Annotated in this window: 30 protein-coding genes (2 of these 30 cut by a window edge); 18 read left to right on the top strand and 12 right to left on the bottom strand. The window is 65.4% G+C overall.

The genetic code is table 11. The annotated features are described in order from the left end of the window. The 4 genes in view from LVJ94_05805 to LVJ94_05790 are tightly spaced (at most 5 nt apart) and all read left to right on the top strand, a layout consistent with a single transcriptional unit that may run on beyond the window. A protein-coding gene (locus tag LVJ94_05805) for an amino acid adenylation domain-containing protein (GenBank protein WXB06748.1) crosses the window boundary here: on the top strand, positions 1-3,318 show its final stretch. Its footprint begins 4,446 nt before the window's first position; the window shows 3,318 of its 7,764 coding nt (coding positions 4,447-7,764); the start codon falls outside the window, past its left edge; the stop codon is at positions 3,316-3,318. 3 nt (positions 3,319-3,321) lie between these two features. Next, a complete protein-coding gene (locus LVJ94_05800; GenBank protein ID WXB06747.1) occupies positions 3,322-9,594 on the top strand; it encodes an amino acid adenylation domain-containing protein in 6,273 nt (2,090 codons plus the stop codon). Positions 9,595-9,599: 5 nt separating this feature from the next. After that, a complete protein-coding gene (locus LVJ94_05795; protein ID WXB06746.1) occupies positions 9,600-18,443 on the top strand; it encodes an amino acid adenylation domain-containing protein in 8,844 nt (2,947 codons plus the stop codon). After that, positions 18,440-22,330 (top strand): amino acid adenylation domain-containing protein, encoded by a 3,891-nt coding sequence (locus tag LVJ94_05790; GenBank protein ID WXB06745.1) that lies wholly within the window; start codon positions 18,440-18,442, stop codon positions 22,328-22,330. Before LVJ94_05795 ends, LVJ94_05790 begins: the two co-directional genes overlap by 4 nt. A gap of 7 nt (positions 22,331-22,337) precedes the next feature. Here LVJ94_05790 and LVJ94_05785 read toward each other — a convergent pair whose 3' ends face one another. After that, positions 22,338-23,435, bottom strand: a complete 1,098-nt coding sequence (locus LVJ94_05785; protein WXB06744.1) for a PepSY domain-containing protein — start codon at positions 23,433-23,435, stop codon at positions 22,338-22,340. Positions 23,436-23,490: 55 nt separating this feature from the next. Further along, positions 23,491-26,268 carry a winged helix-turn-helix domain-containing protein gene (locus tag LVJ94_05780; GenBank protein WXB06743.1) on the bottom strand — a complete coding sequence of 926 codons (2,778 nt, stop codon included), beginning with the start codon at positions 26,266-26,268 and terminating at the stop codon, positions 23,491-23,493. 312 nt (positions 26,269-26,580) lie between these two features. On the opposite strand from LVJ94_05780, the gene LVJ94_05775 reads away from it, so the two are divergent. Both LVJ94_05775 and LVJ94_05770 read left to right on the top strand, forming a co-directional pair. After that, the gene (locus LVJ94_05775) at positions 26,581-27,054 is read left to right on the top strand and encodes a DUF2505 domain-containing protein (protein WXB06742.1); all 474 of its coding nucleotides are present in this window, start codon (positions 26,581-26,583) and stop codon (positions 27,052-27,054) included. Between the two features lie 290 nt (positions 27,055-27,344). Continuing rightward, a complete protein-coding gene (locus LVJ94_05770; GenBank protein WXB06741.1) occupies positions 27,345-27,908 on the top strand; it encodes a hypothetical protein in 564 nt (187 codons plus the stop codon). 1 nt (position 27,909) lies between these two features. Here LVJ94_05770 and LVJ94_05765 read toward each other — a convergent pair whose 3' ends face one another. Beyond that, positions 27,910-28,833 carry an MBL fold metallo-hydrolase gene (locus LVJ94_05765; protein WXB06740.1) on the bottom strand — a complete coding sequence of 308 codons (924 nt, stop codon included), beginning with the start codon at positions 28,831-28,833 and terminating at the stop codon, positions 27,910-27,912. 702 nt (positions 28,834-29,535) lie between these two features. Here LVJ94_05765 and LVJ94_05760 point away from each other — a divergent pair. The 8 genes from LVJ94_05760 to LVJ94_05725 are packed head-to-tail and all read left to right on the top strand — an operon-like array spanning position 29,536 to position 39,372. Beyond that, positions 29,536-30,882, top strand: coding sequence for a tryptophan 7-halogenase (locus tag LVJ94_05760; GenBank protein ID WXB06739.1), 1,347 nt, complete (start codon positions 29,536-29,538; stop codon positions 30,880-30,882). Beyond that, positions 30,882-31,760, top strand: a complete 879-nt coding sequence (locus tag LVJ94_05755; protein ID WXB06738.1) for a hypothetical protein — start codon at positions 30,882-30,884, stop codon at positions 31,758-31,760. Before LVJ94_05760 ends, LVJ94_05755 begins: the two co-directional genes overlap by 1 nt. Then, a complete protein-coding gene (locus tag LVJ94_05750) occupies positions 31,745-32,788 on the top strand; it encodes a beta-ketoacyl-ACP synthase 3 (GenBank protein ID WXB06737.1) in 1,044 nt (347 codons plus the stop codon). The genes LVJ94_05755 and LVJ94_05750 overlap by 16 nt, the downstream gene beginning before the upstream one ends. A 32-nt stretch (positions 32,789-32,820) precedes the next feature. Then, entirely contained in the window at positions 32,821-33,051 is a 231-nt protein-coding gene (locus tag LVJ94_05745) for an acyl carrier protein (protein WXB06736.1), read from the top strand. Then, positions 33,048-34,832 carry an AMP-binding protein gene (locus LVJ94_05740; GenBank protein ID WXB06735.1) on the top strand — a complete coding sequence of 595 codons (1,785 nt, stop codon included), beginning with the start codon at positions 33,048-33,050 and terminating at the stop codon, positions 34,830-34,832. Before LVJ94_05745 ends, LVJ94_05740 begins: the two co-directional genes overlap by 4 nt. Positions 34,833-34,864: 32 nt before the next feature. After that, entirely contained in the window at positions 34,865-35,902 is a 1,038-nt protein-coding gene (locus LVJ94_05735; GenBank protein WXB06734.1) for a 3-oxoacyl-ACP synthase III family protein, read from the top strand. Positions 35,903-35,923: 21 nt separating this feature from the next. Then, positions 35,924-37,672: an acyl-CoA dehydrogenase gene (locus LVJ94_05730; GenBank protein ID WXB06733.1), complete on the top strand. Its 1,749-nt coding sequence runs from the start codon at positions 35,924-35,926 to the stop codon at positions 37,670-37,672. Next, the gene (locus LVJ94_05725) at positions 37,669-39,372 is read left to right on the top strand and encodes an acyl-CoA dehydrogenase (protein ID WXB06732.1); all 1,704 of its coding nucleotides are present in this window, start codon (positions 37,669-37,671) and stop codon (positions 39,370-39,372) included. The genes LVJ94_05730 and LVJ94_05725 overlap by 4 nt, the downstream gene beginning before the upstream one ends. A gap of 27 nt (positions 39,373-39,399) precedes the next feature. Here LVJ94_05725 and LVJ94_05720 read toward each other — a convergent pair whose 3' ends face one another. From LVJ94_05720 to LVJ94_05695, 6 genes are all read right to left on the bottom strand, one after another. Next, positions 39,400-40,116, bottom strand: a complete 717-nt coding sequence (locus LVJ94_05720) for a molybdopterin-dependent oxidoreductase (protein ID WXB06731.1) — start codon at positions 40,114-40,116, stop codon at positions 39,400-39,402. Then, on the bottom strand, positions 40,113-40,907 hold the full coding sequence (locus LVJ94_05715) for a MipA/OmpV family protein (protein WXB06730.1): 795 nt from the start codon (positions 40,905-40,907) through the stop codon (positions 40,113-40,115). Before LVJ94_05715 ends, LVJ94_05720 begins: the two co-directional genes overlap by 4 nt. A gap of 13 nt (positions 40,908-40,920) precedes the next feature. Further along, positions 40,921-41,511 (bottom strand): DUF308 domain-containing protein, encoded by a 591-nt coding sequence (locus LVJ94_05710; protein WXB06729.1) that lies wholly within the window; start codon positions 41,509-41,511, stop codon positions 40,921-40,923. A 32-nt stretch (positions 41,512-41,543) separates the two neighbouring features. Beyond that, positions 41,544-41,954 carry an Ohr family peroxiredoxin gene (locus LVJ94_05705; protein WXB06728.1) on the bottom strand — a complete coding sequence of 137 codons (411 nt, stop codon included), beginning with the start codon at positions 41,952-41,954 and terminating at the stop codon, positions 41,544-41,546. 74 nt (positions 41,955-42,028) lie between these two features. Further along, positions 42,029-44,845: a winged helix-turn-helix domain-containing protein gene (locus LVJ94_05700; GenBank protein WXB06727.1), complete on the bottom strand. Its 2,817-nt coding sequence runs from the start codon at positions 44,843-44,845 to the stop codon at positions 42,029-42,031. A gap of 100 nt (positions 44,846-44,945) precedes the next feature. After that, positions 44,946-45,470, bottom strand: coding sequence for a nuclear transport factor 2 family protein (locus LVJ94_05695; GenBank protein ID WXB06726.1), 525 nt, complete (start codon positions 45,468-45,470; stop codon positions 44,946-44,948). A gap of 80 nt (positions 45,471-45,550) precedes the next feature. Between LVJ94_05695 and LVJ94_05690 the strand changes: the two genes are divergently transcribed. Further along, entirely contained in the window at positions 45,551-46,210 is a 660-nt protein-coding gene (locus LVJ94_05690; protein ID WXB06725.1) for a TetR family transcriptional regulator, read from the top strand. Here the strand turns inward: LVJ94_05690 and sbnA are convergent. From sbnA to LVJ94_05675, 3 genes are read right to left on the bottom strand one after another with little or no spacing between them, the layout of a single operon-like run. After that, positions 46,200-47,201 (bottom strand): 2,3-diaminopropionate biosynthesis protein SbnA, encoded by a 1,002-nt coding sequence (sbnA, locus tag LVJ94_05685; protein ID WXB06724.1) that lies wholly within the window; start codon positions 47,199-47,201, stop codon positions 46,200-46,202. The two genes, LVJ94_05690 and sbnA, sit on opposite strands and share 11 nt — an antisense overlap. A 34-nt stretch (positions 47,202-47,235) precedes the next feature. Further along, the gene (locus LVJ94_05680; GenBank protein WXB06723.1) at positions 47,236-47,481 is read right to left on the bottom strand and encodes an MbtH family NRPS accessory protein; all 246 of its coding nucleotides are present in this window, start codon (positions 47,479-47,481) and stop codon (positions 47,236-47,238) included. 55 nt (positions 47,482-47,536) lie between these two features. Beyond that, positions 47,537-48,904 carry an MFS transporter gene (locus LVJ94_05675; GenBank protein WXB06722.1) on the bottom strand — a complete coding sequence of 456 codons (1,368 nt, stop codon included), beginning with the start codon at positions 48,902-48,904 and terminating at the stop codon, positions 47,537-47,539. A 424-nt stretch (positions 48,905-49,328) separates the two neighbouring features. Here LVJ94_05675 and LVJ94_05670 point away from each other — a divergent pair, with 424 nt between their 5' ends. The 3 genes in view from LVJ94_05670 to LVJ94_05660 are tightly spaced (each overlapping or abutting the next) and all read left to right on the top strand, a layout consistent with a single transcriptional unit that may run on beyond the window. Continuing rightward, entirely contained in the window at positions 49,329-55,676 is a 6,348-nt protein-coding gene (locus tag LVJ94_05670) for an amino acid adenylation domain-containing protein (protein ID WXB06721.1), read from the top strand. Continuing rightward, positions 55,673-56,665, top strand: coding sequence for a cupin-like domain-containing protein (locus tag LVJ94_05665; GenBank protein ID WXB06720.1), 993 nt, complete (start codon positions 55,673-55,675; stop codon positions 56,663-56,665). Before LVJ94_05670 ends, LVJ94_05665 begins: the two co-directional genes overlap by 4 nt. Beyond that, positions 56,662-57,671 carry the 5' portion of a fused MFS/spermidine synthase gene (locus tag LVJ94_05660; protein ID WXB06719.1) on the top strand. The gene runs 1,024 nt beyond the window's last position, so the window shows 1,010 of its 2,034 coding nt (coding positions 1-1,010); it begins with the start codon at positions 56,662-56,664; the stop codon falls past the right edge of the window. The genes LVJ94_05665 and LVJ94_05660 overlap by 4 nt, the downstream gene beginning before the upstream one ends.

The raw sequence follows: 57,671 nt of genomic DNA, 5'->3' as shown, positions 1-57,671 counted from the left end.
GCCGCACGCGGTGACGTGCCCCACACGCCATCCGACTTCCCGCTCGCGCGGCTCACGCAAGCGACCTTGGACCGCGTGCTCGGTGCCCGGCGCGACGTCGAGGACGTGTACCCCTTGAGCCCACTGCAGCAAGGGTTGCTCTTTCACAGCCTGTACGAGCCCGGCTCCGGTGTCTACGTGGAGCAGGTCACGTGCCGGCTGGAAGGTGCACTCGACCCGGACGCGTTCCGCCAGGCGTGGGAAGCCGTGGTCGAACACCACAGCGTGCTTCGCACGACCTTCCTTTGGGAAGGCGCCGACGAGCCGCTCCAGATGGTCCGGCGGACGGCGGCGATCGAGATCGGCGTCGAAGACTGGCGCGGCCTCGGCACCGACGACGTGCGCAGCAGGATCGAGGCCCGTCTCGAGGGGGATCGCGCGAAGGGCTTCGACCTCGGGCAGGGCCCGCTCATGCGCATCTCGCTCCTTCGACTGGAGGACGACGTCCATCTGGTTCTGTGGAGCCACCATCACCTCGTCCTCGATGGATGGTCCGCGGCCCTCGTCCTGCGCGACGCGTTCTCCGCCTATGAGGGCCTTCGCGAGGGCCGCGCGGTCACATTGTCGGCGCGCACGCGCTACCGAGACCACATCGCGTGGTTGCACGAGCACGATCCCGAGGGGGCCAAGCCCTTTTGGCAGCGCACCTTGGAGGGCTTCCACGCGGCCACGCCCTTGCCGCTCGAGCGGGCGCAGACGGCGGATGTGCCCACGGGGCAGGCCGTGGAGACCCTCGCGCTCTCGGCGTCGGCCACGGAGCGTCTCCAGCGCTTCGTGCAGCGGCAGCGCCTTACGCTCAACACGGTGGCCCAGGGCGCATGGGCCTTCGTGCTCGGTCGCACGGCCCGCGTCGACGATGTCCTCTTCGGCATCACGGTGGCCGGCCGGCCGGCAACCCTGCCCGGCGTGGAAGGCATGGTGGGGCTCTTCATCAACACGCTCCCCCTGCGCGTGGCCGTGCCGGCATCCACCACGGTGGCGGACTGGTTGCGCGCTCTCCTGACGAGCACCACCGAGCTCGGCGCCTACGAGCATACGCCCCTCGCCCGCGCGCGAGCGTGGAGTCCTCTGCCCGCGGGCCAGCCCCTCTTCGAGAGCCTCCTGGTCTTCGAGAATTACCCCGCCGATCCGCGCGCCTACCAAGGCCTGCCCGGGCTCGCGGTGCGGGACGTCGAGTTCACGGAGCAGACGAACTACCCGCTCACCCTCACGGTCATCCCCGGCCCCGAGCTCCGGCTCCGTCTCGCCTACGACACACGCCGCTTCGACCAGGAAGGTGCATCGCGGTTGCTCGGCCTCGTCGAGGCGGCGCTTCGTCAGTTGAGCAGCCGCCCCGAGGCGCGGGTGGGCGCGCTGTCGCTGCTCGGCGAACTGCACGATCGACGCAGCGTCGCCAAGCGAAACGCGACGGAGCGTCCGTATCCGGGCGATCGCCTCGTCCACCAGCTATTCGAAGCGCATGCCGCCGCCAAGCCCGACGACGTGGCGCTGATCTTCGACGAGCGAAGCCTTCGCTACCGCGAATTGAACGAGCGGGCCAACCAGGTCGCGCACGCGCTCGAGCGCTGCGGCGTCGGGCCCGACGTACTCGTCGCCATCGCGATGGAGCGCTCCGTGGACATGGTGGTGGGCCTGCTCGGCATCCTCAAGGCCGGCGGCGCCTACGTGCCCATCGATCCGGAGTATCCGGCCGACCGCATTGCCTTCATGCTCGAGGACGCGGGGGCGCCGGTGCTCCTCAGTCAGTGGCCGGTGGCGTCGCGCCTGCCCGCGCATCGGGCCCGCGTGCTCTGCCTCGATGCGGATCGGGCCACCATCGAGCGGGAGCCCACCGAGAACCCCGCGGTCCACGTGGTGCCCGAGAACCTGGCGTACACGATCTACACCTCGGGCTCGACGGGCCGGCCCAAAGGCGCGGGCAACAGCCACCGAGGCCTGCTCAATCGACTGCAGTGGATGCAGGATCGCTACGCCCTCTCGGCTTCGGACCGCGTGCTTCAGAAGACGCCATTCAGCTTCGACGTCTCGGTGTGGGAGTTCTTTTGGCCCCTTATGACCGGCGCCGGCCTGGTCGTGGCCCGCCCGGGGGATCACCGCGACGGGGAGCGCCTGCTCGAGATCATCACGCGGCACGACGTCACCACGGTGCACTTCGTTCCGCCGATGCTCCAAGCCTTCCTGGAGACGCCGGGCGTGTCCGCATGCCGTTCGCTCCGGCGCGTCATCTGCAGCGGCGAAGCGTTGCCGTCCGAGCTTGCGCGGCGCTTCTTCGAGCGGCTCGGCGCGGAGCTGCACAACCTCTACGGGCCGACCGAAGCGGCCATCGACGTGACGGCATGGGCGTGCCGGCCCGAGGACGATGCGGCGTCCGTGCCCATCGGCTCGCCCATCGCCAATGTGCAGACCTACATCCTCGATCGCCAAGGCCACCCGGTGCCCGATGGCGTGGCCGGGGAGATCCATCTCGGCGGTGTCGGGCTGGCCCGCGGCTACCACCGCCGCCCCGAACTGACGGCGGAGCGATTCATTCCCGATCCCTTCGGCACGGCGCCGGGAGGCCGGCTGTATCGCACGGGCGACCTCGCCCGGTATCGACCCGACGGTGCCATCGAGTTCCTCGGGCGGCTCGATCACCAGGTGAAGATCCGAGGCCTGCGCGTGGAGCTCGGCGAAATCGAAGCGCGCCTGCTCCAACACCCCGACGTCCGCGAGGCCGTCGTGGTCGCGCGCGAGCAAGCCCACGGCGGCAAGAGCCTCGCCGCCTACGTGTCGGTGGGTGCCCCATCGGAGCCCGAGGCCCTTCGCGCCTGGGTGGGAGAGTGCCTCCCGGCGTACATGGTGCCTGCGCGCATCCTGGTGCTCGATCGGCTGCCGCTCTCACCGAACGGCAAGGTCGATCGACGCGCGCTGCCGGCGCCCGATGCGGTGGCCGCGGCGAAGCGCCCGTATGCACCGCCCCAGACCGAGGCCGAGCGCATCTTGGCCGAGATCTGGGCGGTGCTCCTGGTTCGTGAATGCGTCGGCATCCACGACGACTTCTTCGAGCTGGGCGGCGACTCGATCATCACCTTGCAGGTCATCGCACGGGCGGCACAGCGCGGTTTGCGCCTTACGCCCAAGCAGATGTTCGACCACCCGACCATCGCCGAGGCCGCGGCGTTGGCCGTCCCATTGGCCGTGGATGCGACGGACAACGCGCCCGCCGAGGCCGCCGACCCCCCTGACGCCGGATTGTCGCCCGAGGAGTGGAGCGATCTCCTGGACGAGCTCGAGAGGTAAATTGTGACCGAAAAGGCTGATCGTTCCGCGAACATCGAAAGCGTCTACGCCCTCTCCCCCATGCAGGAGGGCATGCTGTTCCACACCCTGCTCCGGCCGACCTCGGGCATCTACCTGATGCAAAACCGCTATCGGCTCGAGGGCGAGCTGCACACCGAGGCCTTCGTCCGAGCGTGGCAATACGTCGGCGCGAGGCACCCGGTTCTGCGGACGTCGTTCGTGTGGAAAAGCCAGAAGCGCCCGCTCCAAGTCGTTCACAAGAACCTGGAGATGCCCTTCGAGGTTCTCGATTGGCGCGACCTTGGACGGGAAGCCCAGGAGGCGCGTTTGGTCGCGGCGCTGCAGGCGGAGCTCGACGCGGGGTTCGATTTTGGAAAGGCGCCGCTCACCCGATTTCGCCTCATTCGGCTCGACGAGCGGACGTACGAGTTCGTGCACAGCTTCCATCACATCTTGCTCGACGAGTGGTGCACCTCGTCGTTGATGATGGACTTCCTCGCCCACTACGAGGCCCTGGTGCGCGGCGAGACTCCGCGATTGCCGCACCCGCGTCCGTACAAGGACTACATCGATTGGCTCGCGAGGCAGGATCTGCCCGCCGCGGAGGCGTTCTGGCGGCTATACCTGGCAGGCTTCGCGAGCGCGACGCAGCTTGGAATCGAGGAGCGCCGCCCCGGCTCGCGGACGGACGATGCCAACATCGACGACCTTTTGATTCGACTGGACCGCAAGTCCACTGAAATTTTGTCCGCACTGGCGCAGCGGCACCGAATCACGCTCAACACGATTGTGCAGGGCGCGTGGGCGCTGCTCCTCAGCCACTACAGCGGGGAGCGTGAGGTGCTCTTTGGGGTCACGGTGGCCGGCCGGCCGCCCGAGCTCCCGAATGTCGAGTCCATCATTGGCCTCTTCATCAACACCTTGCCGCTGCGGGTGCCCGTGCCACCGGAGCAACCGCTCCTGCCTTGGCTCGTGGGGCTGCTCGAGCAAAACCTCCGACTCCGCCAATACGAATACGCACCGCTCGTCGATATCCAGAAATGGAGCGAAGTCGAACGCGGCCAGTCGCTTTTCCAGAGTTTGTTCGTCTTCGAGAACGCCCCGACGGATCCCACCTTGCGCGATGGCAAGATGGTCTTTCGCGTCCAGGACGTGCAGGACCGCGTCCACACGAACTACCCGCTCACCGTGATGTCCTGGGTCGATGCCGAGCTGCCGCTCAAGCTCTCCTACGATCCGGCGCGCGTTCACCCGGAGACCGCCGCGCGGCTGCTCGCCAATCTGCGAACCCTCCTCGCCGGGATGGCCCGCGACCCGAATGCGCGGCTCGGCGATCTGCCGCTGCTCACGTCCGACGAGCGGCAGCAGGCCCTCGTGGAGTGGAACACGACGCATGCGGAACATAGCGATTTCTCGTCGTACGCGGCGCTGTTCCACGCGCAGGTGGCGCGTACGCCCGATGCCGTGGCGGTCACGTGCGAGGATCGGCGGCGGACGTACGCGGAGTTGAATCGCGACGCGAACCGATTGGCGCACGCGCTCGCGGCCCGCGGCATCGGTCCCGAGGAGCGGGTGGTCCTCGTCGACGATCGCGGGATCGAGCTGCTCACCATGATTGTCGCCGTGTTCAAGGCGGGCGGCGCGTACGTGCCACTCGAGCCGGGCTATCCGGACGAGCGCGTGGCGCGAATCCTCGAGCTGAGCGCGCCGCGTGCCATCGTGACCCGCGCACGGTATCGGGAGCGACTCGAGCGGCTCGTGGCATCGCTCGATGCGGGCCGTCGCCCGAGCGTCGTCGTCCTCGAGGAGGTCTCCACGGAGTCGGGGGACGATCTGCCCGAACGCGGTGGGCCGTCCAACCTCGCCTACGTGATCTACACCAGCGGTTCCACCGGCGTGCCCAAGGGCGCCATGGTCGAACGGCACGGAATGCTGAACAACATGCTCAGCAAGTTCCCGCGGCTGGGCCTCGGGGAGGGGGTCGTCGTCGCGCAAACGGCTTCGCCCTGCTTCGACATCTCCGTCTGGCAGTTCCTCACGGCATTGCTCTGCGGCGGGGTGGTCGAGATCGTGTCCGACGACATCGTGCGCGATCCCGCGCGCTTGCTCGAGCACGTCGAGCGGAGGGGGATCCGCATCATCGAGGTGGTGCCCTCCGTGCTCCAGGGAATGCTGGACGCGGCCGGCGAGACGCCAACGCCACCGGCGCTGGAGCGACTTCGCTGGATCCTGCCCACCGGCGAGGCGCTGCCGGCCGCGCTCGTGCGCGATTGGCTCGAGCGCTATCCGGGCGTGCCGCTGATGAATGCCTATGGGCCCGCGGAGTGCTCGGACGACGTGTCCCTGCATCCGCTCACGACGCCGCCGCCCGCCGACGAAACGCAGGTCCCGATCGGCCGGGCCGTGGATCACCTTCGGCTCTACGTCCTCGACCATGTTCTATCGCCGCTGCCCATCGGCGTCTGCGGAGAGATCTTCGTCGGCGGCATCGGCGTCGGCCGCGGTTACTTGGGCGATCCGCGCCGGACGGCGGAGGCCTTCGTTCCGAACCCCTTCGAGAACGAGCCGGGGGCTCGCTTGTATCGGACCGGGGATCTGGGGCGCTACCGGCCCGATGGCACCATCGAGTTCGCCGGCCGGCGCGATCACCAGGTCAAGGTTCGCGGATTCCGCATCGAGCTCGGCGAGATCGAGGCGCGGCTCACGGAGCATGCGGCGATCGCCGAGGCGGCCGTGGTGGTTCGTGAGGATCGGCCGGGTGTCACACGGCTCGTGGCCTACGTCGCCACCACGGGTGCGAGCATCGACGAGCTGCGCGCGTGGCTGCGCGAGCGGGTGCCGGAGTACATGGTGCCGCCGACCTTCGTCGTTCTTTCGTCGCTGCCGCGCACGCCGAATGGCAAGGTGGATCGACGGGCGCTGCCTGCGCCGGAGGCGGGCGACGGCGAGGGATGGATCCCTCCGCGCACCCCGACGGAGGAGCTCCTCGCGGGGATCTGGGCCGACGTGCTGGGCGTGCCGCGGGTCGGGGTGGAGGATTCGTTCTTCGACCTGGGTGGCCACTCGCTGATGCTGACGCAGGTCCTCTCGCGCATCCGGCGCGTGTTCAACGTCGAGGTACCGCTTCGCGCGCTGTTCGAGACGCCCACCATCGCCGCCCAAGCGCGCGAGGTCGAGGTGCTTCGCGGGCGGCCTACGAGCGCGCGACCGCCGCTGGTCGCGCGGACGCGGCCGCGTGATGCGCAGCTTCCGCTCTCGTTCGCCCAGGAGCGCCTTTGGTTCCTCGCGCAGCTCGAGCCCACCGCGGCGTCGTACAACGTGCCGGCGGCCGTGCGGCTGCGCGGGCCGCTCGATCCGGCACGGCTGCAACGCAGCTTCGAGGCCGTCGTCCGACGCCACGAATCGCTGCGCACGCGGTTCGTCGACGACGGCGGACGGCCCGTGATGCACGTGGACACGGAGCAGCCGCTCGCCCTGGAGCTCGTCGATCGAAGCGCCGCGCCGGACGAGGCTTTGGCCTTGCTCGAGGAGCGCGCCCACCGTCCCTTCGACCTGGGCACGGGGCCGCTTCTTCGGGTCACCTTGGTCCGGCTCGGGGAGCACGAGCACGTGCTGCTCGTCGTGCTCCATCACATCGTCTCGGATGGCTGGTCCATGGGCGTCTTGATCCGCGAGGTGACGGAGCTGTACGCGACCGATGCGACCGATGCGGAGCTGCCGCCGCTGCGCATCCAGTACGCGGACTATGCGCGCTGGCAGCGCGAATGGCTCGACGGGCCGGCTTTCGAGCAGCAGCTCGCCTACTGGCGCCAGACCCTGGGCAGCGATCCTCCGGTGCTGTCGCTGCCGACGGACCATCCGCGGCCCGAGGAGCGCTCCTATCGGGGCGCCCGTCACGCGTTCACGCTTCCGCAGAACCTTTCCGGTGCGCTCCGCGCGCTCGGGAGGGCCCAGGGGGTGACGTCGTTCATGCTGTTGCTCGCGGGCTTCCAGACCTTGCTCGCGCGCACCAGCGGCCAGACGGATCTCTGCATCGGGACACCCATCGCGAACCGCACGCACGTGGAGATCGAAGGGCTCGTCGGGTTCTTCGTCAACACGCTGGTGCTGCGGACGGATCTCGGGGGAGACCCATCGTTCACGGCGCTCCTCGCGCGTGTGCGCGAGCAGGTGCTCCAGGCGCAATCGTACCAAGATTTGCCGTTCGAACGCCTCGTCCAGGCGCTGCGGCCGGCGCGCAACCTCAGTCACACACCGCTGTTCCAGGTGATGTTCTCCCTTCAGGAAAACCCGGGCCAAGCGCCGCCCGTCGCGGGGCTCGAGCTCTCGGCGGTGGAGGTCGATCCGGGCACCGCCCAGTTCGACCTTTCGCTCCACATGGCCCACGATGGCGACGAGCTCAGTGGCTCGTTCGAGTACAGCACGGACCTCTTCGAAGAGCCCACCATCCGCCACATGGCCGATGCGCTGCGCGTCCTCCTCGAGGGCATCGCCGCCCAACCGAGCGCGCGCCTCTCCGAGCTCCCCTTCATGGAGCCACCTCCCAAGGCCGTTGCGGTGGAGGCGGCCGGCCAGAGGCCGGCGGACCGCCGGCAAGATGCCGGCGCTCCATGCGCTGGCCCCGAACTCGAACAGCTGGCGCAAATCTGGTCCTCCGTGCTCGGCCGCGACCATGTCGAGGCTCAGGACAACTTCTTCGAATTGGGCGGCGACTCGATCCTATGCCTGCAGGTCGTCGCGCGGGCCCGGCAGGTGCGCGTGCGCATCACCACGCGCGACATGTTCAAGCATCAGACGCTCGGTGCGCTGGCCGCGATCGCGCGCACCAACGCCGAGGCGACCGATGTCCCCGACGAGCAGGGCCCGGTCACCGGAGATGCGCCGCTCACGCCCATCCAGCGACGCTTCTTCGCGCGCCCCCTGCCCAATCCCCATCATTGGAACCAAGCGCTCCTGCTCACGGTGGCCGAACCCCTCGCCTGGCCCGCGTTGGAAGCGGCCGTGCACGCGCTCGTGCGGCACCACGATGCACTGCGACTGCGGTACGTGCGCGAGGGAAGCACGTGGCGCCAGACGCATGCCCCCGACGAGCCGGCGACCATCGTGCATCGCGCCGATCTCTCCGGGGTGCCCGAGGCCGAGCACGCGCAGGCCATCGAAGCGCACGCCACCCGGTGGCAGGCCAGCCTGGAGCTCACCGCCGGACCGGTCCTCCGCGTGGTGGGCTTCGACCTAGGACCGCAGCGCCCTGGCCGGCTGCTCCTCATTGCGCATCACTTGGTCGTCGATGGCGTGTCCTGGCAGATCCTCCTCGAAGACCTCGAGACCGGGTACGATCAAGCCCAGCGCGGCGAGTCGATCCTGCTCCCCGAAAAGAGCACGTCGTTCAAGCGATGGGCCGAGCACCTGGAGAACGCGGCACCGGCGCTCCAGGAGGAGGCAGCCTCGTGGCTCGAGCTGCCGTGGGACCAGGTCGCATCCGTGCCGGCGGACGATTCCACCGGCGACCGCTCCGAAACGGCGACGGCGACCGTCACCGTGGGGCTGGATACCACGGCCACGCGCAATCTGCTGGAGACCGTGCCCGAAGCCTACAACACGCGCGTGGACGAGGTCCTGCTCACCGCGCTCGCCCTGGCGCTGTCGCGCCGAACCGAAAAAGGCGTCGTGGCCCTGGAGGTCGAGGGTCACGGTCGGCATGTCCTGGACGATGGCGAGATGGACCTTTCGCGCACGGTCGGGTGGTTCACCAGCGCCCACCCCGTGGTGCTCACCCTCGCGCCGAATGCCGCGCCGGGTGACGCGCTCAAGTCCATCAAGGAGCAACTGCGCCGGATCCCGCGTCATGGCCTGCCTTTCGGCGTGGTGCGCGAGCTCGGGACGGGCGACGTCGCCGAGCGCCTGCAAAAGCTTCCGCCCGTGGGCGTCGCGTTCAACTACCTCGGACAGTGGGACCAAATCGTCGGTGCGGGCGCACGGTTTCCTCTCGCCGAGGAATCCCCCGGCGCCGAGCACGATCCGCGCGGTGCGCTCTCGTACGAACTGGAAATCGACGCCGCCGTGTACGACGGCCAACTCGAGGCCACGTGGCGCTACAGCGGTGCGCGCTACCGTCGGGAGACGGTGGAGGCGCTCGGCACGCTCTGGCGCGACGCGCTCGAGCAGCTCATTGCCCATTGCCTCTCGCCCGATGCCGGCGGGTACACGCTTTCCGACTTCCCCGACGTCCAACTCGAGGTTCACGAGCTCGACGCCATCCTCGGCCAAATGGATTGAGAATCATGAAAACGAAAAAGGACATCGAGTCGATTCTTCATCTATCCCCCCTTCAGGAGGGATTGCTCTTCCACGCGATCGCGGACAAAGCGGCCGACCCTTATTTCACGCAAACGGGCTTCGTGCTGGAGGGCAAACTCGATCCGGAGGCCTTCGCCCGGGCGTGGCAGACCGTGGTGGATCGGCACGCGATCCTTCGAACGTGCTTCGCCTGGGAAGGCATTGCCAAGCCGGTGCAGGTCGTCCGCAAGGCGGTGGCCATTTCCCTGCAGTCCCACGACTGGCGCGGGCGAAGTGAACGCGCCCGCGAAGAAGACTTCGCCGCATTCCTGGCCGAGGACCGCCGGGCCGGTTTCGATTTTCTCAAGCCGCCGTTGATGCGCCTTGCACTCCTTCGCATCGCGGACGACGCCTGGTACTTCGTCAACAGCCACCACCACATCTTGCTCGACGGATGGAGCTTCGCCCTCGTCCTGCGGGAAGCGCTCGTCGCGTACCATGCCTTGGTCGCCAAGACGCCGCTGGACCTTCCGCCGGCCCGGCCTTACCGCGAGTACCTCGGGTGGGTCAAAGCTCGGAACGAAGCGGACGCCGAGGCATTCTGGCGCGGCGCCATGGCCGGCTTCCACACGCCGACGACGCTCCCCGCCGATGCCCTGCCCGGCCGTGCGCTGGAGGACGACGCGTTTCCGCATGCCGAGCGCGAACTTCGCTTCTCGAGCGCCCAGACCGAGGCCCTCGTGGCCTGCGCGCGCAGCCATCGCATCACGCTGAACACCTTGGTGCAGGGCGCGTGGTCGTGCCTTCTGCATCGCCATGGCGGCGAGCCCGAGGTGGTCTTCGGGTCCACCGTGTCGGGCCGGCCCCCGGATCTGGCGGGCTCGGACAGCATCGTCGGTCTGCTCATCAACACTTTGCCCATCCGGGTTTCCGTCGCGGACGATGAGCCGCTGGGCCCTTGGCTGCAACGGCTGCAAGATCGCAACAGCGAGCTACGCCAGCACGAGTGGACACCGCTGTCGCAGTTGCAGCGCTGGAGCGAGGTGCCCGGTGGGCAGGCGCTCTTCGAGAGCATCGTCGTCTTCGACAGCTACCCCGAGGAGGACGTCGCCGAAATGCCCACGGAGCTTCGCGTCCGCGCGTTGCCCAGGCCAAGCCGCCCCGCCGGCGACGCCATTCTCACGGCCGGGCGAAACAACTATCCGCTGTCCCTCATCGTCGAGCCCACGAGCGAGCTAAGGCTCATTCTTTGTTACGAGCGACGCCGCTTCACGCACGAAGGCGCGTCCCGCCTGCTCACGCAGTGCGCGACCTTGCTCGAGGCGATGGCGGCGCGGCCGCAGGCGCGCTTGGGCGAACTGCCGCTCATGAGCGAACGCGAACGCCAGCGGATCCTCGTCGACTGGAACGCGACGGAGGCGCTGGCCCCCGCGACGATGAGCGTCCACGAGCTGTTCGAGGCCGAGGCCCAACGGCGACCCGACACCCTCGCCGTCGTGTGCGAGTATGCGCGCCTCTCCTACCGCGAGCTCGATGCGCGGGCGAATCGATTGGCGCACCGTCTGCGCGCGCTCGGCGTCGGCACGGAGGACCGGGTTGCCCTTTGCGTCGAGCGCTCGGTGGAGATGATCATCGGATTGCTCGGCGTGCTCAAGGCTGGTGCAGCCTACGTGCCGCTCGACCCGAAATTCCCCCGTGAGCGGCGCAGGGACATCGCGCTCGACAGCGGCGCGCGCGTGGTCATCGCGAAGGCCGACGCCGACTTCGGCGAGGGGGTGACGCTCCTGGACCCGGCGGAGGCTTCCCTCGCCGCCGAGCCGTCTTCGCGGCTTTCGATCGAGCGTCGCCCCGGCCAATTGGCCTACCTCATTTACACCTCCGGCTCGACGGGTCGCCCCAAAGGCGTCGCCGTGGAGCACCGCCAGCTCGTGAACTACGTGCGCGGCGTGCTGGGCCGCCTTCCCCTGGCCGAGAGCACCAGCATGGCGCTCGTATCGACGGTCGCGGCGGATCTGGGGCACACGTCGCTGTTCGGTGCACTCTGCTCGGGGCGCACCTTGCACGTGCTCGCCGACGAGCGAATCTTCGACCCCGATCGCATGGCGGAGTACATGCGCCACCACGCGGTGGATGGCCTCAAGATCGTGCCGAGCCACCTCACGGGTCTTCTCGAGGCGAAAGACCCCGAGCGGGTGCTGCCGCGTCGCTGCCTCGTGATCGGCGGCGAGGCTGCCAGCGCGGAGCTCGTGGAAAAGATTCACGCGCTCGCGCCCGATTGCCGCATCGTCAACCACTATGGCCCGACCGAAACCACCGTGGGCACGCTCACCTGGGAAGTCCCCCAGGATGGAAACCGCACGACGGCATCGCTCCCCATCGGCCGTCCTCTTCCCAACACGCAGGCGTACATCCTCGACCAGAACCTGCAGCCCGTGCCGGTCGGCGTGCCCGGGGAACTCTACATCGGCGGCGCCGGTGTGGCGCGTGGTTACCACGATCGCAGCCGCCTGACCGCCGAGCGGTTCCTCCCCGATCCTTTTGGCACGACCCCCGGCGGGCGCTTGTACCGCACCGGCGATCGGGCGCGTTACCGGAGCGACGGGGCCATCGAGTTCTTGGGGCGAACGGACCATCAAATCAAATTGCGCGGCTACCGCATCGAGCTCGGTGAAATCGAATCGGCCCTTCGCGAAGAGCCGAACGTGCGCGAGGCCGTCGTCGTGGTGCACGACGACGCAGGCTCGAAGCGGCTCGTGGCCTATGTGGCCGGTGCCGACATCGAACCAACCACGCTGCTCGGGTCGCTGGGCCGCCGGCTCCCGGATTACATGCTCCCGAGCGTGCTGGTGCCGCTCGCGTCGCTGCCGCTCACGCCCAATGGCAAAATCGACCGCGCCGCCCTCCCCGCGCTTGGCCAGACGGCGGCAGCGGATCCCGATGCCTTCGTGGCCCCCCGCAACGAGGTCGAGACCATCCTCGCGCACGTTTGGGCCGATGTTCTCGGCAAGGAACGGGTCAGCATCCACGACAATTTCTTTGGCCTGGGTGGCGACTCCATCCGAAGCCTGCAGGTCATTGCACGCGCCAACCAGCGCGGCATCAAGCTGACGCCGAAGCAGCTTTTCGAGCACCCGACCGTGGCCAAAGCCTCCGAGGTGGCCGTCGTCAAGAAGGCCGCAGCGCCCGCACTTCCGGCGCCCCCAGCCCCAGAGCCGCCCAAGGCGAACCTCAGTGGTCTCACCCCCGAGGAGCTCGATCGCCTTCTGCCCGATCCCGCGAGCATCGAAGACGTCTACCCGCTGTCGCCGATGCAGCAAGGGATGCTCTTTCATACGCTGCTCAACCCGAGCTCGGGCGTGTACTTGATGCAGCAGCAGTACACGTGGAGCGGTCCGCTCGACGTCCCCCTCCTCATCGAGGCCTGGCAAAGCGTCATCGACCGGCATCCGATGATGAGGACCTCGTTCGCGTGGCAGGACCTCGAGCGGCCGCTCCAAATCGTTCGCCGCGTCAACGCCGCGGACGTCATCCTCGTGCAGGACCTGCGCGAAATGCCCGAGGCCGAGCGGCAGGCGTCCATCGACGAGACCCTCGAGGCCGAGCTTCGCGCGGGGCTCGACATGACCCGCGCACCGCTCATGCGGATCCGGCTCTTTCGTCTGGCCGACGAGACGTACCGCATCGTGCGGAGCTTCCATCACATTCTCACCGACGACTGGTGCTTCTCGGTGCTCATGATGGAGTGCCTCAACTTCTACGGTGCGCTGCGTTCGAAGCAGTCGATCTCCTTGCCGATGCCGCGCCCGTACCGAGACTACATCGCGTGGCTCGATGGTCGCGATTTGGCCGCGGGCGAGCAGTTCTGGCGCCAAGAGCTCCGCGGCTTCTCCGCCCCGACGCGGCTCGGTGTGGAACGCATCCTCAAAGAGGACGTGGAGCCCGCCGACACCATGGGCGACGCGTTCATCGAACTATCACCATCGGCCAGCCAGGAGATCGCGGCGTTTGCGCAGCGCCACCAGCTCACCGTGAACACGCTGGTCCAGGGTGCGTGGGCGCTGCTTTTGAGCCGCTACAGCGGCAACCGGGACGTGCTCTTCGGGGTGACCGTGGCCGGCCGCCCCACCGAGCTGCCCGGCGTCGAATCCATCGTTGGATTGTTCATCAATACATTGCCGCTCCGGGTGCAGGTATCGCCCGAGCGTGGGATCGTGCCCTGGCTGCAAGAGCTTCTGACGCACAATTACCGAATACGCCAATTCGAATATCCGCCGCTCGTACAGATGCAACAGTGGAGCGAATTGCCCAATGGGCAATCGCTGTTCAACAGCTTGGTGGTCTTCGAAAATGCGCCACTCGATCCCCGGCTGGGCGAGCAGGTGGGCGATGTTCAGCTTTCCTTCGAGCACGATCGCGTTCACACGAATTACCCGATGACCGTCGTGGCCTATCCGGGCGCCCGGCTCGGCGTGCGGCTTTCGTACGACGAGCGATGCTTCGACGACGCGGCGGTCCGACGGATGCTCGATCATCTGGGTCGAGCCCTCGAGGACATGGTTCGACATGAGGGCGGTCGCCTCGGCGATATCGCACTTCTCGGCGACGCCGAGCAGCAACGGTTGCTCGTCGATTGGAACTCCACCGCCGGTGAGGCGCCCCCCGCGGCCTCGTATGTTTCGATCTTCGAAGCCCAGGTTCGAAAGACGCCGGATGCCGATGCCGTCTCCTGCCGCGGGCGCCGTCTCACGTACTCCGGTTTGAACCGTGCGGCCGATCGCGTGGCGGGTGCGCTTCGTGCGGAAGGAGTAGGCCCGGACGGCATCGTGGCCGTTCTCGAGGAGCGCGACATCGACCTCGTCGTGGCCGCGGTCGGTGTGCTCAAGGTCGGCGGTGTCTATCTGCCGCTCGACCCATCGCATCCTTCGTCGCGCCTGGCGCAGGTCATCGCGACGAGTCGCGCTCGGGTGGTGTTGACGTCGGAGGCGTGGGCTCCCGCGCTCTCGGACGCTCTGGCCCGTCTCCCCGAGGGCGAGCGACCGCGGCTCGTCCTCCGCGAAAAGCTCGCGGCCCATGCCACCGACGCAACCAACGCAGCCGGGCCGGGGCACCTCGCGTACGTGATTTACACCAGCGGATCGACCGGAACGCCGAAGGGCGCCATGGTGGAGCACGCGGGAATGCTCAACAACGTGTGGGGCAAGGTTCCTTCGCTGTCGCTCACGCCGCGCGACGTCGTCGGGCAAACGGCATCGCAGTGCTTCGATATTTCCGTGTGGCAGCTTCTGTCGGCGCTGCTTTGCGGTGCGCGCGTGCACATCGTTCCCGGCGACGTGGTGGCCGATCCCCAGCGGCTGCTCGAGGAGGCCGAGGCCGAGGGCATCACCATCCTCGAATTGGTTCCGTCCCTGCTGCGCGAAATCGTGCAGGCACAAGCTTCGACCAAGGTGCTCACGCGCCTGCGTTGGATGCTTCCGACCGGCGAGGCCCTCACCCCCGATCTGTGCCGCAAGTGGTTCGAGCGGTTCCCGCACGTTCCCCTCATGAATGCCTACGGCCCCGCAGAGTGCGCCGACGATGTGGCGCTCCACGTGCTGACCGCCGCGCTGCCATCCGACGCGACGCATGTCCCCATCGGGCGCTCCGTGCCCCATGTGCAGCTTCACGTCCTCGTGGGCGACGCGCTCGCGCCCATCGGGGCCATCGGCGAGCTTTGCGTCGGGGGCATCGGTGTCGGGCGCGGGTACATCCACGACCCGCGGCGAACGGCCGAGGTGTTCGTGCCCGACCCATTCCGCCAAGAGCCCGGTGCGCGCATGTACCGCACCGGCGATCTCGCGCGCAGGCTCGAGGACGGCACCCTGGAATTCATCGGGCGACGCGATCATCAGGTCAAGGTCCGCGGCTTCCGCATCGAGCTCGGCGAAATCGAGGTGCGCCTCGCGGAGCACCCGGGGGTTCACGCCACCGCCGTGCTCGTGCGCGCAGAACAGCTCGTGGCCTACGTCGCCACCGGCGCGCTTTCGCAGGGCGAGCCGCCCACCGGCGCGCAGCTGCGCGAGTTTCTCCGGGAGACGTTGCCCGATTACATGGTGCCGGTCAGGTTCGTTTTCCTGCCCGAGCTGCCGCTCACCCCCAATGGCAAGGTGGATCGTCAGGCCCTTCCCTCGCCCGACGTGGCCGCGGAGGGCGCCACGGCGGCGATCGAGCTGCCGCGCACGCCGACGGAGGACGTCCTCGCGGGCATCTGGGGCGAGGTTCTCGGCCGCGAACGCGTCGGCATCGACGAGAGCTTCTTCGAGCTCGGCGGGCACTCGCTCTTGGCCACGCGCGTCGTTTCGCGCGTGCGCCATGCCTTCGGCGTCGAATTGCCGCTACGCAGCCTCTTCGACCATCCCACGGTGGCGGAGCTCGCGCGCGACATCGATGCGCGACGTACGGCGGATTTGGTCAAAGCGCCGCCGCTCGTTTCGGTACCGAGGGACAACCCGCTCCCGCTGTCGTTTGCCCAGCAGCGACTGTGGTTCCTCGCGCAGCTGGAACCCGACAGCGCCGAGTACAACATGACCGCCGCCGTTCGCGTGACGGGCGATCTCGATTTGGCTCTTTTCGAGCGAAGCCTCGCGGCGCTCCTCGCGCGGCACGAGGCCCTGCGCACGTCCTTCGCGCCGAACAATGGCGAGCCGGTGCAGGTCATCGCGGAAGGCGCCAAGGTTCCCTTCGAGGCATTCGACCTTTCGGATACGCCGGCCTCGGAACAAGAGGCTCGCGTGCAGCGCATCGCCGCCGAGCATGCGGGCCGGCCGTTCGATCTCGGCCGGGCGCCGGTGATCCGCGTGGCCGCGGCGAAGCTCGGTGCGGGGGAGCACGTCCTCGTCCTGGTCGTGCACCACATCGTGGCGGACGGCTGGTCCATGAGCGTGCTCGTGGGCGAGCTCGCGGAGCTGTACGATGCCGAGCGCTCGGCGCGTCCTTCGACGCTGCGTTCGCTGCCGATTCAATACGCGGACTTCGCCGTCTGGCAGCGGGAGTGGATGCGCGGACCGGTGCGCGAGGCGCACCTCGGCTACTGGAGGCAGCGTCTCCAGGATCCTCCGCCCGCCCTCGACCTGCGGCCCGACCACGTTCCCGTCGGTGCACCGACCTACCGCGGCGCGCGCTTCGAAATGGACATCGAGCCCGAGCTCGCCGAGGCGCTGCGGAACCTCGGACGGCAGCACGGTGCGACGCTGTTCATGACGTTGCTCGCCGCCTTCGAGGTTCTCCTCTTCCAGCGCACGGGCCAAACGGATCTCCTGATCGGAACCGACGTGGCGGGCCGCAGCGGTGTGGAGACCGAGGGGCTCATCGGCTTCTTCGTCAACCTGCTCGTCCTGCGGACGGATCTCGGCGGTGCGCCGACGTTCCGCGAGCTTCTCGGGCGTGTTCGCGCGACGACCCTGGACGCGTACGCGCACCAGGATTTGCCTTTCGAGCAAGTCGTCGATGCCGTGCGCGCGCCGCGCATTCCGGGGCGGCACCCGCTGGTGCAGACGTTGTTCGTGATGCAGAACACACCGTCGTCCGATCTGGAGCTGCCGGGGCTTCGGTTCCGTGCGATGGACCTCGAATGGGACGCGGCTCGGTTCGATCTCGCGTTGTTCGTCGAGGAAACGAGCGAGGGCACGGTGGGCGTTTGGAAGTACCGCGCCGATCTGTTCGAGGCGACGACCATCGAGGCCATGGCCACGTCGTTGCTCGGCATCTTGCGGCGCGTCGCGGCCGAGCCCGAGAGCCGCATCACGGCCCTCGTGGCCACGGAGCCGAAGGAGCGCGCCAAACGGAGTCGGGCGCTTCCGGCGGGAGGGCTCAAGAGCTTCAAGCGCGCGACGGACGCGTTCATCACCACGCGCCTCGCCAAGCCCACCGAGACGATGCCGCTGGTCGTCGAGCCGGCCCGGCGCGACGTGGATCTCGCGGCGTGGGCGCAGGCGGAGCGCACCTTCGTCGAGGAGAAGCTGCTCCACCATGGCGCGCTGCTGTTCCGCGGCTTCGGGCTGACGTCCGTCGGAGACTTCGAGAACGTGGCGCGGAGCGTATGCGGCGAGCTGTTCGGCGAGTACGGCGACTTGCCCCGGGAGAAGGCCGGCAAGGACGTGTACGGCTCCACACCGTATCCGGCCGACAAGGCCATTCTCTTCCACAACGAGAGCTCGCACCTGCCGCGCTGGCCACTCAAGCAGTGGTTCTTCTGCACGCAAGCTTCCCCGGAAGGCGGCGCCACGCCCATCGTCGACTGCCGCCGTCTTCACGAGGCGCTCTCGCCCGAGCTCCGCGCACGCTTTCAGCGATTGGGCCTTCTCTACGTGCGCAACTTCACCCCCGGCTACGACGTGAGCTGGCAGGACTTCTTCCACACGAGCGAGCCGATGGTGGTGGAGGAGCGTTGCCGGGTGAGCGGCATGCGCTGCGATTGGATGGACGGCGGGCGGCTGCGTATCAGCCAGCGCGGCCCGGCGGTGCTTCAGCATCCCAAGACGCGCGAGTCGGTCTTCTTCAATCAGATTCAGCTCCACCACCCCGCGTACCTGGAAGCACCCGTGCGGGAGTCGCTCTTGGCCATGCTCGGTGAGCGGTGGTTGCCGCGTCATGTCACCTACGGCGACGGTTCCCCCATCGAGGAAGAGACCACACGCGTGCTCGGGGAACTTTATGAGAGGTACGCCGTGCGCAATCCATGGCAGAGCGGCGACTTGCTGATGCTCGACAACATGCTCGTGGCCCACGGCCGCGATCCCTTCAAGGGCCCACGCAAGATCGTGGTGGCCATGGGCCAGATGGTGTCGCATGCCGACGTGGAGGTGACCCCGTGACGAGCCTGGACGGCGTGAGCCTTTCCCCCGTGCAGAGGCGCCTCTGGTCGCTGCACCAGCACGGCGTCTCGGCCAACGTGCGGGCGCGCATTCGCATCGAAGGCCGCATCGAGCACGAGAGGCTCTCCCGCGCATTGGGCAGCGTCGTCGAGCGGCACGAGATCTTGCGCACGACCTTTCATCGCGATGCGCGTCTCAAGTTCCCCCTCCAGAGAGCCGGCGCCCGCGGATTTGCCTGGCGCTACGTCGATCTCGAGGGCCGCTCGGAGGCCGAACGGCGCGCCGCCATCACGGGGGCGTGGGAAGAGGCGGCGCGGCGGGATTTCGATTTGGTTCACGGGCCGGTGCTCGATGTGACGCTCCTTCGGCGTGGCGCCGAGCACCACGAGCTTCTCCTCGTGCTGCCCGCGCTCTCGGCCGATGCATGGACCCTGCGGCTTTTCGTGCGGGAGATCGCCGATGCGTATGCGCGCGGGCCTCTGGAAGACTCGGAGGAGCCCGCGCAGTACGCGCAATTTTCGGACTGGCAGAACGAGCTTCACGGAGGCGCGGCGTCGCCGACTCCTTCGCCGGCGCCCCTCGTCTTGCCGTTCGAAGGCGCCTCGGACGGAGCACGTGCGGCCTGCGCCTCGGTGGAGATCGATGTCGACGCTCGGGTGGCGGCCGAGCTCGAATCGCTCGCACACCGTCACGGGGCCACGCTATCGACGGTTCTTTTGGCGGCCTGGCTCGTGCACCTCACACGGCTGGTCGCGCGGAAGGATCTCGCCGTGGCGGTCCTTTCGGCAGGACGGCACATCGAGGACCTGCAAGAGGTGATGGGCCCCGTGGCGAGCTGGATGCCGGCCGTGTGCCGCGTCGACGAGGCGACGTCGTTCGGGGAGCTCGTGCGCCAGGTGGAGGCTGCGCTGGAAGCGGAGCTCGAGCAGCAGGATGCGGCGGAGCGCACGCCCGAGTGGCCCGAGGTGCAGCACGGCACCTCGGATTGGGTCGGCTTTGCCTACGACGAGAGCCTGGAACCCGTGCGCGTTTCGGGCCTTTCCTGGCAACTCGATGCACAATGCATGGGTCCACCTGGCCTCAAGCTCGCACTGTCTCTCGTGCGCCATGAGGGAGTCTCGGCGACGATTTGGTACGACGCGCACCGCGTCTCCGCCGGTGGTGCGGCGGCCCTCGCCGAGCAGTACGTCACGCTCCTTGGTGCGTTGGAGGCAGGTTGGGAGGCTCCCGTGGGGACGCTGCGCATCCTCGGGGCCACGGAGCGCGCGCGAAGGCTCGCCGAGGGTCGCGGCAAGGTTGCGGATGCGGCGCCCGCACTCCTTCACCGCGCATTGGAGCAGCAGGCCGCGCAAAGGCCCGATGCCCTCGCCGTTCTTTGCGGCGAGCAGCGCTGGACGTACCGCGAACTCAATCGACGCGCCAATCGACTGGCGCGCGATCTGGCCCGCCGTGGCTTGAAGCCCGGGAGCCCCGTTGGTCTCTGCTGCGAGCGGTCCGCCGACATGATCGCGGGCCTTCTCGGCATTCTCAAGGCCGGTGGCGCCTACGCTCCGCTGGACCCACAGGCGCCCGCCGCGCGTCTCGCGCAGCAGTTGCAGCAGTTGGAGCGGCCGCGCGATGCCATCGTGATCACCCATCGCGACATGGAATGGCCCGATGCCCCGGGCGCCGAATACGACGCCAACCCACCGGGGGCCGTAGGGCTCGACGATCTGGCCTCGATCATTTTTACGTCGGGCTCGACGGGCGTGCCGAAGGGCGTGGCCATCACCCACCGCGGCATCGCCAACTACACCCAGACGCTTTGCGGGACGCTCGAGATCGAGCCGGGCCTCCACTTCGCCACCGTGACGACGCTGAGCGCGGACCTGGGCAACACCAGCATCTTTGCCTCGCTGGCCACGGGCGGATGCCTCCATGTGATCGACTACGGGACGGCCACGGACGGGCGAAAGTTTGCCGAGTACACCGCGCAGTTTTCGCTCGACGTGCTGAAGATCGTACCGTCCCACCTGGGTGCGTTGCTCGATGCCGGTCAAGGACGAGCCGTGTTGCCGCGCCGGCTTCTCGTGCTGGGCGGGGAAGCGCTGTCCATGGCCCTCGTGGACCGGATCGCCGCGCTTGGCGGGACGTGCGCGGTGGTCAACCATTACGGACCCACCGAGACGACCGTGGGGGCGCTGGTCCTGCCGCTTCGCGATTGGCGCGACCGCACGGGGTGCGCCTCGGTGCCGATTGGACGTCCGCTGTGCGGCGATGAATCGTACGTGCTCGACGAGAAGCTCGAGCCCGCGGCCGTGGGTACGGTGGGCGAGCTCTATCTCGGTGGCGCCGGTCTGGCGCGCGGGTACCTGGACCGGCCCGACATCACCGCCGAGCGATTCGTGCCGCACCCCTTTTCTGCGGGAGCACGTCTGTATCGAACGGGCGACCTCGCAAGGTACCGCCCCGACGGCACCGTCGAATTCATCGGTCGCCGCGACCACCAGCTCAAGATCCGCGGATTCCGCGTGGAGCTGGGCGAGATCGAGGCGCGGTTGTCGGAGCATCCCGGCATCGGCCAAGCCATCGTGATGGCCCGGCACGAGGAGGGCTTCGCGCTCGTGGCCTACGTGGTCCCGAAAGAGGCTTCGGCCGGCGCGCTCGAAGAAAAGAGCGTCCGCGAGTTTCTCGGACCTCGACTGCCCGACTACATGCTCCCGACGGACGTCGTGGTTCTTCCCCGACTTCCCCTCACGGCCAATGGCAAGGTGGATCGAAAGGCTCTTCCCAGCCCCGCGGATCGTCGAACCAAGCACGCCTACGTCGCGCCGCGCACGCCCACCGAGGAGACGCTCGCGCGCATCTGGGCCGAGGTTCTCGAGGTGCCGAAGGTGGGCGTGAACGACGACTTCTTCGATTTGGGCGGGCACTCGCTGCTGGCGATTCCGCTGATGCATAGAATCCAGCAGGCGTTCGGCACCGGGTTCTCGCTCATGGCCATCTTTCGCGCGCCCACGGTCGCGGGTCTGGCCGAGCTCATCTCCCAGGTTCCGGGCATCTCCGACGATGGCGCCGGCTCGCCGGTCGTCACCCTGCGCGGGGTGTCACCGTCGGCAGGCGCGCGCCCGCCGCTGTTCTGCGTGGACCCCACGGGTCGCCACGTCACGGCGTACCAGCCGCTCGCGGATGCCCTCGGCGACGACCAACCCGTGCTCGGGCTCGATCTGGGGTCGGTGTTGGGCCACGAGGAACATTCGATTCAGCACATCACGGAGACTCTGGCCGACGAGGTCCGAGCCCGGCAGCCGCACGGCCCGTACCATCTCGTGGGGTGGTCCCTGGGCGGCGTCCTCGCACTGGGCATCGCGCACGTGCTCGAGGCGCGGGGTGAGTCGGTGGCATTTCTCGCCATTCTCGATACGCAACCGCGCACCCACCTCTATACGAGCGAGGCCCCCGACGTCGTGTCCGAGCTCGCGGGATACATCGACCAGAGTCGCCGAGCGGAGCTTCTTGCCCTGCCCAAAGAGGAGCTTCGCGCCTTGGAGGACCGCCTCCACGGCCTCGCCATCCGTGAGCGCGTGGAGCAAGCCGCCATCTGGGCCCAAGCGCGGGGTCTTCTCCCCGAAGACGCCCCGGCCACCGCCCTTTGGCACCGCTACGTCCTGCTGCGCGACGCCGCGCTTTTCCTGAATGGCCTGCCCGCGCATGCGTTGCGCGCGCCCATTCGCGCCTGGTGGAGCGCGGAGACGCTCGCGCAGCACGGCAGCGCGCCCGTCGACTGGCAAGCGTACACCCGCGGCACCGTGGACACCGTCAACCTATCCGGCGACCACCTGGCCGCCGTGCAAGGCCGCGAGGTGCATGCTAGCTTGCGAGCCGCCCTCGCGACGATCGATCCTTGACGCGCCCTCACACACGGCGACGTTGCAGCCAAAGCTCGATGCCGCTCACGAGGACGACGATGGTCATCGCATCGAGGCATGCCCAGAGAACCTTGAGCGGCATGCCGCCGTAATTGCCGAAGTGCAACGGCTGCGAGAGCAAGAGAACGGTCAAATACCACGGTAGCTTGCGAGCTCCGACCACGCGGCACGTCCGTGCGTCGACCCATACGGGCTCGAGCAGCTTGGACGTCAGGGGCGTGGTGCCCTGCAGGAAGACCACGAAGTGATGTGGCCCCGCGAAGTCGCTACCGGGAAAGGCCAAGAAGGAAAGCTCCGTCCCGGGGGAGGCCTCGAGCGCGGCCTCGAGGGCCCTCTGGGCGGAGCCCGTGGCGACGTCTTCGAGACCGGGCTCCGTCGGCGGCGGGTGAGCGCGATCCCATGCCGTCATCTCGGCGAGATGGGTGCTTTGCCAACGCTCGAAGAGCGGAATTGCCAGGGTGTTCACCACGCCCGTGGCTCCGACGACCAAGAACCACATCAACGTCGTGATGCCGAACAGGTTGTGCACGTCCAGCCATTTGAGCCGCGACGACCGGTTCCTCCGCACCGTGCCAAACGCGATCTTGCTCATGTACGGCCCATACAACACGGTGCCGGACACGAGCGAGGCCACGAGCAAGAGCCCCATGAACCCGAGAAAGAGCGTGCCCCCGAGGCCGGCAAACATCTCGACGTGGAGCTTCACTAGGAAGCTCGTCACACCTCGCTCGAGCACGTACTCGCCCAAGAATGCGCCGGTACGCACGTCGTAACCATCGATGCCCGACGGCTCGGGCGACTGGACGGTCTTCCCAAGTCGGACGTAGTGCACGAACGGCTCGCCCGGCTCGGTCAGTACGAACTGCACGGCGTCGCCGTGCCTCTTGGCCCTGGCGGCCGCGAGAATGTCGTCCAAGCTTACACGCGCGGATGTCGCGGCTTTCTCCGGTGCAACGAGGGTGTAGCCCAGCGCGCGGTCGATCTCGTGACGAAAGATGAGCGGCATCCCCGTCACGCACAGCATCAAGAGAAACAAAGTGCAAACGAGGCTGGTCCACTTGTGAACGGCATACCAAGCTCTCATGGGGCGGGCCCCAGCCTAGTACAGTTCCTCCGCCGCCCCGGCGTCTACGAACGCCTCACTTGAACCCCAGGATTGCCGCGGCGCGGAGCACGTCCCGCGTGTCGAAGCCCTCGGTGAAGCGCTCGTACACCGGGGAGAGCACCGCCAACGCTTCGGCGTTTCGGCCTCGACGTTGCCAATGCTCCGCGAGGGTCGTGGCCGTCCGCAGCTCCCACGCCAACGTCTTTTGGCGACGCGCGACATCCAGCGATCGTCGAAGCAGCGCCTCGGCCTCCGCATCGCACTGACCATCGCTCTGGGCGAGGAGTCGCGCGGCGCGAATCCGAAGCATTTCGGCCGTACACCATCGTTCGTCACCGTCGCGCGCGAGGGCCGCTTCCGTGGCCGCCTTTTCATCCATCGTTGCAAGCAGATCCGCGAGGTAGGGGCCGCCCGGAGGTTCCCGACCCGCATCGAACGTACCGTCCAAGACGGCCTGGTAGGCTTGCCCAAAGCGATGGTTGAGGACCAGAGAATGCTCCAACGAGGAAACAAGAAGTAGATCCGCAAACTCTTTGGCCGCCTCGATCTTGCCCATCCAACACGCGATGGGAACCAGGCCGAAGGCGATCGCCTGAACCAGCTGGATGGCCTGGTCGATGGCGCGCGCACGCTCGAGGCCATTGCAGGCGCATTCCCAGGCCTGCTCTGGATAACCTTGCAGCCAGAGAATGCGGGCAAGTGTTGGCCGGATGGCAACGCCCGAGCTGACCCGAATGCCGCGCGGGCGCCCCGAGTCCGCGGGCTCCACCTCGTCGGCCAGAACTCGCTCCACGAAGGCTCGCGCTCCCGCGGGATCTCCTATCGCCTGAAGCCCTACGGCCATCATCCTCTGGTACCGGAGCGCGATCCCGAACGAGGAAAACGTCTTTGCGATGGACGCGTATTCGTTCGCGACGGACAAGCATTCGGCATAATCGCCATTTTGAGCAAAGGCAAGATGCAGGCTAAAGAGCGCGTGTCGTTGCTGGTCGACGGATTCTGCATGTCGAGCCAATTCAAGGGCCGTTCGAAACGCACCAATCACGATTTGGATAGGCTCGGCCGTCTGCCACATCGCATGTCCATACATTTGCCAAACTCGTCCCAACGCGATCGGATCCGCGGCGGACGTTTCGGGCGTGACTTCGAGCACGCCTTTCAACCTTCGTGCATATTCGTCGAAAAGAGATAGCGCATAACAGATCTGGTGGGCATTGCCGATGAGTTGCAGGCCCAAATCGCGATCCCCGCCGCCGGACAGGGCCCAATCGAACGCACCGCGCAAATCGTCAATCAATTGGCGATGGTGCTCGGTCCAATCTCGATTGTCCCCGGACTCGTAATCGATCTCCAGCGCCTTGAGCGAGGCAAGCATATGCATCGCGTGACGGAGCGAGGCCTCGTGCGACTCCTCCGTGGTCAGCCGTTCGGCCGCAAAGGCGCGGGTCGTATCCAACAAGCGGTAGAGCGGCGCTTCCCCACCGATGTCGACCGTGACCAAGGATTTGGCAAAAATGTTCGACAGGTACGTCAATGCCGTCGGGCGCGCCCATCGTGTACCGGCAACGGCAAGAGCCGCATCCGCGGTGAACCTGCCGCGGAAAACCGAGAGCTGCCGCAGCATGGCCTGCTCCTCGGGCCGCAGGAGCTGGTAGCTCCACTCCAAGGTGGCCGCCAGCGTCTGATGCCGCGGCAACGCCGTTCGGCGGCCTTTCGTGAGTGCGTTGAAGCGATCGTCGAGCCGGGCGGAAATCTCGCGAAGGCCAAGGTCACCCACCCGCGCGGCCGCAAATTCGATGGCCAGCGGCATGCCGTCGAGGCGGTGGCAGATCGCCGCGACGACGTCGGCGTCGGCATCCCCCAACTCGAATCGATCGGAGGTTGCCCGGACACATCGAACGAAGAAGTCCACGGCGGGGAACGAGAGCGCATCGGCAGCGGTCAGCCCGTCCGTATGCGTGGGATGCGACAAGGACGGGAGGCGATACGCCCATTCTCCCGTCGCACGCAAAACTTCGCGGCTGGTCGCAAGGATGCGAAGGCGGCTAAGTCGCGAGAGCAGCGATTCGACCAAACTCGCGACCGCGTCGACCACGTGCTCGCATGTGTCGAGCAGAAGCAGCATCTGCTTTTTGCGCAAATAGGAAATCAGACCGCCCAGGGGATCGTTCGAAAGCACCCCGACCCCGAACGCCGAGGCCAGCGCGCTCGGGACGAGGCCTGGGTCGGAAATGGACGAGAAGTCCACGAAGCAGATGCCATCGGCAAAGCGCGGCAAGCATTGTCGCGCCACCTCGACGGCCACGGTGGTCTTGCCCACCCCGCCAGGTCCGGCGATGGTGACCAGTCGTTGCTCTGCCAACAAACCCCCGAGGTGAGCAATCGTTTCCGCGCGACCGACCGTGGTGGCGAGCAACGCGGGCAGGTTGTCCCGCGTGGGCTCGGCGGGCAACACCGGCTCACTCGCCTCGTCCTCCCAGCGCGACACGGGCAGCGTGAACCGGTAGCCGCGCGGCACCGTTTCGATGGCCCCCCGGCCTTGCTCTCCACGGGCAAGCACCTTGCGAAGGGCACCTATCTGAACGCGCAGATTCGTCTCCTCGACGGTCACGTCGGGCCAGACCAGCGTCAGCAGTTCGTCGGCCGTGACCACGGTCCCCGCGCGCGCCACCAAAATGCGAAGCATGTCCAGCGCTCGCGCCCCGAGACGCAGCGTCGCGCCGCTCAACGACAGGTGGCGCGCCTCGGGCGCAAAGCGAAAGTCGCCGAAGGCATAGCCTCCCCCTCCGGTTGGTTCCCGTGCCTTCTCCACCGGGGAAGTCTATCGGTGGGATGGAACGAAGTCTCGAGCAAGGCGCTGGCGGACGTCATCCATGGCACCTACCTGGCGCCGCGTGTAGCCCGGCGCGCTTGGGCTACTCGAGGCTGAGTGCGCTCGGTGGGGTCGCTTCCTTCGTTCTTTGCCATTGGCGCAAGATGCTATTCCGCGGGCCGCCACGGGCAGACGTACTTCTGTAAAAAATACGACGTTGGACGCAATTCTCGCCTGAGACATCCTCGATGTTCTGGCCGCTCATTGACGAACGCCAATACCACCGAGAAGAGATCTCCATGGAGGGGAAACATGGCCACGTTCGTCATCACTCACGAGATAAGGTGCAACAAGGAACAATTCTGGAAGCTCTTCTGGAACAAGGCGTTCACCGAGAAGATGTACCGCGAAGGGCTCGGTTACCGAGCCTATGAGATCCGTGAACAGAGCGAGACCGAGCGAACGGTGGACCTTGCGCCCAACTGGAGTCTTCCAGGACCCATGAGGGGCGGATTCACGCTTTCGGAGCAGGGCGAGCTCGCGAGGGGAAGCGACATTTGGCGATGGCGCGCGACCCCCAGCACCCTCGCCGACAAGATCCACCTGGATGGCACGATGCGTCTAGAGCCAATCAATTCAACGAGCATCCGCCGAATCGGAGACCTCAAGGTAAAGGCGACGGTCCCCATCGTCGACATCTTGTTGGAATCCAGTTTCGAAACGCGCCTTCGTGAGGAATGGAGCCGCACGGCGTCCTATATGAGCAAGCATCTGTCCATGAGGTGAGTGACCCGCATTGTCTTCGTTGCGAGAATTCTCGCTCGAGCTTCTTTGCCATTTCGCTCGAATCTCCGAGCAGCGTCGAAATGCTCCGACTGCGCACATTGCGCAGAGAATGTCCTGTTCCAAGTGTGGAACCGTGCAGCCGAATCGTTTCGGGCGCCGGGAAAATAAGACCTATCGCAGGCTGACCACCGCCGACGATGGGGCATATGCCTTGCTAATTTCCATCGGCGAGGATGTTTCGAGCTATTGCATCGCGTCTCCCGCGGCGGAGACTGCGGAGAGGTCCCATCGTGTGCACCACAGCGGCCATGTTCGCGGTGCTCACGGTCACGAGTACGGCCCATTCGGATCCGACCGCCTTCGGCCGTGGGTTCGATCTCGGACGCTTCGTCGAACGCGGAGTTCAATTCGCATATGAGGCAACGCGCGACCATGGCAAGGGGACGCCCAATGCCCACACCAAACCTCCCTTGGGTTGGGCCCTCGTGGCACGCGATTGGAACGGTGGATTCCCTCTCATCGGAGAGCTGGCCGTTGCGACCGACAAAGTCCGTTTGACGAAGTCGACCCGCGCCCTTCTCGGGCGCGTGCACACCGGCGACGGCCCAGTGGCGGCGTTCCTGCACTTCGGTATCGGTGAGTGGCGCTACGATCCCGATATGTTCCCGTTCTCGACCCGCCGCCGTGAGCTTGCGTTGCAGTTCGGCGGAGGCATTGCCGTGCTCATCACGAAGCACGTCGCATTCGCGTGGGAGGTGAATCACCTGACCCTTTGTCGGGATCCATCGGAGCCGCAAATCGTTCCAACGCCGTACATCTACGGAACGCTCGGCGTCGTCGATATCCAATTTTAAATCAAGTGAGAGTGTGCTCGCTCTCGAGAAGATCGAGTATGCGGAGCATGCTCTGAACGTGCAGGTCCTGCGGCACGAACGTAACGCTCGGCGCGTGCAGGCGCTGGGAGAGCTGCTCGGCCACCGTCCTTTTGGCGCCGCCCGCTTTTGGCAAAAGCTTTCGCGCGTCGTCGGCAAACCGCTCGAGCCCGTCCCTGGCCTCCGCCGCCGCCCGCGCTGCTTGCTCACCGGTGAGCCTTCCGTGGTGCCCGAGCACGACCTCCTCGGCCCCGAGCTTCGCGATGCTCTCGATGGACGTGCGATACGCCGCGAGATCGTCGAACGACAGCGGACAATAATAGCCTTCCTCGACCAACTCTCCCAGTGCGTCCGATACGAAAGCCCGCCCGCGGCTCTCGTCGAAATAGGCAATCTGGCAGCGGCTGTGGCCTGGCGTTTTCCGCACGAGCATCGACCGTCGACCATCGAGCTCGACCCGATCGCCGTCGACCACGGTGGTGATCGGTATTTCGGACAACACGGCTGGCGGAAGCGCCGGATTCGGTAGCGCCGGGAGTTCCTCGCCGGGCGACGCGAGCAACTTGGTCGCATCGTTTATCTTCTGGACCACCGCCCGTGCCCGCTCGCTCTGAAAGGCCTTGGCCGTTTCGGGCGAGGCGTAGACGGTGACCCAAGGCATGTATGGATAGAGCTGACCGAGAAGCCCGCAGTGATCATAGTGAGAGTGGGTCACCAGCCATCGGCGGATGCGGCGGGTATCCCCGAGCACGTCCTGGAGCTGACGGAGAACGAGCGGTGCATGCCGTGTCAGCCCTCCCTCGATCAACGCCCAATCGTCGCCACTCCCCGTCAAGAAGACCGGATTCTTGATGGTCCCGAGCACGATCAAGTCTTCATCGACGCAGCCTACATCCGTGTACCACATACCGTCGTAATCCTTTTGAAGAGAGGCCGACGAGGTCGACCGAGAGACATGCTACCGCGACTCTAGGTCAAGGTGCCGCACTCGTCGATCCCATCGCAATGGGGACGATGCAAGAAGCCGTCGATGGCGGACAGACAACTCGCGAAGTGACGAACGTATGGCTGAAGGCCCGCTCTCCGAGCGGAGAGTGTCGCCATTTGCTCCAAGTAATCTCAATCCCAATTACGTACGGAGTATCTGCTGCAATATCGCCAATTTCCGCCCGCTCGCATGCAGGGTGTCATCCCGACAACTCAAATTGCTTATCGTGACGCGATCGGATCCGGATTGGCACGAGAAGACGGCAAAATACAGCGTCACTCTGGTCAAATCGCATTGCAAAGTGTTACTTCGACAGCGCGATTCCTCGTCGAGGAATTACTTGTTCATATGGGCTTGAAACGTGGGGACGAAGCGCTATGTACTTCGCTATACTCGCGACCCAATCAGCACTCGGTCAGGCCGAACGAATCCAGCTTTCAGAAAGTTAAAGGTTCGCGCTGATCGGTTGGCGCTTTCGGACGATACGCGACAGCGGTCGCGGCCTTCTTCTCTCGATGAGGATCTTCAATGGACGTTTCGACGAATGAGAGCGTTGAGCATTTCGACGCCATCGTTATCGGTGGTGGCCCGGGCGGTTCGACGCTCGCCACAATCCTCGCCATGCGGGGCCACAAGATTCTTCTTCTCGAGCGAGAAAGTTTTCCGCGTTATCAAATCGGCGAATCCCTCTTGCCGTCGACGACGGGGGCCATCGGTCATCTTCTCGGAATCACCGACGAGTTGGCCAACGCCGGATTTCCCATCAAGCGCGGCGGCTCTTGGTACTGGGGCCGTCGAAAAGAAACGTGGACGTTCGATTTTACCCAGAGCGAGGTGCCTGGGGTCGTCAACGCATACCAGGTCGAGCGAGCCAAGTTCGATGAGATTCTCTTGCGCAACGCTGCACGCAAGGGCGTCGATGTACGTGAACGCCATCCCGTCGCGGCCATCCTCCAGGAGGACGGGCGCGTCGTCGGCGTACGCTATGGAACACCGGATGGCGGCACGCGCGAAGCGCGAGCCCGCATCGTCGCCGATGCCAGCGGTCACTCGAGCCCCTTTCACCGAATCGTCGGTGAACGCGTCGTGGCCGACTTCTTCCGCAACGTCTCTCTCTTTGGTTACTTCCGCGGTGGAAAGCGGATGCCCACGCCGAATGAGGGCAACATCCTCGTCGTATCCATGGAGAAGGGCTGGGTTTGGTACATTCCGCTCGCGCCGGATCTCACCAGCGTGGGCGTCGTCATGCCACAGCAAAATGCTCCCATCCTGAAGAAGGGGCATGAGCAGGCCATGAACGAGCTCCTGGATGGCTGCCCCCTCATCAAAGGCATGCTCGAAGGTGTGCCGCGCGTAACGGAAGGAATGTACGGACAATACCGGGTACGCAAGGACTGGTCCTATTGCAATTCGAAGTTTTGGAAACCAGGGATGGTCCTGGTCGGCGACACCGCGTGTTTCGTCGATCCACTCTTTTCATCCGGCGTTCATCTCTCGACGTATTCGGCGCTCCTCGCGGCGCGATCCATCCATACGACCCTTCTCGGGGAGGTCGACGAGACCGCCTGCTTCACGGAATACGAACGGCGTTATCGGGCCGAATACATGATTTTCTACCGATTTCTCCAGTTCTTCTACGACTCCAACAACGATCAGGAAGATTACTTCCGCGCCGCGCACGAGGTGCTCGGGGACGAGAAGTTCGAACAGGACCGCCAGGCCTTCGTGCGCCTCGTTGCCGGGTTTGGCACCGGACCCGACGTTCAGGCGCTTGCCGGGGCCTCCGCGCCACCGACCGAGACCAAGCGTATTCCCCTCGATGCGGTCTTCGGAATCCCGTCATGGCTGGACGTCACGTCTGCATCCGGCCTCGGAGCTAGGGGCCCGTACCCGGCAGGGCCCGATGCGCTCTCCATCTCGGCGGATGGCTTCCGTTGGGTTGCGCAGCCTCCAGCGGAATCGGCCTGATGCCCTGGGAGGCGAGCTTGCGCATCATCGGTGCCAACGCGAGCGTATCCACCGGTGACGCGCAGTTCGAGCAAGGGCGCGATCCCCTCGCCATCGATCGCGTTCTCCCGGTGGCCCGGGAGGTACTTGCTCAGGCATCCGTCGAAGCACGTAGCCTCGATTTGATTCTGAGCATGTCGATCTCGCCGGACCGAGTGGCGCTCGGCAAGAACGTTGCGGGTCCCCGCGTCTGCCACCCACTGCAACGAGAACTCGGCGCGGAGCGCGCGTTCGTTTTCGATCTGTACGACGATGATTGGTCGGCCGCGATCGATATCGCCCGCGGATTCTGTCACGAGATGGATTACAAGCACGTGCTTCTCGTCCGGGTCGAGTGCGGCGGCAAGAGTCTCGCCAAGGATCCAGAGAGCGGCTTCCGTGTCCCCGACGGAGCCGGTTGCTTGTTGCTCCGTTGGGATGGCGCAAAATCGGGACGCGAACCATTCGGTGCATGGTCGCATACGAACGTTGCACCGGTGCAGGTCGATGCTTTCCCGTGGGCCGAATGCGCCTCGGGTGAACTGCGCGGCCAGTTTCGTTTTCCGTTGCAGCATGGCGTTTCCGAGAAACTGAACCAGGCGGCGATAAGCCTCTTGCGAAACGCACTCGCCGACCAAAAGGCCGACCATGTGGTGATCGAGTCGTGGTTTCCCGGCGACGTCGACGCACGCTCGGTGAAAGACGCCATCGGCCTCGACCCGGCGATCGATACCCGTTTGGGCCCGTTCGGGCTGCCTTATTTTGCAGAGACACTCCGTGGTGATGGGACGCGCCGCCTCCTCAGTCTCACCTTAAACCCGTTTCAAATGAGGTATGGCTACCAATGGCTGCAAGCGTAAGCATATCGGAGAGCCCGTCTTTCGGTCCACTGCTTCTGCCGCGGGCGCGAATCGCCAGCGTCGGCTTTTCCCTTCCAAACAAGGTGATCGACAACGATTACCTGGCCACGGTCATGAGCACGTCGGACGATTTCATCGTCGCCCGAACGGGGCTCCGCGAGCGCCGTCACGTCACGGCTTCCGTGCCGACCTCCGAGCTGATGGTGGAGGCTGGGGCACGGGCCATCGAGCGCGCGCGCCTCTCCCCGGCCGACATCGATCTGATGATCGTGAGCACGTTGAGCCCCGATCATCATGATCCCTCTCAAGCAAATCTCATCCAACCGAAGCTGGGATTGCGGCACATTCCATGTTTCGATATCCGCGCTCAATGCTCGGGCTTTCTGTACGGGATCGAAATCGGGGCCCAGTACATCCAGACCCGCAAATGCCGAAATGTGCTCGTCATCAGCGGCGAAGTGCTCTCCAAGCGCATGGACTGCTCGAACGACGGGCGAAACCTCGCGGTCCTTTTGGCGGACGGCGCGGGCGCAGCGGTGTTGCAGGCAAGCAACGACGTTGGCGTGGGGTTGATCGATCAGGTCACGGGCGCGGACGGAAGCCACTTTCGGGATCTCTGGACCGAGGCTCCGGGAACTGCGCACGAAACGTTCCTGGCGCCGGAACTCGTGGACCGTGGAGCGCACCAGTTTCGCATGCAGGGGCGCCAACTGTTCGAGCACGCCGTGGAAGCCATGGTGACGTGTGCGCGTGACCTCTTGGCCCGGAATCGCCTCTCGGTCGCGGATCTCGACATCGTGATCCCGCACCAGCCGAACCCGCGAATTCTCGAACGCGTCAACCAGATCCTCGAAATACCCGAGGGCAAGTTGCTGATGACCGATCACCTCGGCAACATGGGGTCGGCGTCGCTGCCGGTCGTCCTCGGGATGAGCATCGACGAAGGACGCGTGCGCCCCGGCACCCTTTGCATGTTGCTCGCCTATGGCGCGGGCTCGACCTGGTCGGCCGCCATTCACAGATTTTAATGCTCGGTGAAATTACACGGAAGCCATGCGTCATGCCCGAAATTGAAATTCAAAGCACACTGCTCGAACTCTTCACGGAAAAGCTGCAGTGGAACGGCCCATTGCCCACGGGTGCCTTGTCCGAGCATCTGAGCTCTCTGCAGCTGCTGACACTCATCGACGCCGTCGAGGAGCGTTTTTCCATTTACCTTCAGCCCACGGAGGCGGCTGAAATCGATACGGTTGACCAAATCGTCGCGACGATTCTTCGGGAGGCGAAGTGACGCCCCCGGTTCCTCCGACCTTGCCGGGGGCGACCCTCATCGACCGATTGACGTCGGCCGCGGGTGCATCTGCGTCGAACGGCATCCACTTCGTGGATCGGGACGAGGGCGAGACATGGTTTGGCTGGGACGCAATTCGCGCGGGCGCATTGCGTGCTGCGGGCGGGCTCGCCGCCGCGGGAATCGGCGCAGGCGATCGCGTCGCATTCGTGCTGCCGACCAGCCCAGAACTCGTGTTCGCGCTCTTGGGCTGCATCAGCATCGGTGCCATCCCGTTCGTCTTGGCGGCCCCTCGTCGATTGGGCCGCCTCGAAGAGTATCGCGAGCGCACCGTCGCCATGCTGCGCGCCACCCGCGCCGCGGCACTGGTGACCGATGCCCGCGTGCGGCGCTCGCTCGACTCCGTTCTCGCGCGGTACGAGCCGAGGTTTGGCGCACTCCTGGTCGAGGATCTGGATCGCGGCCCGACGCGGGAACCGAGCGCGATTTCACCCGATGACTTGGCCCTCGTGCAGTTCTCGTCGGGCACGACCGTCCATCCGAAGCCCGTTGCGGTCACGCATCGCCAGATTTTGGCGAACTGTGATGCGATGGCCGAGCGAATGTACCCGCAAGCCGAGGCCGTACACGTATCGTGGCTTCCCCTTCATCACGACATGGGGCTCATTGGTTGCGTGTTCAACGCCATGTGCCGCGGCATCAAGCTCGTGCTCATGGCGCCTGAAATCTTCATCGCGAAGCCATCGCTTTGGCTGCGCGCGATGGCTCGCCACCGCGCCACCGTGACGGTCGCTCCGAATTTCGCTTATGCGCAGTGCACGGCGAAGGTCCGCGACGAGGACCTGGAAGGGGCCGATTTTTCCGGATGGAACATGGCCCTCTGCGGGGCCGAGCCCATTTCCGCCGAAGTCGCTCGCCGATTCAATACGCGATTTGCGCGATGGGGACTTGCCGAAACGGCATTCGCCCCCGTCTACGGACTCGCCGAAGCCACGCTCGCGGTCACATTCACTCCCTTTCACGAACGGCCATTCCGAACCACCCACGTCGACCGCAAATCGTTGAGTGAAGGGCGCCCCGTGCCGGGGCCTGGGGTCGAACTCGTGAGCGTGGGCAAACCCATTCGCACCGTCGAGATCGAGCTCCGTCGAACCGAGGACCGAGTGCCCTGCGCATTGGGCGAAGTGGGAAATATTTGGGTTCGTTCGCCCTCCGTGATGGCGGGCTACCTCGATCGCGACGACGCCCCCATCGAAAACGGCTGGCTCGATACCGGCGACCTTGGTGTCCTACTCGACGGTGAACTTTATATTACGGGTCGGGCCAAAGACATCATCATCATCAACGGCGAAAACCACCTCCCGCACGATATCGAGGACGCGGTAAACCGAGTTGCGGCTGTCCGCACGGGATTCGCCGCCGCCGCCGCCGAGGTGGGCGAGCACGGCGAGCGTCTGCTGGTCTTCGTCGAGCAGCGAAAAGCCTCCGCGAACCTCGCCGAGGAGTGCTGGAAGGCGGTCCTCTCGACGACGGGGCTCGAACCTGCGCTCGTCGTCGCGTTGGCCCCTGGCAGCATTCCGCAAACGACGTCCGGCAAAATCCGGCGAGGCGAAACGCTGCGACGTTGGCAGCAAGGTATCCTCACTCCCCCCGAATCGGGCCGCGGGCAGAACGCGGCCGTCAAAAGTCTATTCGGCTCCCTGAGCGACGCCTATCGGGCGCTCATCCCATCCGAGGATGCCGCGCGCCCTTCCGATTCCGCGGACTTGGACGACGAATGATGCTCGCAGACGCTCCTCGGGAAAGAGTTCCGGTGGCAGTGCGCAGCCTCGCATGCGTATTCCCGGCGCGCAGCGTGTCGAACACCGAGGCTCCGTACACGCAAATCCCCAACGTTCCTCACGAGTGGTGGCAATTCTGGGGCGTTCAACGCCGTGGGATGTTCGACACCGCCGCAGGCGAGACCCACGATCGCGTTGCCGTCCGTGCGTGCCGGGAAGCCTTGAGGATCGCGGAGCTCGAAGCCGCCGACATCGATCTCGTCTTGGCCAACACGTCGAACCTCGTTGTCTCGACCCGCGCGGGGCAACGATTCTTTCCCCGGCTCGCGCCGGTGATTCGCGAAGAGCTGGGCGCGCGGTCTGCGCTTGCGATGGACGTGGAGCAGGAGTGCCTCTCGTTCTTGATCCATCTGCAGAATGCAGTGAATTTGATACGCATGGGCCGCTGCAAGCGCGTGCTGGTGTGCAGCGTCGAGCATATTACCGACTTGCTCGATTACACGGACAAATCCGCAACCATCTTCGGCGACGCCGCGGCGGCCGCCGTGGTGACCGCGGATTCCGACGGCGCATCGCTCCTTGCATCCTCGTACGTGAGCAGGCCAGAACACTACGACCTCGCCACCCTTCGTTGGAGGAATCCTCGCTACAAAGCCAAGGACGAGGTCGTGCCCGATGATTTTCACACGTACTTCGATTTGCGCGAAGATGCGGCCGATGGCATGCGCAAGTTCGTCCCGGTGTTCGTTCCGGAGATGGTGAAACAGGCGCTCGAGCGTGCGCGCCTCCGCGCCGACGACGTGGACTATTTCGTTTTTCACCAGCCGTCTCCCATTCTGATACGCGGCTGGGCGAACGCGCTGGGCGCCTCGCGGGAACGCTACTGCACCACCCTCGAAACCCGCGGCTCGCTCGTCTCCGCGTCCATGCCGATCACGTTGCACCACGCGATTGAACGAGGCCACGTAGGCCCCGGCAAGACCATCGTCATCGCGGGCGCCTCCACGGGCTGGGGCTTCGGCGCCCAAGTCTGGCGCTGGGGTGAAACGCGGATCAACGTGCTCGGATGAGCAGCGGAAGGTCCATGTTCGATGCGCTATCGACCGTTTGAACTCGTCGAAGACCTGGAGAGGTTCCTCGGGGACCCGGCCGATCCCGATACGTCGTTCTCCTTCAAAACCATCGCCCAACTCGACGCGGCCGAACATTTTCCGGACGCGATTTGCTCGAGCTTGGAGGATTGGGGGCTGCACCGTTACTACGTGCCGAGCATCCATGGCGGCGCGCTGGCGGACTATCAAGAACCGTTGCACCTCCTGCGGGCCATTTCCAGGCGAGATCTCACCGTCGCCATTGGACACGCCAAGACGTTTCTCGGTGGAGTATGTGCTTGGACCTCGGCAACTCCCACCCAAGCATCTCGATTGGCCGAGAGCGTTTTGCAACGCTCCCCCGTTTCCTGGGGGTTGACCGAACGGAATCATGGGAGCGATCTGCTCGCCAATGAGGTGACGGCCACACGGGAGCCGGGCGGGTATGTCGTTCGAGGCGAAAAGTGGCTGATCAACAATGCCACACGCGGCGACATCATCAGCCTGCTCGTTCGAACGACACCCGCCGGTGGCTCGCGCGGTTTCGACGTGCTGATGGTCGACAAGCGACGGCTGCGCGAGGGCAGCTATCGATGCCTGCCCAAAGTTCCGACCCACGGCATTCGGGGCGCCGACATCAGCGGGATTGTCTTCGACGAGGCTTTCGTCGACGACGATGCGCTCATTGGTCATGCCGGCAAGGGCGTCGACGTCGTACTCAAGAGTCTACAGCTTACCCGCATTCTCTGTTGCAGCCTTTCGCTGGGCGCGTCCGATCATGCGTTGCGGCTGGCGACTCGATTCGCGAGCGAGCGGCGACTTTATGGCCGGCGGCTCATCGAGCTCCCGAGGGCGCGGCGCATTCTCGCCAACGCGTACGCGGATCACCTCCTCTGCGAGGCACTCGCGGTCGTGGCGGCGCGGAGCATCCATGTGCTCACCCCCGAACTCAGCGTCCTATCGGCGGTGGCCAAATACCTCGTTCCCACGCGCACGGATACGACCATCGGTGAGCTGGCTCGATTCATTGGAGCGCGTTCGGTGCTGGCCGACGTCTTCGCCGAGGGGATGTTTCAGAAGGTGCAACGTGATCATCGGGTCGTTGGATTGTTCGACGGCAACACGCTCGTCAATTTGAACTCGCTGATCACCCAGTTCCCTGCCCTCTCCCGCGCGGCCCAACAGCATGCGCCCGCTGGGGACCTCCACGGCCTATTCGACCTCACCGCACCACTGCCTCCTTTCGACAGAAGCCAACTTAGTCTGCTATCCGTACGTGGCAGTCGTCTGCTGGATTCGCTTCCTGGTTCGATGGAGGCGCTCGAACAGTCGTTGCGCACCGACGACGGGCTCGCGCCGCTGGCGGTCCTGTGCAGGGCATTGGGCGAGCATACGCGGCAGCTCCTGATGACGATGGCCACCCTTCGCCCCTTGGCCCTCGCAGTGCCCGCGGAGGCTTTCGATCTTGCTCACCAGTTGTCGTTGTGTGTCGCGGGCGCAGCCGCCATCGGATTGTGGCTAGGCTCCCGGGAGCACATGGCCGACGACTCTGCGAATTCCGGCCTTTGGCAGCAGGGCGGGTGGCTTTTGTCCGTCATCGGCCGAATCCTCACGGCCCTGGGCGTGCACGTTCCCCCTCACGACGCGACCGACGATATCTTGCTGAGTGCACTTACGAGTCAGAGTCTGTCCGGTCAGATGCTGTCGATGCTTCCCTGCCGACTTGCCGAGGGAATGAAGTTCTCATGAATGTTCAATCCCAGACAAGCAGGCTCGAAGAGCTGTTCGGCGACCCGCGCGATATCGAGAACCCATTGGGGTTTGCCCAGATCGTGGCGGCGGACGAGCGCGGCGAGCTTTTGGCGGCGGGCGAACGGGCATTGGATGAATGGAACTTCAATGCCGAATTCGTGCCGGTTGCACTGGGCGGGCGGTTGCACGCCCTGGATGATCTGACACGAAGGATACGCACGGTATTCCGCAGGGACGCCGCACTCGCCCTCGGATACGGCGTCACGTCGCTGATGGCGGCCGTCAACATCTGGGCATCGGGGTCCGCCAGCCAGCAGCAGCAGGCAGCCAAGTTGCTATTGGCCCGCCAGCGCATTGCCGTTGGCTATCACGAGCTCGAGCACGGCAACGACTTCCTCAGCAATGAGCTTCGAGCACGCCCCGACGGGACGATGTTCCGACTCGACGGGCACAAGCAGGTCATCAACAACTGCGAGCGCGCAGCCGCGATCGTTCTCTTCGCCCGCACCAACGAGGCCCCCGGTGCACGCAGCCATTCGCTGCTGTTCGTGGACACCCGCGAACTCGCTCGAGACCAGGTTCGCCTGCTTCCCCGGTATCGAACCTCGGCGATGCGCGGCTGCAAGCTGGGCGGGATCGAGTTCACCGATTGCGCGGTACCTCGTGACAATCTGCTCGGCAGAGAAGGGTCCGGCGTACAGACGGCATTGCGATCCTTTCAGGTCACCCGGGCGGTGCTACCTGGCATGGCGCTGGGAATCTTGGACACGGGACTGCGCACGGTCACGACATTCGCAGCCGAACGCAGATTGTACTCGACCCAGGTGAGCGAGCTGCCCCACGCGCGGAACGCGCTGGCACGGGTATTCGTGGATCTGCTGATAGCCGATTGCTTCGCGCGATCGGTGACGCGTGGGCTGCACTTGTTTCCCGAACAGGCCAGCGCGTGGGCGGCGTCGGTGAAATACCTCGTACCGTTGATGATGGAACAGGCCATGAACGATCTGTCGATCATTCTCGGCGCTCGTTTCTATTTGCGCGAAGGCGCGCATGCCATCTTCGGCAAACACTACCGCGACGTGCCCGTGATCAGCCTTGGACACGCCGGGGCGACGGCGTGCCTGCTCACCATCTTGCCGCAATTGTTCGATATGGCGTGTCGCGGCTGGAAAGCCGCAGAGGCCCCCACCGCACTGTTCGACCATGGCGAAGTGCTGCCGCCGCTCGACTTCTCTCGACTTCGCATCGCGGGGCTCGACCAAGATGCGTTGGGCTCGATGCTCCTCGCCGCCGCCGAAGACGACTACTCGCGTCACGGCGAGGAAGCCGTCGGCCCGATGATCCGCAATCTGGCCAGTGAACTACGCCAATTGGCCGAAGCCGCCCGCCATCTGGGGCCAGCCGACCGCAGTGTGGAGGCCAGTGCGGCCGCTTTTGGAATCGCAGAACGCTACCCACTGCTGTTGGCCGCAAGCGCGTGCATCCAGACCTGGCGCCACCATCGAGCCCATGCCCCAGGCCACTGGCTCGCGGGGACCGACTGGATACGGGCAGCATTGACCAGGCTCACGCACCGCATCGCAGGTCACAGCACCGCGCTGCCCAAGGAGCTCGTCGAGCCCCTCTTCGCCGAGCTCCGAGATCGGGTAGAGCACAATCGCTCGTGCTGCCTCGATGGCGAACCATTGAAGGGATGACCGCGACGCCCGGCCGCGGGGAGGCCATCAGCCATATCGTTCTTCGTTCCACGGATCGGCGTGGTTGTTGTAACCGCGCACCTCCCAATAACCAGGTTGATCGACGGCACTGAATCGAATGCCGGTGAGCCACTTGGCGCTCTTCCAAAAATACAGATCCGGCACCAACGCACGCACGGGTGCTCCATGTGCACGGGCCAGCGGTGCCCCCTCGTAGCGGTGGGCGACGAGCGAGGTGGGCGCGAGCGCTTCGCGCAGGAGCACGTTCGACGTGTAACCGTAAGCGGCTTCGAAGATGACGTGGCGTGCAGTCTTCTTCAATTTGGCGCGCGCCGCGAGATCGGCCACGCGAACCCCGGTCCAGTGGCTGTCGAGCACCGTCCATTTCGTCACGCAGTGAACGTCACAGGTTTGTGCGACCTGCGGCATTTCGAGCAGCTCGGCGAAGTCGATCACGAAGGGTGCTTCCACCTCGCCGTAGACGCGCAGCTTGAAGTTCTTCGCGCTCGGATCGCCTTCGCTTCCGCCCATCGGACGCAAGCGCTGGAGCAGGAACTGGCCTGGCGGCAGGCGCGGGCGTCCGTCGGGGCGTTTGACGGCGGACGCGCGGCGGGTGGCGTCGTCGTCGGCCAGGACGTAGGTCGTACCGCCCAGGGCGACGATGCCCGTGCCGGCGGCGATGGCTCTTAGCAGGGTGCGCCGGTCGAGCATGCTCGGCTCGATGACGCGAGAAGGTTTGTTCATCGAAAGTCGTACCGCAGGAAGGTGACGGTGGACGGTTGTAGCCGCGTCGCGACAACGGGACTCGAGCCGGCGTCTCCCACGAGCACCCCCACCCGCGCGAGCGCCCCCACCGACCAACGCTCGTTGATGGCGTAGGAGGCGAACACGCTGATCGTGACATCGCGAAGGCCGCTGCCCTGCACGTCGAAGAACGTGCGAGCGTAACGCGCGTCCATCCACGTCGTAGAAGCCGATCCATCGAGCGTCCACTGCCGGCGCCCGAGCGAGAGCGATACGCCCGCACTCGCATCGGCGAGGAACGCGTCGCTGCCGCCGAGATGCCGATGCAGTGACGTCTCGACATGCGCGAGCGCCATCGTGCCGAGCGCGTGCCGCAAACCGAGGTAGACGCGCGGGTCTGCGGCCAGGCCGATATCACCGCGACCCGCGAGCCGTGCGGGGTCGGAACTCTCGTTGCGTCCGATGTCCACGTAGACGCTCGTGCCGCCGTAGAGAATCCCTTCGCCGAGCTCGAGACCGATGCCCTTCAGCGTCGAGAGGTAGAGCGGCCCGACGTGCGCGTCGATGAATGGCAGCGGGAGAATGCGCGTGTGTGCTGCGCCCGGGTACTCGGGCATCGTGAGCGCGCCGGCGCCGACCGCGACGCGGGCGGCGGCGGGACGCGGGGGCGCGGGCTCGGAGACGACGTCGGGCGCGGGCTCGTCGGCGCATGCGCTCCGTTCACTCGCGAGGCTCGCATCGGCGAACGTAACGAGGAACGCGAAGATGCCAAAGATCCAACGATTCATCATGATCAGGTCACGCTCAGCCGAGCAAAGCCGCCGTGCGCGGACGGTCCTTTTTGAAGGTCAGCCAGAGCGCCGACACCAAGAAGTAAAAGGCGCCGAAGGCCGCGTAGGGCGCGACGGCGACAATCGATGGCGGCGTTGCAGCTGCCGCCATCTTGAAGAAGGACGCCCCCGCGAGGGCGGACTGGGCGCCGCTCAGAACCATGGCCCACTGCGCGCCGGCCGACTTCCAGCGGCGGATGCCCGTGGCCAGTTGGAACAGGCCGGATAGGATCGCCCAGCCTCCGAAGACCGTCATGACGGCGTTCATGCCGACACCGAGCGCCACGGCGACGCCGATGGCGGTGAGGATGCTGATCGCGAAGTTGAGTGCCTGACTGAGGTTGGTCCTCAGTCCTCCGGACTTCCGAGCGTCGAGGAGATTGGCGACGGCATCCCAGGCCGGATAGGCCACGAGGAGAACGGCCGAAAGCGTCGGCACGTTCTTGCCGATCGCCAGCGCCGCAGCGATCCAGACGATCGAAACCGCGGCGCGGATGAAATAGTAGGTTTTGAGCCAAGGGCTCGAAGTCGAAATCGAATCTTGGTGGATGGGTGAATTTTGCATCGCATTTCTCCGGGGTTGCTCGCAAAGCACGGTCAAGCGAGGTCGATCGAGACCGCGATGTTTCCGTTCGTCGCTTTCGAATAAGGGGATGCAGCGTGCGCGGCGTTGACCAGGGCGCAGGCGCTCTCCAGGTCGATGCCTGGCAACGTCACACGAAGCCGCGCTTGGATGGCGAATCCGCCCGGTGTGGCACCGAGGTCGACCTCGGCATCGACCGCCGCGTCCTCGGGGAGCGCGACCTCTCGCAAATGCGCAATGTGCCCGAGGGATTCCAGAAAGCAGGCCGACCACCCCGCCGCAAACAGCTGCCAGGGATTCGTACCCACGCCGGGTGCTTCCGGCGGAGAGAGTTGCAGCAGCAGGCGACCATCGTCGCTGCATGCGTTGCCGCCCCCCGTCGTGTGTACACGTGCGGTATAGATGACCTTGTCGATGGTGTTCATCAGCTTGTCCTCTCCATTCGAGGAGCAAAGCTGCCCGTCGGCACGGCCCGAGGCACGTTAGGCCTCGTTAGATGCTATGAGGCGCTGCGAGCGATCTGGGTAAGTACTTGATCTGCTTCACGAATATCGAGGGTATCCAGGCCTTCGTCGAAACCGTTGCGGAGCGGCTGCAGGAGCCTCCGAGCGTCCTCGGCCTGGCCGAGTTCGAGCCAGACGCGCGCGAGATCATTCGCCGCGCGCAACTCCCACGCACGCGCTCCCTGCCCGCGCGCGCAATCGAGGGCATCGAGCAACCACCTCTCGGTGTTCGGGCTCGCCGTTCGAGCTTTCACGCGCAACAGCTCCGGCAGGGCGAACAACTCGCCGCTGCGCCGGCAATCGTCGATGGTCGCGTCGAGAAGCCTGCGAGCCTCATCGTCACGACCCGTGTCGATCAAGCCCGTTGCGAGCACGGGTACGAAGGTGCTCGTCAGCATCGCGTAATGAGCCGTGCGCAAACGAGCCAGCGCGGCCTCCAACTGACGCACGCCCTCTTCCGTCCTGCCCTGAAGGATCGCGAGCTGACCGCGGAAGCCGTTCGCCGCGACGATGTAGAGCTCGAAAGCATTGGCTTCCGCGAGGCTCGCAAATACGCTGAGATCCTCTCGGGCCTTGTCGACATCGCCCGACCACAAGCACACCGACAAATTCCAGAGGCGAACGAGGGACTGCATCGTGGGATTTCCGAACGCGCCCGCGTAGTGAATCGTTCGCTCGGCGACGGTCCGCGCTTGGTCCGCGTATCCCAGCAACCAAAGGCAACGCGCAAGCGCAATCCCGGAGCGGCTTCGATAGAGATCGGGCGGCAAGCTCGGATCCAGCGAGACCTCGAGTTCGCCCCGCGCCCGGAGCTGATCTCCTGCCAAGTGATGGGAAATGCCCAGCAGGGCGTGTGCAACGGCGCGGGCTTCGAACGAACCGATCTTGTCGGCGACCCGCCGAGAATCCTCCGCCCACCCAAGTGCGGTCGCAAAGTCCCCGATGCGTTCGTGGAAAAGGTGAAGGCGTCCCAGCATCAGCAGTTCGTTCCGGGCGTCACCCAGGTCGGAAGAGAGCGCGAGCCCCCGCCGCAGCGCGGCCTCGGCGCTGTCGCCATGTCCGCGGGTCAACATCGAGCACGTTCCCAACGCGCCCTGCAATTCGAGCTCGATGGCCGTGCCACGGTGCTCGTCCTCCATCAGCGCGAGCGCGCGTTCGCACCAACCGCGGCATTCGTCGAGCAATGCCAACTTCAGCAGCACCGGCACGCATCGCGCTGCAAGGTGGAGGGTGAGCGCCGGGTCGCCATCGGGCCCAAAGCACCACGAGAGCGCACCCCGGATGTTCCCCAGCGACGCCGCGAGCTCGGACTGCGGGGCGTTGGATTCCAACGTGTGCGCGAAATACGTCGCATGGCTGCGTGCCGTTGCCTGTACCTCCGCGGGGCCTCGCGCGTGGAGCTTCTCCCGCGCATACGCGCGGGTCATCTCCAAGAGGCGGTAGCCTCCCCGCCGGGCACCGCGCTCGGCCACGACCAACGACTTCGCCGTTAGCTCGTCCAACGCCGCGAGCGCCCAACTGGCGACGAGCGGCGAGCCGCTGCGTTGAAAGTCGGTCGCCTTCGGCGAGCCTCCGGCCACGGCAAGGGCTGCGTCGGGGGTGAATGAGCCGACGAATACCGACAGGCGATCGAGGGTGAGCCTTTCGATATCCGAAAGCAGCTCATAGCTCCAATCCAGTGTTGCCTGCAGCGTCTGTTGACGAGGCATCGCGGTGCGTCGCCCGGCCCAACTGAGCGCGTAGTGCTCACGTAGCATGCGCGCCGTCGCCTCGAAGCCGTGCGTCCCCACGCGCACCGCCGTGAGCTCGATCGGCAATGCCATTCCGTCGACCCGGCGACACATGTCGGCCATGACGCGAGCCGCGGCGAGATCGATCTGCAGCGTGCTGTCCGCCGCCCGTGCACGCTCGGCAAATAGCTCGATCGCAGGATACGCGAGGAGCTGTTCCAGCGACATTTCCGCCGGCTCGACGGGGTACTCGAGTGCGCCCAACCAATGCACGCGTTCGCCGCGAACGCGCAGTGACTCGCGACTCGTGGCCAAAACGCACACGCCCGGAGCCGCGTCGCCAATCTTTTCGACGAGGCTCGCGGCGGCGCTGATGAGATGCTCGCAGTTGTCGAGCACGAGAAGCAGCTTGCGCCAGCCGATGTGGCCGAGGATCACACGGATGGCGTCCTCGGCCTGCACGGGTATTCCGAGCGCAGTTGCCAGGGTCGACGCGAGCAGCGTGGGGTCCTGCACCGAGGCCAGGTCGACGAAATTCACCTGCTCGAAGCGCCCCGCGAGTCGATACGCGAGCTCCACCGCCATCGTCGTTTTTCCAACCCCGCCAGCCCCCACGATCGTGAACAGCGTCGAGGATGCAATCTGCTCGGTGAGGAGGGTCAGGTCGCGCTCGCGGCCAATCAACCGCACCCGCGCGGGCAGGCTCTGCGCGGATGATTCGGCCGGCTGGGGCGCGGGCGCGGGCTCGTCGACAACGATGACCTCGACGGACGCAACGAACGCGTAGCCGACACCGACCTGCGTGCTGATGTAGCGAGCGCCGTCTTCGCCGTCCCCCAGCACCTTGCGCAGCGCTGCCATGTGGAAGCGAAGGCTGCCGTCCTCGACGACGACGTCGGGCCAAACGCGCTCGAGCAGCTCTCGCTTGGACAGGACGCGCCCGCGTTGCTCCACGAGCGCCGTCAGCAGATCGAGCGCGCGCCCTCCGATGTCAACCGCCACGCCGTCCCGCGTGAGCAGGCGCTCGCGCCTCGAAAGGCGAAATGGACCGAATGCGAGCACCTCGGAAGACGGAGTCGACAACGTGCACCTCCCGTCACTTCATGCCGAAACCATCCGACGAGCATATCGCGACGAATATCTCGAATGGATATTAATCACGCCTCGGGTCCGCCGCGTGTGTTCACGCGCCCAAGGATTGGCCGACCTCGCGCAGCATCGCCAGGGCCGGTCCCTGACCGTCCATCGGGAGCACCGTTCGCGAGGCGATCCGCCATCCGTTGGCGTCGCGCTCGAGCGACCAACGGTTCGCGAGCACGCGGTGAATACGGAAGCCCTTCGAGCTACCGTGATTGGGGAGCTCACGTGTCTCGCCGCCCACATCCGGCGTGATCAATGCGAGGTACGACGTTGCGGTGGCGGTATCCCCATCGATCTCGACGAGCGGCAAATTGCCGAAGTGGGCCAGACCTCCGGCGATGGCCGCGCGATGGGCATCGCGCTCGACGAGCGCGACCATCTTGTCGCGACCTCGCGCACCATCGAGGTTGGCACCGCGGTCGAAGGTGAAATCCTCCGTGTAGATGCGGTCGATCAGCGAGCGCTCCCCCGTGTCGGCGCTGAGCGGGTGGGTTGCAAGCAAGTTGTAGATGGCCAAACGGTCTTCCACGGCGCGCAGGCGCGCTTCGAGCGGTTCTTCCGTACGCATCGCAGGTCCTCCTTCATGTGTCGGCTCTGGCTGGAGCAACTCCAACTCGGCAGTTGGACTGTGGCATTCGCGGTGGAGATATGCAACCGACGAGTTGGAATATGCTCTACTCGTCGACGATGCCGTGGGACACGAAGCGCACGAAGCAGAGCCTGCTCGACGCTGCCGTCGAGGAATTCAGCGAGCATGGCCCACTCGGCGCGCGTGTGGACCGCGTCGCCGAGCGTGCCGGGATCAACAAGGAGCGCATCTATCAGTACTTCGGCAGCAAGCAGAAACTCTTCGCCGCGGTGCTGGAGCAGGAGATGATCAAGCTCGCCGCCGCGGTCCCGCTCACCGACGACCTCGCGGGAGACCTCGGCGAGTTCGCCGGGAGGGTATTCGACTACCACCGCTCCTATCCGCACTATCTTCGACTGCTGCTCTGGGAAGGGCTCGAGCCAATCGCGAGCGCCCCCGGCTCGTCGAGCACGGCCGCCGCGGCGGAGCGGACAGCGCACTACGCGGAGGATGTCGCCGCCGTCGTCGCTGCGCAGGCCGTTGGCCATCTACGGCCGGATGTCGCCCCCGCGTATCTTCTCTACGTCGCGCGCGCGTTGGCGGCGTGGTGGCTTGCAGCGCCGGTGGCCGTGACGCTCATGCTCGGTGCTCGGGCGAACGACAGCCCAAAGCGGCGCAGAGCCATACTGGTCAAGCTGGTCAGGGATGCGACGCGCCCATGCCCTGGAATCATCGAATGATGCCGTGTTCCGCCGTGCCGTTTACGAAGTCCCTCTCCAAAAGACCGGCCATCCACGTGTCGTCGTAGACGGTGTCGAGGTACGCTGTACCGCGGTCCGCACACAGGAACAGCACCGTCGGTCGCATCTGGCAGGGGTTGGTTTCGAAGTAGCGTTGGATGGCGGCGTAGACTGTGCCCGTCGAGCCGCCGGCGAACAACCGATGACGGTGGAACAAGGTGCGGCAGCCGAGGACCGTCTCCTGCTCGGACACCATGACGACATCGTCGATGAGGGCATCGGCCAGCAATGCGGGCACGATGCTCGAGCCCAGCCCGGGGATGTGACGCCGCTTGGGCGGCCCGCCGAAGATGACCGAGCCCTCGGTGTCGACGGCGATGATCTTTACCGACGGGAATCTCTCTTTGAGCCGGCGCGATACCCCGGCGATCGTGCCCGCCGTGCTGACGCCCAGGAACACGAAGTCGAGACGATCGAATCGACGGGCGATTTCGGCACCGGTGAGGTGGTAGTGCGCCGCCACGGCATCGGCGTTGTGGTACTGGTCGGGCCAGAACACCCGCGGGAGGCGCTCGCGCAACGCATGCACCTCGGCCAGCCGCGTCTTGAGAAAGCCGCCCGTGTCGTCGCGCTCGACCACTTTGACGACCGACGCACAAAGCGACCGCAGCATCGCCTCGTTGAGACGTGTCACGTTCGGATCGATCACGGGAACGAGCGGCAGTCCGAGCATCCGGCAGTAGACCGCGAGCGCCAGCGCGAAGTTTCCTGATGAGGACTCGACCAGCGTGGTTTGCTCGTCGATTTCGCCGCGCTCGATCGCCGACTTGAGCATCCACAGCGCCGGACGACATTTGATGCTGCCCGCGATGTTGCAGTACTCGAGTTTGACGTGCAAATCGAGCTTTGGATCCTCGATGGGCACGACGGGCGTCTCGCGCATGGGCGCAAGGACGTCGCGAAACCGGTGCGCCAGCAAGGTCGCGGTCATGCGCATTCACCGCCTCGAGGAGCGTCGTAGAGTGTCAGCATCCGGCGGGCTTGCCGCGCGCACCCGATTCGGAGGGGCCATCCATCGCCACCCTGAGACTGAGCGGGCGCATGTCCGTCCACACCTCGTCGATGTACGAGAGACAGTCCTTTTTGGGGCCCTTCTTTCCGACTGCGTTCCAGCCAGCCGGCAGGTCTTTGTAGTCCGGCCATATCGAATACTGTTCCTCGTGATTCATAACAACGACATAAACCGTCTCGTCATCCGTATCCATGTTCATACCCTCTCGAATGTATCCTCTGCGTCATAGGCAGTTTTGATATGGGCCATATTTCTCAGCTCCTTTTGCACTCCGCAACAGCCTCCCGGCCAGAGGCGGGTCCAGATGGTGCGCTGTCACGCAGTGCATCGGGGATTTCTCTATCGAGATAGCGCACACGCGAATCGAGGAGTGCGCCGGCGCTGAGGACCATGGCGGTCAATCCAAGAAAAGAAAGAAGGGCACCGATTCCGCGGCCGGCACCGGTACCGATCCATGGTCCTAGCAGGGCGACGATGGATCCGCCACGGGCGAAGAGGGGCTCGAAAACGCGATCCGCCAGCGCGCCACTCAAGCTGTATGCCAAGGCCTCGGAGATGAAGGCCAGCATCAGAACGACCGAAATGACGCGTCCCCGGAGGGCGACGGGGATCTTGCACTGCCAGATGGTGCGATTGGATGCGCCGACGAGTTGAAGAAAGAAGACGCCGATCATGACCCCCACGCCCATCACCAGGGGTCGCGTCGTGGCTCCCGCAAGGACGAGGCCGGCGCCGGCAGCGATGTTGAAACCCATCACGCCGAAGACTCGCCGCTTGGGCCCGGCCCAAAGGGTCGCCAGCACCGCCCCCGCCAAGGTAGCCAATCCCGCTGCAGTGAGGAGCACCCCCAGCGTGGTCACCGAGGCTCGACTGAGCACCAGGGGGGTGAAGAGCACGGCCGCGGCGCCTATGGTGAACTCGGTGTAGGTCATGACCAACGAGAGGCCCATGAGGCCGCGGCGCATCGAGAGAAAGCGCCAGCCCTCCATGAAATCTCCCAGACGGACATTTCGTTCGTTCTCGGTCGGGTCGGCGAGTTTACCCCGCGGCAAACCGACCGCGATCTGGGTCAACGAGGCGAAGATGAACGAGGCAACGTCGACCACGATGATCCACGTCAGTCCCCAGCGCGACATGATCAAGCTTCCAAGAACCGGCGGCGCAAGCTCCGAGGCCGCTTGGGTGAGTTGGGCCATGCCATTGGCGCGCTGAAGGTCTTTCTTGGGGACCATCTGCGCCGTCATCGAACCGTTGGCGGGGAGATAAAAGGCGTTGCACGTCGCGGTGAACGCGACGAGCAGATACACGTGCCACAGCTCCAGTGAGTTTCTGGCAACGAGCGCCGCGAGGACCAACGTGCCGAAGGCCGCACAGGTGTCCGAGACGATCATCACCCATCGGGGGTGGTAATGATCGACGACCATCCCCGCCACGAGGAAGGCGGCGATCTTCGGCAGCATCGCCACCAGCATCACCGCACCGAAACTCGTCACCGAGCCCGTGTTTTGATAAACCCAAATGCCCAGGCCAAATGCCGTGAGCGCCGAGCCGACGGACGAGACGAGCTGCCCGGACCAGATCACGGAGAATGCTTTGAGTCCGGACTGAGACAGGCCGCGCATCTTGATATCCTTAGATAGGCCCGCCCATGTTGCCCGTGTTCATGGGTGCATTGGCCGTCGATGCAATTTCCGTATGGCTCATCGACGTCGGGAAACCTGACATAAGTTCTGAATGGTGACAAGCGCGCGTTTCTGGAACTGGGGTAAGCGCACGTCCCTCGTCGAACTCGTGGTGACAGTCCGCCGGGGTGGCGCGATTTGTCGGCGAGCAGAGCGAACTTCGGTATCGAAGGATCGTCTGTTGAATTTTTCCGCGGAATCAGCGACAGCACCCGACCATATCTACCTTCCCTGGCGCGATTGTTCCCGCCGATACGACAACCATCATGTTGCTCGGTGTTCAATCCGTCCTTTGGAACTGGCGAGAATGCAAAGTCACTCAACTGCCTTTTCGTAGTGAAGTGCTAGAAGGGTTGCCAACGGAATGAGCGATGACTGGAAACTCTCGCGAGGGCAAGAAGCGCTTTGGTTCGTTCAGCGGTTGAACCCGTCGAGCACGGCGTATTCGGTGCCGCTGGCCGCTTTCGCCCATGGAACGGTCTCCGCGCGTCATCTGGTGCAGGCGTTCACCGAGATGGCCGAACGCCATTCGCTGCTTCGCGCGACGGTCGTCTCGCGGGCTGATGGGCCTCGCCTGACCGTGACGCCATCGATTCGAGGCGTCACCTGCACCGACGCATCTTCGTGGAGTGACCGCCAACTCGAGGAAGCCATCGGTCGTTCTTCGCTCGAACCGTTCGATCTCGAGAAAGGGCCGCTCTATCGGGTCGACGTCTTCTCGCGAGGGGAAAAACCGCCTGCATTTCTCTTCAATGCTCATCACCTGATCATGGATCTCTGGTCCGCCATGATCCTTCTCGAGGACTTGGGTGCGCTGTGCGGTCAAGCTCTCGGCGGGCCCGCAGCGCCCATGATCGATGCGTGCTCGCACCCCGAGTACGTGAGCTGGCACGAAGACTGGCTGTCGAGCCGCGCGGGGGATGATTCGCGCCACTATTGGGCGGAGCGGCTCGCGCGGCTTCCGCCGGCGCTCGAGCTACCGACGGACCGCCCGCGGGTTGGCTCGGAGAAGCGCGGCGGGCGCTTTTTCCTACGGCTCGATCCCGAGGTCGCGGCGGGCATCGCAGCGTTGGCCCGCTCGGAGCGCGTGACGCTGTTCACGGTATTTCTCGCGGCGCTGCAGATCTTGCAATACCGCTACACGGGGCAGGAGGATATGGTGACGGGGGCGCCGGCCGTAGGACGGCGTCGTTCGGAGCACGCGCGCGCGGTGGGATACTTCGTCAATCCCATCGCCCTCCGCGCGGATCTAACCGGCAATCCTTCCGTTCATGAGCTCCTGCAGCGATTGAAGGCGGGCGTGAACGATGCCTTGCTCCATCAGCTTTACCCCTTTCCTCTGGTTGCGCAGTCGATTCGACCAGGCGCCGATCCCCTCTTTCGTACATTTCTGAGCGTACAGCGGCCGCAACGGCGCGCTCCGAAAGGTGCCGCGCAATTTGCCCTCGGCATTCCGGGTGCGAAAGTGACGGTAGGTCCGCTGTCGCTCGAAGCGCTCCCCCTCCCCGCCACGACGCCGCCATTCGATCTTCAACTCTATTGGATTGAAGAAAATGGGATCTGGGGGTCGTGCAACTATGACGCAGGGTTATTCGACGAGCGCACGGCGCGACGAATGACTCGGCATATCGAAACGATCTTGGGCGCGATGGCGCGCAATCCGAATGAGCGCATTCGCGAGATCTCACGATCGGACGTCACCGACGTTCGACAGGTGCCGCCGTCTCTCGTAGGTGCCGCGGTGGCCATCCCTCCTTCCGGCGCGTACGCGCTCATCGAAGAGCAGGTGCGGCGGAACGAAGAAACCATCGCGGTCCAGGACGAGGGGCAAGCGCTGACGTACCTCGCCCTCGATGCGCGAGCGACCTGGCTTGCTGGGCATCTCGTGCAGGCGGGTGCGGGGCCCTCCGCGCCGGTCGCGATCCATCTCGAACGGGGCGTCGATCAAGTGGTGGCGGTGCTCGCGGCGCTCAAGGCCGGAGCAGCCTACGTTCCACTTTCGCCGAGTGCGCCCCCCGCACGAAACGAGTACATGCTGGCCGATTCCCGGGCTCGCTTGCTGCTCACCCAGCGGACGTTGGCCTCGTCCTTGGCGTCGTCCGCACGCCGGCTGTGCATCGACGAGCTCCCGTGCGCGGACGCGACGGGCTGCGAGCTCCCTCGGGTGGGGCCGGAGACCGTGGCTTACGTGCTCTATACTTCGGGATCGACGGGGACTCCGAAAGGGGTCGCCGTGCCTCACCGGGCCCTCGTCAACTTGTTGCGTGCGATGCAACGCAAGCCCGGGATCGAGGCTTCGGACGTGGTCTTGGCGGTCACGACGCTCTCGTTCGACATCGCCGCCCTCGAATTGCTGCTTCCGTTGACCGTCGGGGCTCGGGTGGTGATCGCGTCCCAAAAAGACGCCGCCGATGCCGAGGCGCTTGCACGCCTCCTCGACGAGCACTCCGTCACGGTGATGCAAGCCACACCTTCGACGTGGCGTCTGCTCGTGCAATCGGGATGGCGGCGGGATGGATTGAAAGCGCTGTGCGGCGGCGAAGCGCTCACGCCGGATCTTGCAGATGCTCTCGCGTCGCGGGTCGGCCAGCTCTGGAACATGTATGGGCCCACCGAGACCACCATCTGGTCGACCTGCAATCGCGTCGCAACGAGCACGGGGAACGCGCGCGTTTCCATCGGCGGGCCGATCGACAACACCACGATCTACGTGAGAGGTGCCTCGGGCGAACTCCTCCCCGAGGGTGTGGCCGGAGAGTTGGTCATCGGCGGCGCGGGGTTGGCCCACGGCTACCACGGGCGAGCCGCCCTTACCGCCGAGTACTTCGTGCCCGATCCCTTTGGCGGTCACCCCGGCGCGAGGCTGTATCGAACGGGCGATGTGGGCAGATGGCGCTCGGACGGCCGAATCGAGTTCTTGGGTCGCGTGGATCATCAGGTGAAGATCCGTGGACATCGTGTGGAGCTCTCCGAAATCGAAGCCGTCATGCGTCGACAAGAGGGCGTTCGCGATGCGCTGGTCTCCCTTTCGGGCCCGAGTGATGACGCGCGTCTGTGCGCTTGGCTCACCCCCGAAACGGTGGACGTTTCCAGATTGAAGCGGGCACTTTCGGCCGTGCTGCCGGCGTACATGGTGCCGAGTGCCTACCTGGCGTTGGCCGCATTTCCGCTGACGGCCAACGGCAAGATCGACCGCGCAGCACTCCCCTCGCCTGCTGCCATCGTCTCGCGCGGCATCGAGCCTCGCACGCCGACCGAAACGCGCCTCGCGGGACTGTGGTCCGACGTTTTGGGCAGAGCGAATGTCGATGTCGACGAAGACTTTTTCGCGGCCGGTGGCCACTCGCTCCTCGCGGCGAGACTGGTCGGGAAGATCAACGCGGCCTTTTCGCTGTCTCTGCCTGTCCGAGAGCTCTTCGAGGCCCCCACCATCGATGCGCTCGCGGGTCGGATCGACGCACGGACGCAGGTGGCGGAGTCCGACGCGGCGGTGAGCTTGCCCGACGGGTGGCCCGAGTCGAGCGGGCCGAGGGAGATGTCGTCGAGCGAGCAGCGCCTGTGGTTTCTCTGCCAGGTCGAGCCAACCAGCGCAGCGTATCATCTGGCCGGCGGCGTTCACATCGATGGCCCCTTCGACCTGCACGCGCTCGAAGAAAGCCTTCGTGCGATTCAGATGCGGCACCAAGCGCTGCGCACCCGATTCGTGGCACCGGACGGCATCCCGATCGCGGAGGTCGATCCAGCCGCGCCATTCCAACTCGAGCGGGCCATCCCTCTCGGCGACACGCCCCTGGAACGCGAGCAAGAGGCCATGCGGCTCCTCGAGGAGGCGGCGCGCAAGCCGATGAATCTCGAGACCGGGCCGCTGTTTCGCGCGTGCGTCGTTTCGCTCGCGCACGATCGCCACATGCTGCTCGTCGTGCTTCACCACCTGATTGCGGATGGGCAATCTCTCGAGCAAATCGCCTACGAGCTCGGCATTCTCTACGAAGCGCGCACCCGTGCGCCCGCCTTGCCACCGATTCGCTATCCTTACGCCGCATACGTCGCGTGGGAGAAGTCCCTCCGGCACTCGGAGAGCGTAGAGACTGCGCTGGATGCGCATCGCGCGCGACTTCACGATGCGCCCCAGGTGCTCGATCTCCCCTGCGACGCACCTCGCCCCCCGGTGCATCGCTCGTTCGGATACACCGAGCCGTTCGACATCTCCGCCGAGCTCACCGCCAAGGTTTCGCACGTTGCACGTGAGGCTTCCGCGACCCTCTTCATGACCTTGGCGGCGGCCTTCGGGGTCTTTCTTTCACGTCTCTCTGGACAAGACGATCTGCTGCTTGCGACGCCTCACTCGGCGCGTTCCATTCCCGAGCTGGAGGGGATGGTCGGCCTCCTGACGACCACGCTCGCTCTGCGCTTCGACCTCGCGGGCGATCCATCGTTCGCCGCGTTGGTCCGCGCGACGCGCACCGATACGCTGGCCGCGCTCGCGTCGGCCCAAGCACCCTACGATCGACTGGTCGAGCTGATGGTGCACACGCGGGATCCGAGCCGGCCCCCGTTGTGCCAAGCGTCGATCGCCGCCCAGGGCGATCCGCTCGCACGGCTCACGCTTGCCGGCGCAAATCTGCGTACGCTGCGCGTGGAGACGGCATCGGCGAAGTTCGACGTCTCCCTGTACTTCGCCCCCGCGGGCGACGGGCTCTCGTGCAGTCTCGAGTACAACGCCTCGCTCTTTTCAGCTGAGACCGCGAGGCGATGGGTACACCAATTCGAGACACTCCTCCGCGCGCTCGTCGAAACACCGCACCTTCCAACCTCGCGCTGCACGATGATGGACGCGACCGAACGGCGGCGGATCCTCACGGATCGGAACGCCACGGCGGTCCACTTCCCTCTGGAAAACGGCCTTCACCACCTCGTCGAAACGCAAGCCCGAAGGACCCCCGACGCGCCCGCGCTCACCGCGGATGGCACCACGTTGACCTACTCGGAGCTCGACCAACGCGCGAACCGGCTGGCTTGGGAGCTCGTACGGCGCGGCGTCGAACCCGACGCGCGCGTGGGCGTCTGCGCCGAGCGGTCCGTGGAAATGATGGTCGCGCTCCTCGGCATCCTCAAGGCAGGCGCCGCCTACGTACCTCTCGATCCGACGTACCCACTCGAACGGCTGCGCGTCATTTGCGAAGAGGCGCGCCTTTCGCAGATCGTCGTAGCGCCCCACCTTACGGGAACGTTGCCGGACGGATTCCCCCTTGTCGAACTGAACGCGCTCGCGGGGGTCGACCCGCAGGATCCGATCGAAGCGCCGGAGGTCCGCGTCTCGGTAGACCACGCCGCGTATGTGCTCTTCACGTCGGGCTCCACCGGTCGCCCGAAGGGAGTGGTCATTTCGCACGGGGGAATCCAAAACCGACTCTTCTGGATGCAGAGTGCCTATCGGTTGGAATCGACGGAGGCGGTGTTGCAAAAAACACCGTTCGGGTTCGACGTTTCGGTTTGGGAATTCTTCTGGCCGTTGATGGCGGGGGCGCGCCTCGTCATGGCCAAACCCGAGGGGCACAAGGATCCGCGCTATCTGGCGGAGACCATCTCCGAGCACGGGATCACGACGGTGCACTTCGTCCCGTCCATGTTCCGCGCCTTTCTCGAGGAGCCCCTGGCGACAACGTGCCGGTCGCTCCGGCGGATCATCTGCAGCGGCGAAGCTCTCGAGCCCGATCTCGTCCAGCGCGGTTTCTCGATCCTCCCGTGGGTTGCGATCCACAACCTGTATGGTCCCACGGAGGCATCGGTCGATGTCTCATCGTGGACGTGCCGGCCGAGCGACACGACGGCGTCGATCCCCATCGGCAGGCCGGTGGCGAACACCCAATTGTGGGTCCTCGACCGGCATATGGATCCTGTTCCAATCGGCGTCGTGGGAGAGCTCTACATCGGCGGGGTTCAACTCGCGCGAGGATATCTGGACCGCCCCGGCCTCACCGCGGCCGCGTTCGTCCCCGATCCCACGTCGACCGCCGGAGGTGAGCGCCTTTACCGCACGGGAGACCGCGCGCGGTGGCGCCACGACGGCGAGCTCGAATTCTTGGGTCGCATCGATCAGCAGGTCAAGCTGCGTGGCTTCCGCATCGAAACGGAGGAGATCGAGGCCCAACTCCAGGGACATGAATGGGTAAAGCAGGCGGTCGTCCTGCTGCGCGGAGGCGAACGTCCGCAGTTGGTCGGATACGTCGTGCCGCGCGCCGGCGTATCCATCGAGCTCGCGACCTTGCGCAGATTCCTCCTCGAACGGCTTCCCGAATACATGGTTCCGGCTGCCTTCGTCGCGCTGGCCGAGCTTCCGCTCACCGCCAACGGAAAGCTCCACCGCGCCGCGCTGCCGGAGCCGGGCGAAGGCATCACGACGGAGAGCGATCTGCCAACGACGTCACTGGAGCAAGAGATCGCCGCCTTGTGGTCGGCCATCCTCGGCTTGCCATTGGAACGAATCGGCCGGCACGACGACTTCTTTTCGCTCGGAGGGCATTCGCTCCTCGCCGCACGGACGCTCGCCCGCATGCGGCAGATGTTCTCGGTCGACCTGGCCTTGAGCGAGCTCTTTCGGCACGCGACCGTTGCCAGCGTGGCCGAGCTGATATTGGAACGACAGCTGCGTGACGTGGACACGGAGCTCTTGAAACAGTTGCTAGACAATCAAGAAGGAGAACCGACATGAGCGATGAGCGTCGGGGCGACGGACCAACGTTTTCCTCCATCGTCCGGCGAAGCGGACTTTCGCGCGAGGAGTTCGACCGTGAGTACCGCGAACCGAATCTTCCGGTGGTGATGACCGACGCGCTGACGGACTGGCCAGCGCTCGGGAAGTGGACCTTGCCGTGGTTCGAGCAACAGCACGGGAACCAACCCGTGACGGTCGACGTGTCGGTGGCAGGTGAGAGTTACTTCGACCGGCTCCATCGTGGAGAGAACCTGTCGCGCGAGACGACGCTGGGCGAGTTGATTCGAGAGATTCGAAACGAGCCGGCCTGCCAATACTACCTGGCCGAGTCGGCCTTCCTCGATTCGGTTCCCGAGCTGTTTGCCGACATCCCGACACCCCGTTATCACCCGCCAGGGCGCGCGCTGACCCGGCGCTTCTGGCTCGGGCCGGCCAACACCGTGTCTGGATTTCATCAGGACTCGGCGGGCCAACTGGCGCCGACGTGCATCCTCTTCGCGCAAATCTACGGTAGGAAACGGGTCGTGCTTGCCTCGCCCGATCAAAGCCATCTCATGTATCCAGCGCGGGCAAGCCGCGTTGCCGCATCCAGCCTGGTGGATCTCGACGCTCTGGACGACGAGCGCTTCCCACTGTTTCGCGAGGCGCGTCTGGAGGAGACCATCGTCGGTCCGGGGGACATGCTTTTCATCCCCGAGCGATATTGGCACTACCTGCGATCGCTCGAACCGAGCATTTCCCTCAGCAACGATTGGAATGAAAGCGAAGTACTCGATCTCATCGCACACCTCGTGAACGCCGACGATCCGGTCGCCTTCGCGCGTGAGCACGCGGGGATCGTCCGGCGTGCGGACATCGAAGTCTTTCCCGGCGGCCTCCAGGCCGCCATCGATGCCCTCCGAGAGCTCCCGCAGGACTTGCAGGAGCTGGTCACCGTTCTCGTGGAACCCGAGCTCCACGCACTATTGGCCGCGGAGGGTTCATGAACCTATCCGAGTCTGCCCGTTCGAAGGGTGGCCGCGGCTACCTATTCGTACTCTGCTTTTTGGCCGGATTCGGCGTCATGCTCCTGGAGATGTGCGCGTTCCGGGAGCTCCAACTCTCCTTCGGTACGTCCATTTACGTCACCGGAGCGCTGCTGACCTTGGTCATGCTCGCGCTTTCGGGCGGCTACTACATGGGCGGCCGGCTGTCGCGGCGGTTCGGCAGCGTGGGGCCGTTGCTCGTGCAGTTGCTGGGCGCGACGGTCTACGTGCTCGTCACGAATATCTGGTTCGCCAAAACCATTCTGGACCACTCTTTCGATCTCCGACGTTCGCTCCAGAGCGAGCTTCTTCGACACACGCTGCCCGTGGTTGGTGCCACCTTGGTTCTCTACGCCATCCCGATGATCGCGTTCAGCCAGGTGTCGCCGTACTTGATCAAACTTCTCCACCAGAACGACGACGGAGGTGCGGATGTCGGCCAAGTTGCCGGTAGCTTGATGTCCATCTCGACCATCGGAAGCATCGCGGGGACCCTGGTCCCGTCGTTCGTGCTCATACCGAATCTCGGCGTGATGCGAACGCTCTGGGTCTTCGTGCTCACGATGTTGCTGGCACTCCTGGCCGGGGCCTGGCTCTCGCGTTCGAGAATGCTCGTGGCCGCAACGGGTGTCCTCTTGGCGGTCGGGGTCTGGCAGGCCGCCATCCGACTGCCGCAGCCAAGGATGCCCGCCGAGGGCCCAGACGGCTCCGCCCTGTTGATGGACCTCGAGTCACACTATGGGCACGTGACCATTTACCGGAGCGTCGACCAAGCCGGCAACGAAGCGCTTCATTACATGCCTTCCCGCATGTACATCCACTCCAAGGTATACCCGGCGGATCCCGCCAAATATCAATTCACCACCGGACATCTCGTGATGGGGGTGATGCGACGTGCCAAACGATACCTGTTGCTCGGGACTGCGCTCGGAGGCGCGGTGGCCGCGCTGGAGCAACTCGATCCGGA

Source organism: Sorangiineae bacterium MSr11367 (genome assembly GCA_037157805.1).
Taxonomy (GTDB): Bacteria; Myxococcota_A; Polyangia; order Polyangiales; family Polyangiaceae; genus Pendulispora; species Pendulispora rubella.
The sequence above is the reverse complement of the archived record's forward strand: the minus strand, read 5'-3'. Positions and strand labels throughout refer to the sequence as shown.

Coding starts and splice junctions, on each gene's coding strand:
- LVJ94_05795 (WXB06746.1), top strand. CDS start 9,600: ATGAAAACGAAAAAGGACATCGAGTCGATTCTTCATCTATCCCCCCTT.
- LVJ94_05785 (WXB06744.1), bottom strand. CDS start 23,435: ATGAGAGCTTGGTATGCCGTTCACAAGTGGACCAGCCTCGTTTGCACT.
- LVJ94_05775 (WXB06742.1), top strand. CDS start 26,581: ATGGCCACGTTCGTCATCACTCACGAGATAAGGTGCAACAAGGAACAA.
- LVJ94_05765 (WXB06740.1), bottom strand. CDS start 28,833: ATGTGGTACACGGATGTAGGCTGCGTCGATGAAGACTTGATCGTGCTC.
- LVJ94_05760 (WXB06739.1), top strand. CDS start 29,536: ATGCGGGGCCACAAGATTCTTCTTCTCGAGCGAGAAAGTTTTCCGCGT.
- LVJ94_05755 (WXB06738.1), top strand. CDS start 30,882: ATGCCCTGGGAGGCGAGCTTGCGCATCATCGGTGCCAACGCGAGCGTA.
- LVJ94_05750 (WXB06737.1), top strand. CDS start 31,745: ATGGCTGCAAGCGTAAGCATATCGGAGAGCCCGTCTTTCGGTCCACTG.
- LVJ94_05745 (WXB06736.1), top strand. CDS start 32,821: ATGCCCGAAATTGAAATTCAAAGCACACTGCTCGAACTCTTCACGGAA.
- LVJ94_05730 (WXB06733.1), top strand. CDS start 35,924: ATGCGCTATCGACCGTTTGAACTCGTCGAAGACCTGGAGAGGTTCCTC.
- LVJ94_05725 (WXB06732.1), top strand. CDS start 37,669: ATGAATGTTCAATCCCAGACAAGCAGGCTCGAAGAGCTGTTCGGCGAC.
- LVJ94_05720 (WXB06731.1), bottom strand. CDS start 40,116: ATGAACAAACCTTCTCGCGTCATCGAGCCGAGCATGCTCGACCGGCGC.
- LVJ94_05715 (WXB06730.1), bottom strand. CDS start 40,907: ATGATGAATCGTTGGATCTTTGGCATCTTCGCGTTCCTCGTTACGTTC.
- LVJ94_05710 (WXB06729.1), bottom strand. CDS start 41,511: ATGCAAAATTCACCCATCCACCAAGATTCGATTTCGACTTCGAGCCCT.
- LVJ94_05705 (WXB06728.1), bottom strand. CDS start 41,954: ATGAACACCATCGACAAGGTCATCTATACCGCACGTGTACACACGACG.
- LVJ94_05695 (WXB06726.1), bottom strand. CDS start 45,470: ATGCGTACGGAAGAACCGCTCGAAGCGCGCCTGCGCGCCGTGGAAGAC.
- LVJ94_05690 (WXB06725.1), top strand. CDS start 45,551: ATGCAACCGACGAGTTGGAATATGCTCTACTCGTCGACGATGCCGTGG.
- sbnA (WXB06724.1), bottom strand. CDS start 47,201: ATGACCGCGACCTTGCTGGCGCACCGGTTTCGCGACGTCCTTGCGCCC.
- LVJ94_05680 (WXB06723.1), bottom strand. CDS start 47,481: ATGAACATGGATACGGATGACGAGACGGTTTATGTCGTTGTTATGAAT.
- LVJ94_05675 (WXB06722.1), bottom strand. CDS start 48,904: ATGCGCGGCCTGTCTCAGTCCGGACTCAAAGCATTCTCCGTGATCTGG.
- LVJ94_05670 (WXB06721.1), top strand. CDS start 49,329: ATGAGCGATGACTGGAAACTCTCGCGAGGGCAAGAAGCGCTTTGGTTC.
- LVJ94_05665 (WXB06720.1), top strand. CDS start 55,673: ATGAGCGATGAGCGTCGGGGCGACGGACCAACGTTTTCCTCCATCGTC.